Annotated in this window: 49 protein-coding genes, 4 tRNA genes, 1 other RNA gene and 1 pseudogene (1 of these 55 running past the window's edge); 29 read left to right on the top strand and 26 right to left on the bottom strand. The window is 35.6% G+C overall.

Annotated elements, in window-relative coordinates:
- Together accC and accB are read right to left on the bottom strand one after the other, a co-directional pair.
- Positions 1–852: the 5' portion of an acetyl-CoA carboxylase biotin carboxylase subunit gene (gene accC / locus A9G40_RS01710; protein ID WP_065581627.1), read on the bottom strand. The gene continues 495 nt to the left of window position 1, outside the view; only the first 852 of its 1,347 coding nucleotides appear in the window; its start codon is at positions 850–852; its stop codon lies off the left edge, out of view.
- 39 nt (positions 853–891) lie between these two features.
- Complete coding sequence (gene accB / locus A9G40_RS01705) at positions 892–1,347, bottom strand: acetyl-CoA carboxylase biotin carboxyl carrier protein (RefSeq protein WP_065567735.1); 456 nt, start codon at positions 1,345–1,347, stop codon at positions 892–894.
- A 372-nt stretch (positions 1,348–1,719) separates the two neighbouring features.
- On the opposite strand from accB, the gene A9G40_RS01700 reads away from it, so the two are divergent.
- The 6 genes from A9G40_RS01700 to A9G40_RS01675 all read left to right on the top strand — a co-directional run bounded on the left by A9G40_RS01700 (position 1,720) and on the right by A9G40_RS01675 (position 8,015).
- Complete coding sequence (locus A9G40_RS01700; RefSeq protein ID WP_065567736.1) at positions 1,720–2,766, top strand: rod shape-determining protein; 1,047 nt, start codon at positions 1,720–1,722, stop codon at positions 2,764–2,766.
- Between the two features lie 132 nt (positions 2,767–2,898).
- Positions 2,899–3,741, top strand: coding sequence for a rod shape-determining protein MreC (mreC, locus tag A9G40_RS01695; RefSeq protein ID WP_065581626.1), 843 nt, complete (start codon positions 2,899–2,901; stop codon positions 3,739–3,741).
- Entirely contained in the window at positions 3,728–4,213 is a 486-nt protein-coding gene (gene mreD / locus A9G40_RS01690) for a rod shape-determining protein MreD (protein ID WP_065567738.1), read from the top strand. The genes mreC and mreD overlap by 14 nt, the downstream gene beginning before the upstream one ends.
- A gap of 11 nt (positions 4,214–4,224) precedes the next feature.
- The gene (gene rng / locus A9G40_RS01685) at positions 4,225–5,700 is read left to right on the top strand and encodes a ribonuclease G (protein ID WP_065567739.1); all 1,476 of its coding nucleotides are present in this window, start codon (positions 4,225–4,227) and stop codon (positions 5,698–5,700) included.
- 140 nt (positions 5,701–5,840) lie between these two features.
- Positions 5,841–7,298, top strand: coding sequence for a metalloprotease TldD (gene tldD / locus A9G40_RS01680; RefSeq protein WP_065581625.1), 1,458 nt, complete (start codon positions 5,841–5,843; stop codon positions 7,296–7,298).
- Between the two features lie 30 nt (positions 7,299–7,328).
- On the top strand, positions 7,329–8,015 hold the full coding sequence (locus A9G40_RS01675) for a DedA family protein (RefSeq protein ID WP_065581624.1): 687 nt from the start codon (positions 7,329–7,331) through the stop codon (positions 8,013–8,015).
- Between the two features lie 23 nt (positions 8,016–8,038).
- On the opposite strand, the gene rnpB is transcribed toward A9G40_RS01675, so the two are convergent.
- Positions 8,039–8,426: RNase P RNA component class A (gene rnpB, locus A9G40_RS01670), an RNA gene on the bottom strand.
- Between the two features lie 205 nt (positions 8,427–8,631).
- Complete coding sequence (locus tag A9G40_RS01665) at positions 8,632–9,558, bottom strand: TIGR01212 family radical SAM protein (protein ID WP_065581623.1); 927 nt, start codon at positions 9,556–9,558, stop codon at positions 8,632–8,634.
- A 379-nt stretch (positions 9,559–9,937) separates the two neighbouring features.
- On the opposite strand from A9G40_RS01665, the gene A9G40_RS01660 reads away from it, so the two are divergent.
- The 3 genes from A9G40_RS01660 to A9G40_RS01650 are packed head-to-tail and all read left to right on the top strand — an operon-like array spanning position 9,938 to position 13,499.
- Positions 9,938–11,062, top strand: a complete 1,125-nt coding sequence (locus A9G40_RS01660; protein WP_065581622.1) for a glycosyltransferase family 4 protein — start codon at positions 9,938–9,940, stop codon at positions 11,060–11,062.
- Positions 11,055–11,858: a lipopolysaccharide core heptose(I) kinase RfaP gene (gene rfaP / locus A9G40_RS01655; protein WP_176700423.1), complete on the top strand. Its 804-nt coding sequence runs from the start codon at positions 11,055–11,057 to the stop codon at positions 11,856–11,858. The genes A9G40_RS01660 and rfaP overlap by 8 nt, the downstream gene beginning before the upstream one ends.
- A gap of 12 nt (positions 11,859–11,870) precedes the next feature.
- Positions 11,871–13,499, top strand: coding sequence for a DUF2813 domain-containing protein (locus tag A9G40_RS01650; RefSeq protein WP_065581621.1), 1,629 nt, complete (start codon positions 11,871–11,873; stop codon positions 13,497–13,499).
- Positions 13,500–13,575: 76 nt separating this feature from the next.
- On the opposite strand, the gene ettA is transcribed toward A9G40_RS01650, so the two are convergent.
- On the bottom strand, positions 13,576–15,243 hold the full coding sequence (gene ettA / locus A9G40_RS01645) for an energy-dependent translational throttle protein EttA (RefSeq protein ID WP_065581620.1): 1,668 nt from the start codon (positions 15,241–15,243) through the stop codon (positions 13,576–13,578).
- A gap of 543 nt (positions 15,244–15,786) precedes the next feature.
- Positions 15,787–16,818: a hypothetical protein gene (locus A9G40_RS01640; protein WP_065581619.1), complete on the bottom strand. Its 1,032-nt coding sequence runs from the start codon at positions 16,816–16,818 to the stop codon at positions 15,787–15,789.
- 404 nt (positions 16,819–17,222) lie between these two features.
- Here A9G40_RS01640 and A9G40_RS01635 point away from each other — a divergent pair, with 404 nt between their 5' ends.
- Positions 17,223–17,483, top strand: coding sequence for an integrase core domain-containing protein (locus A9G40_RS01635; protein WP_065581618.1), 261 nt, complete (start codon positions 17,223–17,225; stop codon positions 17,481–17,483).
- 291 nt (positions 17,484–17,774) lie between these two features.
- On the opposite strand, the gene A9G40_RS01630 is transcribed toward A9G40_RS01635, so the two are convergent.
- From A9G40_RS01630 to nfsB, 6 genes are all read right to left on the bottom strand, one after another.
- Positions 17,775–19,238 carry a hypothetical protein gene (locus A9G40_RS01630; protein WP_065581617.1) on the bottom strand — a complete coding sequence of 488 codons (1,464 nt, stop codon included), beginning with the start codon at positions 19,236–19,238 and terminating at the stop codon, positions 17,775–17,777.
- Positions 19,239–19,345: 107 nt separating this feature from the next.
- Positions 19,346–19,534 (bottom strand): hypothetical protein, encoded by a 189-nt coding sequence (locus A9G40_RS14860; RefSeq protein ID WP_176700418.1) that lies wholly within the window; start codon positions 19,532–19,534, stop codon positions 19,346–19,348.
- 526 nt (positions 19,535–20,060) lie between these two features.
- Positions 20,061–21,524 carry a hypothetical protein gene (locus A9G40_RS01625; RefSeq protein WP_065581616.1) on the bottom strand — a complete coding sequence of 488 codons (1,464 nt, stop codon included), beginning with the start codon at positions 21,522–21,524 and terminating at the stop codon, positions 20,061–20,063.
- A gap of 1,227 nt (positions 21,525–22,751) precedes the next feature.
- Positions 22,752–23,036, bottom strand: a complete 285-nt coding sequence (locus tag A9G40_RS01615) for a hypothetical protein (protein WP_065581614.1) — start codon at positions 23,034–23,036, stop codon at positions 22,752–22,754.
- A 148-nt stretch (positions 23,037–23,184) separates the two neighbouring features.
- The gene (locus tag A9G40_RS01610; RefSeq protein ID WP_065581613.1) at positions 23,185–23,370 is read right to left on the bottom strand and encodes a hypothetical protein; all 186 of its coding nucleotides are present in this window, start codon (positions 23,368–23,370) and stop codon (positions 23,185–23,187) included.
- Positions 23,371–23,695: 325 nt separating this feature from the next.
- On the bottom strand, positions 23,696–24,340 hold the full coding sequence (gene nfsB, locus A9G40_RS01605) for an oxygen-insensitive NAD(P)H nitroreductase (protein WP_065581612.1): 645 nt from the start codon (positions 24,338–24,340) through the stop codon (positions 23,696–23,698).
- A gap of 412 nt (positions 24,341–24,752) precedes the next feature.
- Here nfsB and leuA point away from each other — a divergent pair, with 412 nt between their 5' ends.
- From leuA to A9G40_RS01580, 5 genes are all read left to right on the top strand, one after another.
- Positions 24,753–26,300 carry a 2-isopropylmalate synthase gene (leuA, locus tag A9G40_RS01600; RefSeq protein ID WP_065581611.1) on the top strand — a complete coding sequence of 516 codons (1,548 nt, stop codon included), beginning with the start codon at positions 24,753–24,755 and terminating at the stop codon, positions 26,298–26,300.
- A 68-nt stretch (positions 26,301–26,368) separates the two neighbouring features.
- A complete protein-coding gene (gene leuB, locus A9G40_RS01595; protein ID WP_065581610.1) occupies positions 26,369–27,448 on the top strand; it encodes a 3-isopropylmalate dehydrogenase in 1,080 nt (359 codons plus the stop codon).
- A gap of 161 nt (positions 27,449–27,609) precedes the next feature.
- Positions 27,610–29,010, top strand: coding sequence for a 3-isopropylmalate dehydratase large subunit (gene leuC / locus A9G40_RS01590; RefSeq protein WP_065581609.1), 1,401 nt, complete (start codon positions 27,610–27,612; stop codon positions 29,008–29,010).
- A gap of 11 nt (positions 29,011–29,021) precedes the next feature.
- On the top strand, positions 29,022–29,624 hold the full coding sequence (gene leuD, locus A9G40_RS01585; RefSeq protein WP_065581608.1) for a 3-isopropylmalate dehydratase small subunit: 603 nt from the start codon (positions 29,022–29,024) through the stop codon (positions 29,622–29,624).
- 46 nt (positions 29,625–29,670) lie between these two features.
- Positions 29,671–30,435: a class I SAM-dependent methyltransferase gene (locus A9G40_RS01580; protein ID WP_065581607.1), complete on the top strand. Its 765-nt coding sequence runs from the start codon at positions 29,671–29,673 to the stop codon at positions 30,433–30,435.
- A 30-nt stretch (positions 30,436–30,465) separates the two neighbouring features.
- Here the strand turns inward: A9G40_RS01580 and A9G40_RS01575 are convergent, their stop codons facing one another.
- From A9G40_RS01575 to yccX, 5 genes are all read right to left on the bottom strand, one after another.
- On the bottom strand, positions 30,466–31,881 hold the full coding sequence (locus A9G40_RS01575; protein ID WP_065581698.1) for an RNA polymerase factor sigma-54: 1,416 nt from the start codon (positions 31,879–31,881) through the stop codon (positions 30,466–30,468).
- Entirely contained in the window at positions 31,881–32,606 is a 726-nt protein-coding gene (lptB, locus tag A9G40_RS01570) for an LPS export ABC transporter ATP-binding protein (RefSeq protein WP_065581606.1), read from the bottom strand. Before lptB ends, A9G40_RS01575 begins: the two co-directional genes overlap by 1 nt.
- Position 32,607: 1 nt before the next feature.
- A complete protein-coding gene (lptA, locus tag A9G40_RS01565; protein WP_065581605.1) occupies positions 32,608–33,150 on the bottom strand; it encodes a lipopolysaccharide transport periplasmic protein LptA in 543 nt (180 codons plus the stop codon).
- 3 nt (positions 33,151–33,153) lie between these two features.
- Complete coding sequence (gene lptC / locus A9G40_RS01560) at positions 33,154–33,717, bottom strand: LPS export ABC transporter periplasmic protein LptC (protein ID WP_065581604.1); 564 nt, start codon at positions 33,715–33,717, stop codon at positions 33,154–33,156.
- An 81-nt stretch (positions 33,718–33,798) separates the two neighbouring features.
- The gene (yccX, locus tag A9G40_RS01555) at positions 33,799–34,077 is read right to left on the bottom strand and encodes an acylphosphatase (RefSeq protein WP_179854672.1); all 279 of its coding nucleotides are present in this window, start codon (positions 34,075–34,077) and stop codon (positions 33,799–33,801) included.
- 258 nt (positions 34,078–34,335) lie between these two features.
- On the opposite strand from yccX, the gene A9G40_RS01550 reads away from it, so the two are divergent.
- Positions 34,336–34,932 carry a CHAP domain-containing protein gene (locus A9G40_RS01550; RefSeq protein WP_065581603.1) on the top strand — a complete coding sequence of 199 codons (597 nt, stop codon included), beginning with the start codon at positions 34,336–34,338 and terminating at the stop codon, positions 34,930–34,932.
- An 81-nt stretch (positions 34,933–35,013) separates the two neighbouring features.
- Here A9G40_RS01550 and A9G40_RS01545 read toward each other — a convergent pair whose 3' ends face one another.
- The 5 genes from A9G40_RS01545 to manD form a co-directional block, all read right to left on the bottom strand.
- Positions 35,014–35,697, bottom strand: coding sequence for a GntR family transcriptional regulator (locus A9G40_RS01545; RefSeq protein ID WP_065581602.1), 684 nt, complete (start codon positions 35,695–35,697; stop codon positions 35,014–35,016).
- A gap of 200 nt (positions 35,698–35,897) precedes the next feature.
- On the bottom strand, positions 35,898–37,379 hold the full coding sequence (locus A9G40_RS01540; protein WP_065581601.1) for a mannitol dehydrogenase family protein: 1,482 nt from the start codon (positions 37,377–37,379) through the stop codon (positions 35,898–35,900).
- Between the two features lie 24 nt (positions 37,380–37,403).
- The gene (locus tag A9G40_RS01535; RefSeq protein WP_081302115.1) at positions 37,404–38,903 is read right to left on the bottom strand and encodes an MFS transporter; all 1,500 of its coding nucleotides are present in this window, start codon (positions 38,901–38,903) and stop codon (positions 37,404–37,406) included.
- A gap of 62 nt (positions 38,904–38,965) precedes the next feature.
- Positions 38,966–40,369: a glucuronate isomerase gene (gene uxaC, locus A9G40_RS01530; protein WP_065581600.1), complete on the bottom strand. Its 1,404-nt coding sequence runs from the start codon at positions 40,367–40,369 to the stop codon at positions 38,966–38,968.
- 83 nt (positions 40,370–40,452) lie between these two features.
- Positions 40,453–41,667, bottom strand: a complete 1,215-nt coding sequence (manD, locus tag A9G40_RS01525; RefSeq protein ID WP_065581599.1) for a D-mannonate dehydratase ManD — start codon at positions 41,665–41,667, stop codon at positions 40,453–40,455.
- A gap of 293 nt (positions 41,668–41,960) precedes the next feature.
- Between manD and A9G40_RS01520 the strand changes: the two genes are divergently transcribed.
- Together A9G40_RS01520 and pabB are read left to right on the top strand one after the other, a co-directional pair.
- Positions 41,961–42,530: an anthranilate synthase component II gene (locus A9G40_RS01520; RefSeq protein WP_065581695.1), complete on the top strand. Its 570-nt coding sequence runs from the start codon at positions 41,961–41,963 to the stop codon at positions 42,528–42,530.
- Positions 42,531–42,538: 8 nt separating this feature from the next.
- Positions 42,539–44,293, top strand: coding sequence for an aminodeoxychorismate synthase component I (gene pabB / locus A9G40_RS01515; RefSeq protein WP_065581598.1), 1,755 nt, complete (start codon positions 42,539–42,541; stop codon positions 44,291–44,293).
- Between the two features lie 45 nt (positions 44,294–44,338).
- Here the strand turns inward: pabB and A9G40_RS01510 are convergent, their stop codons facing one another.
- The 3 genes from A9G40_RS01510 to A9G40_RS01500 are packed head-to-tail and all read right to left on the bottom strand — an operon-like array spanning position 44,339 to position 47,820.
- The gene (locus tag A9G40_RS01510) at positions 44,339–44,923 is read right to left on the bottom strand and encodes a PqiC family protein (RefSeq protein WP_065581597.1); all 585 of its coding nucleotides are present in this window, start codon (positions 44,921–44,923) and stop codon (positions 44,339–44,341) included.
- Entirely contained in the window at positions 44,923–46,560 is a 1,638-nt protein-coding gene (gene pqiB / locus A9G40_RS01505) for an intermembrane transport protein PqiB (RefSeq protein WP_065581596.1), read from the bottom strand. The genes A9G40_RS01510 and pqiB overlap by 1 nt, the downstream gene beginning before the upstream one ends.
- A 15-nt stretch (positions 46,561–46,575) precedes the next feature.
- Positions 46,576–47,820, bottom strand: coding sequence for a PqiA/YebS family transporter subunit (locus A9G40_RS01500; RefSeq protein WP_081302109.1), 1,245 nt, complete (start codon positions 47,818–47,820; stop codon positions 46,576–46,578).
- A 506-nt stretch (positions 47,821–48,326) separates the two neighbouring features.
- Here A9G40_RS01500 and recA point away from each other — a divergent pair.
- From recA to rarD, 10 genes are all read left to right on the top strand, one after another.
- Positions 48,327–49,373 (top strand): recombinase RecA, encoded by a 1,047-nt coding sequence (gene recA, locus A9G40_RS01495; RefSeq protein WP_065581594.1) that lies wholly within the window; start codon positions 48,327–48,329, stop codon positions 49,371–49,373.
- Positions 49,373–49,873: a regulatory protein RecX gene (locus tag A9G40_RS01490; protein WP_065581593.1), complete on the top strand. Its 501-nt coding sequence runs from the start codon at positions 49,373–49,375 to the stop codon at positions 49,871–49,873. Before recA ends, A9G40_RS01490 begins: the two co-directional genes overlap by 1 nt.
- A 203-nt stretch (positions 49,874–50,076) precedes the next feature.
- The gene (alaS, locus tag A9G40_RS01485) at positions 50,077–52,710 is read left to right on the top strand and encodes an alanine--tRNA ligase (RefSeq protein WP_065581592.1); all 2,634 of its coding nucleotides are present in this window, start codon (positions 50,077–50,079) and stop codon (positions 52,708–52,710) included.
- Between the two features lie 135 nt (positions 52,711–52,845).
- A complete protein-coding gene (csrA, locus tag A9G40_RS01480) occupies positions 52,846–53,046 on the top strand; it encodes a carbon storage regulator CsrA (protein ID WP_065567772.1) in 201 nt (66 codons plus the stop codon).
- 124 nt (positions 53,047–53,170) lie between these two features.
- A tRNA-Ser gene (locus A9G40_RS01475) sits at positions 53,171–53,263 on the top strand.
- A 16-nt stretch (positions 53,264–53,279) separates the two neighbouring features.
- Positions 53,280–53,356, top strand: a tRNA-Arg gene (locus tag A9G40_RS01470).
- Between the two features lie 18 nt (positions 53,357–53,374).
- Positions 53,375–53,451: transfer RNA gene (locus A9G40_RS01465), tRNA-Arg, on the top strand.
- Between the two features lie 19 nt (positions 53,452–53,470).
- Positions 53,471–53,547 (top strand) — tRNA-Arg (locus A9G40_RS01460).
- Between the two features lie 152 nt (positions 53,548–53,699).
- Entirely contained in the window at positions 53,700–54,992 is a 1,293-nt protein-coding gene (gene serS / locus A9G40_RS01455) for a serine--tRNA ligase (protein ID WP_065581591.1), read from the top strand.
- 67 nt (positions 54,993–55,059) lie between these two features.
- The gene (rarD, locus tag A9G40_RS01450; protein ID WP_065581590.1) at positions 55,060–55,956 is read left to right on the top strand and encodes an EamA family transporter RarD; all 897 of its coding nucleotides are present in this window, start codon (positions 55,060–55,062) and stop codon (positions 55,954–55,956) included.
- Positions 55,957–56,000: 44 nt separating this feature from the next.
- Here rarD and pflA read toward each other — a convergent pair whose 3' ends face one another.
- Entirely contained in the window at positions 56,001–56,780 is a 780-nt protein-coding gene (pflA, locus tag A9G40_RS01445) for a pyruvate formate lyase 1-activating protein (RefSeq protein ID WP_218057015.1), read from the bottom strand.
- Positions 56,781–57,082: 302 nt separating this feature from the next.
- Here pflA and A9G40_RS01440 point away from each other — a divergent pair.
- A pseudogene (locus A9G40_RS01440) lies at positions 57,083–57,655 on the top strand (IS5 family transposase); the annotation flags it as partial.
- Positions 57,656–57,671: the final 16 nt, after the last annotated feature.

Raw genomic sequence — 57,671 nt, 5'->3', positions numbered from 1 at the left:
AAATTCACCATTCTCAAACAAGAATTCAAATGTGCCAGCACCACGGTAACCGATCTCAATACATGCATTAACGCAACGCTCACCAATAAATTGACGCATTTTAGGGGTAATACCAAGCGCAGGGGCTTCTTCCACAACCTTTTGATGGCGTCTTTGCATTGAGCAATCACGCTCACCTAAATAAACGGCATGACCTTGTCCATCAGAAAGGACTTGGATTTCGATATGGCGTGGATTTTCTAAAAATTTTTCCATGTAAACCATATCATTATTAAACGCTGTTTTGGCTTCTAGCTTGGTCATATTAATTGATTGTTCAAGATCCTTCTCTTCACGAACAATACGCATACCACGACCACCGCCTCCACCAGAGGCTTTAATGATAACAGGATAGCCGATTTGTTTAGCGATTTGTTTATTGGTTTCAATATCACCACCTAACGGACCATCTGAACCAGGAACACAAGGTACACCAGCTTTTTTCATCGCATGAATTGCAGAGACTTTATCCCCCATTAGGCGAATAGTATCAGGTTTTGGACCAATAAAAATAAAGCCTGAACGTTCAACTTGTTCAGCAAAATCTGCATTCTCAGATAAAAAACCATATCCAGGATGGATAGCTGCTGCGCAAGTAACTTCTGCAGCTGAAATTAATGCAGGAACATTAAGATAGCTTTTTACTGAAGCAGCTGAACCAATACAGACTGTTTCATCTGCTAGTAATACATGTTTTAAATCTTTATCTGCCGTCGAATGAACAGCGACAGTTTTAATTCCAAGTTCTTTACATGCTCGTAATATACGTAGAGCTATTTCTCCACGGTTCGCAATAAGAATTTTATCAAGCATATTCAATCTCTTAATCGTATAGTCAATAATAAATTCAGATTATTCAATAATGAATAGTGGCTGATCAAATTCAACTGGTTGACCATTTTCAACCAAGATGGCTTTTATTGTACCAGCTTTTTCTGATTCAATCTGGTTCATCATTTTCATCGCTTCGACGATGCAAAGCACATCGCCAACATTTACTGTTTGACCAACTTCAACAAAAGCTTTTGATTCTGGACTTGGTGTACGATAAAAAGTTCCAACCATAGGGGATTTAATTGTTGTACCATCAGTTGCAACAGCATCTGTTACAACTTCGGCTTGAACTGTTGGAGCCACAACAACAGGAGCTGGTTGAGGAATTTGAATATTTTGTACTGGCGCCGAATAGTTTGTGGTAGGAGCAGAACGACTAATTCGAACCGACTCTTCACCTTCAGAAATTTCAAGTTCAGAAATACCTGACTCTTCAACTAATTCAATTAATTTTTTAATTTTGCGTATATCCATGAATTACACCGTGTTTATTTGATATAAGTAACAATTATTTTTTACTGCATCCTCGCCATTGACAAAAAGAGTCTTTCGCCAATAACAAGGTTGTAACTCAACATTAACGCGGAAGAATACACTGTAAAACAGAATTTGTCATTATATATCTCCTTTACAAACACATGTTATACTATTTTCTAGGTATTATTTTATAATTGCGATACAATAGCCAACGTTAGTTATTATTGGGGTTAGCTGTGGTTTAGAAGAATTAAATGACACTCTATTTAGCTTGGATAAAGCTGAAAATAGATATTGTTTGATCCCATGGTTTGCTTTTAAACACGAAAATATACTTAAACAAGATTCATTCTAGGAAGAGTTTTTATTATGTTCAAAAAAGTTCGCGGCTTGTTTTCAAATGATTTATCCATCGATTTAGGTACAGCAAACACACTTATTTATGTAAAAGGGCAAGGCATTGTATTAAACGAACCTTCAGTGGTAGCGATACGCCAAGATCATCGCACCGGCACACCGAAAAGCGTTGCCGCTGTTGGACAAGCTGCGAAACAGATGTTAGGGCGAACGCCTGGTAATATTGCAGCTATAAGACCAATGAAAGATGGTGTTATTGCCGATTTTTCAGTCACTGAAAAAATGTTGCAGTATTTTATTCGCCAAGTACATAGCCATAGTTTTTTAAGACCAAGCCCACGAGTCCTTGTTTGTGTTCCTGTCGGCGCGACACAAGTTGAGCGCCGTGCAATTCGTGAGTCAGCACTAGGTGCGGGGGCCCGTGAAGTATATTTAATTGAAGAGCCAATGGCTGCGGCTATTGGTGCAGATTTACCAGTCTCAGCACCAACAGGTTCAATGGTCGTTGATATTGGTGGTGGAACTACTGAAGTAGCAGTCATTTCATTAAATGGTGTGGTTTATTCGGCATCGGCACGCATCGGTGGCGACCGATTTGATGAGGCGATTATTAACTATGTTCGCCGTAATTATGGTGCATTAATTGGTGAAGCCACTGCCGAAAAAATCAAACATTTTATAGGTAGTGCCTACCCTGGTGATGAAGTACTTGAAATTGAAGTGCGTGGACGTAACCTTGCTGAAGGTGTACCGCGTAGCTTTACTTTAAACTCTAATGAAATTTTAGAAGCGTTGCAAGAACCACTAAGTGGTATTGTAAGTGCCGTTAAAGTTGCATTAGAACAGTGCCCTCCTGAGCTTGCATCTGACATTTCAGAACATGGTATGGTTTTAACCGGTGGAGGTGCTTTATTGCGTAACATTGATAAATTATTATCAGCAGAAACTGGTATTCATGTTGTTGTAGCAGAAGATCCACTAACATGTGTTGCAAGAGGGGGCGGCAGAGCGCTAGATATGGTAGACATGCATGGTGGAGATCTCTTTAGTGAAGAGTAATTGTTAATTATCATTCATATTAATGAAATAATTAGCCAGTAAACAACTCATATTTTTTACCGCCGACATTGTCGGCGGAACCATATCTTAACATAAGCAGATCTCAAGTATAAAACAGGTAAGTACTGAACAATGAAATTACTTTTTTCTAAACGTTCGCCTCTCAGTGTACAATTATTTACTTCTCTGGCGCTTGCATTGATCCTAATTGTATTAGATATCAATTATCGCCCATTTAAAGAGATTCGCTACTATTTAGATACCATTATTTCGCCCTTATATTATGTTTCAGATGCACCAAAGTCGTCGTTTGATTCGCTTTATGAAATGTCTAAAACGCGAGAAGCCTTAATAGATGAAAATGCAAAATTGCATGAAAACTTATTACAACAAAAGAATGATCTATTATTACTTAACCATTTAAAACATGAAAATGCAAGACTTCGTGAATTGCTAGGCTCTCCTTTAAGGCATGATGAACATAAGATGGCTGCGCAAGTATTACTTACAGATACCAATCCTTATGTTTATCAATTTGTTGTCAATAAAGGCAAACAAGATGGTGTTTATGTTGGGCAGCCTGTTGTAGATGAAAAAGGCATTATTGGACAAATTTATGAAACGGCTCAATCAACCAGCCGTGCAATTTTAGTGTGCGATTATCAACATGCAATACCTGTTCAGGTGCAAAGAAATGATATTGGTATGATCGCTGTGGGTAACGGATGTAATAATGATTTAATATTAGAATTTATGCCTAATAACGTGGACATAAAAGTAGGTGATGTTTTAGTTACTTCTGGGCTTGATGGACGATTCCCTGAAGGTTATCCTGTTGCGATAGTCAGCTCAGTAAAACTAGATCTTACAGATTCAACGCCTATTATTTCAGCAACACCAACAGCTGATTTAAAACGCTTACGTTATTTATTGTTATTAGGGGAAAATCAAGGAGTGAAACATGAGGGAACGTAATCGAATATTGATTATTTGGATAACGTTATTTATTGGCTTATGTTTGCAAATTATACCGTGGTCACCAGAATATAATATATTTAAACCACATTTGCTGCTCCTTATTTTTGCTTATTGGTTAATTGCACTTCCACATCGAGTTGGGATTGGAACCGCTTTTGTATTTGGAGCATTGATAGATCTATGCACAGGCTCGATTTTGGGAAGCCATGCTTTTATTTATTCATGTATTGCTTATTTACTTGTTTTTAAATTCCAATTGATACGCAATTTAGCTTTGTGGCAACAATCGTTTATTATTTTTGGGGTATCAGTATGTTATAATTTACTGGTATTTTTACTCCAAGTCAGTATCTATCATACTATAACGATATCACCATTAATTTTGCTATCAAGTTGTATTGATGGCTTATTATGGATTGTCATCTATCTATTTTTGCGGCTAATAAGACGAAACTTTGCTATCAATTAAAAAGGAATCTTATGTCTGTTGAATTATTAATGAATATAACACCGTCTGAAACTCGCGTCGCTTATATTGAAGATGGCGTACTACAAGAAATTCATGTTGATCGTGAATCTAGACGAGGTATTGTTGGCAACATCTATAAAGGTAAAGTAATCCGTATATTACCTGGAATGCAGGCGGCTTTTGTGGACATTGGGCTTGAAAAAGCGGCTTTTTTACATGCATCAGATATTATGCCTCATACTGAGTGTGTATCTGATACTGAACAAGAACAATTTCAAGTAAAAGATATCTCTGAACTTGTCCGCCAAGGGCAAGATTTAATGGTGCAAGTAGTTAAAGATCCTCTGGGCACTAAAGGCGCTAGGCTGACAACCGATATAACTTTACCATCACGTTATTTAGTATTAATGCCTGGGCCAAATTCTGCGCATGTGGCCACTTCACAACGCATAGAAAGCGAACAAGAGCGCGAAAGGCTAAAAAGTATTGTAGAGCAATATGTAACCAACGAAGGCGGATTTATTGTTAGAACCGCAGCAGAAGGCGCAAATGCATATGAATTAGAGCAAGATGCCAATTTTCTAAAACGACTTTGGGCTAAAATTCAACAGCGGATGGCACGCCCAGTAAGCAAAAATCTAATATATGGTGAATTGGCATTATCACAACGTGTGTTGCGTGATTTTGTTGGCGCGCCAATTGAACGGATTTTGGTGGATTCAAAGTTAACATATGATTTATTAATTGAATTCACACAAGAATTTATGCCCGAAGTGACCAGTAAATTATCGCATTATCGTGGTAATATTCCCATTTTCGATCTTTATGATACCGAAAACGAGATCCAAAGAGCATTAGATCGTAAAGTCAAATTGAAATCTGGCGGGTATTTGATTATTGATCAAACTGAAGCTATGACAACCATTGATATCAATACTGGCGCATTTGTAGGTCATCGAAATTTAGAAGAAACGATTTTTAATACCAATATTGAGGCAACAATTGCGATTGCTCGCCAATTGCGTTTACGTAATTTAGGTGGCATTATTATTATTGATTTTATTGATATGCAAGAAGATCTGCATCGTGAACGGGTGTTACAATCACTCCATGATTCTTTATCTAAAGATCGAGCAAGAACTACCGTTAATTTATTTTCGAGTTTAGGTTTGGTCGAAATGACACGCAAACGAACACGCGAAAGTATCGGGCATATTTTGTGCGAACAGTGCCCTGCTTGCAAAGGACGAGGCATGGTCAAATCAGTAGAAACTATTTGTAACGAAATTTTGCGTGAAATCGTTCGTGTGTATAAAGCGCATCACTCGGAGTATTTTTTAGTTTATGCTTCAGCTGCCGTAGCTAATGCGTTAACTAATGATGAATCACACGCTTTAGCTGAAGTTGAAATCTTTGTGGGTAAACGCGTCGAAGTGAAAGTTGAACCGCTTTATATTCAAGAACAATACGATGTTGTATTAATGTAATCAAAACTATTTTGTAAAAAAGAGTTTCAGAAAACGATACGTTAAGAATAAAAGTGATGAAAGCTAAAAAGCCATTATAATTGGATATCTATAATCAATTATAAACAAGCTCGCATCCACATTTAAAAATTAAGGAATTTATGATACTAAATCAAGTGAGTGAACGATTACTCAATCCAAATAATCTAAACCAACAAGATCTTTTACATCTGCTTGATATGCTTAGCGCAAGGCAAATTGATTTTGGTGATTTGTATTTCTTATCGGGTTACTATGAAAGTTGGTTACTTGAAGATGGTATTATAAAAAATGCCTCATTTCACCGTGATCAAGGAGTTGGCGTTAGGGCTATTATCGGTGAAAAAACGGGGTTTGCATATACAGATCAACTTTCGTTAGCACGTTTAGAACAAAGTGTATTAGCAGCAAATTCAATAACTAAATTACAAACACCTATAGTAGTAACTCCGTTTAAGTCTACGCAAACAGTGCCGATATACCCTTCAATCAACCCAATCAATTCGTTTTCTCAAGAACAGAAAATTGCATTGTTGCAAAAAGTTGACAAATTGGCACGCTCAATTGACCCAAGAGTTATCGAAGTATCATGCAGTTTAACAGGGAGCTACGAAGATATTTTAATCGCAACGACTGATGGTACATTACGTGCTGACATTCGGCCTTTGGCTCGATTATCTGTTTCTGTGCTAGTTGAACAATCAGGTAAACGCGAACGAGGAAGTAGCGGTGGTGGTGGGCGATTTGGTTATGAATATTTTTTAACCATTAACCCTAAAACGACAGAAAGCTATGTTGATAGCTACACTCAAGAAGCGGTACGCCTAGCACTTGTTGCTCTTTCAGCTAAAGCAGCGCCAGCAGGAACAATGCCCGTTGTTTTAGGTGCTGGTTGGCCTGGTGTATTGTTACATGAGGCGGTAGGGCATGGCTTGGAAGGTGACTTTAACCGCAAAAACACCTCGGTTTTTTCAGGAAAAATAGGTGAACAAGTTACCTCAGAATTGTGTACTATTGTTGATGATGGCACTATCGAAAATCGACGCGGGTCACTCTCTATTGATGATGAAGGAACGCCTAGCCAAAAAACAGTGCTTATTGAAAATGGCATTTTAAAGGGCTATATGTTCGATAAACTCAACGCAAAATTGATGAATACATACTCAACTGGTAATGGACGTCGTGAAGGGTATGCGTGTTTACCGATGCCAAGAATGACAAATACCTATATGTTAACTGGCAATTCTTCTTTTGACGATATTATTAGCAGTGTTGATTATGGACTATATGCCCCTAATTTTGCGGGAGGGCAGGTAGATATTACCTCTGGTAAGTTTGTCTTTTCAACCTCAGAAGCCTATTTGATTGAAAAAGGCAAAATAACAACACCAGTAAAAGGCGCAACACTAATTGGTTCAGGTATTGAAACGATGCAACAGGTGGCAATGGTTGGTAATGACCTTGAATTAGATTCTGGTGTTGGCGTTTGTGGTAAAGCAGGACAGAGCATTCCTGTTGGGGTCGGACAACCTACATTAAAAGTGAATAATTTAACCGTTGGTGGTACCATTAGCCAATAAAAACAATATGAGGATGGGATATTAAAATAAATGGAAACAATAATTACACTTTACCAAGCATTTGTTAACATGGATATAGCAACACTTTCAAATCCTAATGTGCTATGGACATTATATGGTATGTTATTTGTTATTATTCTTTTAGAAAATGGCGTATTACCCGCAGCTTTTTTACCTGGTGATAGTTTATTATTTCTAACTGGTGTGTTAATTAGTCAAAATGTATTCCATTTTGGTTTAATCAACCTTATTTTAATTTCTGGCGCAGCATTTGGAACGTGGTTAGGTTATGCACAAGGTTTGTGGCTTGGTAATACTAAGCTTGTACAAGGTTGGATGGCACATATTCCTGAAAAATACCATCATAAATCTGAAGTATTATTCCATAAGTACGGATTACAAGCTCTATTTATTGGACGGTTTATTGCTTTCGTACGTACATTGTTACCGATGATGGCAGGATTGTCAGGGCTACATAGTCGAAAATTCCATATTTATAATTGGATTAGTGCAACATTATGGATTACCTTAATTGTGACATTGGGATATCTATTTGGGTTATCACCTATTTTCAAAACTTATGAAAAACAAATTATGTCGCTATTAATGCTGATCCCAGTGTTTTTATTAGTAATCGGCTTGCTTTTTTCGATCTGGCTAGTATTAAAACGTTGGTTAGCCCAGAAAAATAAATTAAAAAATTCGACCAAAAAATAGTATTAATGAGCAAAGTTAAGAAATATTGAAATTAACCGATAAGCCGGGTTCTGTCGTGGACAATCATTCCTCTAGGCTAATACTCACGTATTAGCTCAAGCAGTCTACCCGGATTCAACGCGGGCCGCGCCAAAGAATCCCTATTTGACCTTGCTCCGAGTGGAGTTTACCATGCCACAACTGTTACCAATTGTGCGGTGTGCTCTTACCACACCCTTTCACCCTTACCTGATCTTATCAATAAGCCATCGGCGGTTTGCTCTCTGTTGCACTTGTCGTAAACTTTTGCTCTCGCAAAAGCCCCCCAGGCGTTACCTGGCACTCTGCCCTATGGAGCCCGGACTTTCCTCCCCTTTGTTTGTCTCCTTTAATAAAGGACTACAACAAAGCAGCGATTGTCTGGTTAATTTCGTTAACCAGTATAACGTAATGTAAAGTTTTGTCCAGTATTGCATGTTTTATAAGTTATTTATCAAGGTAAACATGGCCAATATTTTGGCAAGGATCAAGGGATATCGTCAATAATATTTCCATATGCATTAAATCCATTTCTATTTTAACTAGCCGTTATTAATGATGTTAATGTTATTATAGTTGTTAGTCGCTTCTAGAACGACTAGAACTTAAAGTAGTAGCAATCCCCAATGGCGCTACCTTGAGCACCAAACTGGCGTAAATTCTGATCGACAGCGTTCATCGATTGCCAATGATTTTCACACCAATCTGGCGCAAGCAGGGTTGGTTTTCTAGCATTAGCCGAAATGCGGTGATATAAAATATTGGAGGGTGTTTGCCTAATGATATCGCCAGCAATATCGACATATTGATCTAATGATAAAACGTCAAGACGCCCAGCTCGCCATGCTTTTGCCATAATGCTACCATCCACAATATGCAAAGGGTGTAACTTTAAACCGTCAACACCACTATTTAACACTTGATCTAGAGTTATTAAGTTATCTTGTTTGGTTTCTTTAGGTAACCCAATAATTAAGTGAGTGCACACTTTAATACCAAGTTTACGCGCTTTTTGTACGGTTTGATGATAATCGTTAAAAGTATGCCCACGATTTATATCGTGTAAGGTTTTATCGTGAGCAGTTTGTAAGCCCAACTCTAACCAAACTTCAAAACCTTGTGCTTGATAACTGGCAAGCAAATCAAGCGCTTCACTGGGTACACAATCTGGGCGAGTACCAACACAAAGCCCAACAATATCAGTACTATTTAGCGCTTGCTCGTACATATTTTTTAGTATGGCAACTTCAGCATAAGTGCTAGTATAAGCTTGAAAATAAGCAAGATAGCGCTTGGATTTTTTCATTTGATGAGCTTGTGAAACCAATTGATCAGCAATTGATTTCACTTGAATAGATTCATCAATAATTGAAGCCACATTACAAAAAGTGCATCCGCCCATGCCAATAGTGCCATCACGATTTGGACAGCTAAATCCCCCATGCAAGGTTAGCTTATAGATTTTTTCCCCATATCGGCGCTGAAGATCGGAACCAAAGGTATTAACGACTAGATGAAGTTGCATGATAGACCAGAAATAAAATTTTGTTTATTTTACGAAGTTAGTTGCTTTACTTCAAGCAACGTTATGTTTGAGGATGATAGTTTTAAAATAAAAAATCAAATACTTTAATAACGTAATGATATTAACTAAATAGTTCGACAATTAAAATACTTTTTTAATTTAGATTAAGGCGTAACTTGAATTTTATTAATAGGGTTTGTGGAGAATTTTTTGTTGGTTAAACCAAAGGAAGTTATTGATTTTATTAAAAATAAAAAAATTCAATAAAATCAATGACTTTTCTGACCGATTTTTGCTCTTCTTTTATTAAAATCAGCTATTTTTGCACCTTGCTTATCAACAAGTATATAATACCCCTTTCAAACTTGAGGCAACCTGCATGCAACTAGCATTTTGTATCTATAAATATTTTCCTTTTGGTGGCTTGCAACGTGATTTTTTACAAATAGCTAGGGCTTGTCAAGCTCGTGGCCACCACGTTCGGATCTATGTAATGGCATGGCAAGGTGATAAGCCTGCTGGATTTGATATTATCTTGGTTCCGAAAAAAGGCTTATCTAACCATAATCGTAATCAATCTTATTACCATTGGGTAAAAGCCCATTTGCAAGCGAACCCCGTCGATTGTGTAGTTGGGTTTAATAAAATGCCTGACTTAGATGTCTATTTTGCGGGCGATACCTGTTATGCAGATAAAGTGGCCCATAAAGGCTTTTTATATAAGTTATCAAAACGCTGTAAACACTATTTAGCCTTTGAAGATGCGGTGTTTAATCAACATAGCCAAACTAAAGTGATGCTTTTAACTAAGCAGCAAATCGCTGACTTTGTTAAATATTATCATACTGATCTATCAAGGTTTTATCTGTTACCGCCTGGCATTGCTCAAGATCGCCAATATAATGCTGAGTCGATCGCTAAAGGCAAGCAATTTAGACAAACCAATCAAATTGATGAACACAGTTTTGTGATTGTGCAAATTGGCTCGGATTTTAAACGCAAAGGCGTTGATCGTTCACTAACCGCCATTGCGACTTTACCCTATGAATTAAAGCAAAAAGTCACTTTTTTAGTGGTAGGGCAAGACAAACCAGAAGCCTATCAAAAACAAGCAAAACAACTGGGGATTGATCAGCAAGTCCGTTTTTTAGCGGGCCGTGATGACATTGCCGATATTTTATTTTCAGCTAATTTACTATTGCATCCAGCAAGGCAAGAAGCTGCTGGTATGGTTTTAGTCGAAGGATTAGCTGCTGGTGTCCCCGTTATTGTATCGGGTGTTTCGGGATATGCTTATCACATACACGATGCCAAGGCTGGTGTGGTTCTTGCTGAGCCTTTTGTACAATCGGATCTCAATCAGGCCGTTAAAAATGCTATCACTAATCACGATCAATTATTAACATGGCATCATAATGCGATTAACTACGGGAAAACGGCTGATCTATACGATTTAGCCACTCGCGCCACCGATATTATTTTAGGTTGTAACGATGATGAATGAAATAAAACTCAAATCGCCTTTTCAGCAATTATGGACAGGTAAAGATCCCTTTGCAGAAATCGAGTTAATCTCGGGTAAAGTATATCGTGCTGTTAAGCAACGTAAAACGCTAAATTTTGAGCTTGAGGGTGAATCTTATTTTATTAAAATTCATCGGGGTACAACGATTAAAGAGATTATTAAAAACCTCATATCGTTACGTCTACCCGTGTTAGATGCCAAGCAAGAATGGGATGCCATTCATCGTTTAGCGCAAGCTGGCGTTAATACTATGGATGGGCGAGCATTTGGCCGTAAAGGTTTAAATCCACTAACACGCCATTCGTTTATTATTACCAAAGATCTTAATCCAACAATTAGTTTAGAAGATTTTACCAAGCCATGGCTCACTCAGCCACCTAGCTATCATTTAAAGCGTTCTTTAATTATTTATTTAGCGAAAATGGTGGCAAAAATGCACGCTGCGGGGGTTAATCATCGTGATTGTTATTTGTGTCATTTTTTGTTGGATTTACCCTTATTTGAAAATAAACAACAAATTAAATTATCGGTTATTGATTTGCACCGAGCACAAACTCGCAATAAAGTACCAACCCGTTGGCGAGATAAAGATCTTATTGGGCTGTATTTTTCGTCGACTAAAATTGGCTTGACTAACCGCGATATTCTTTTATTTTTAAAAGTTTATTTTGATAAATCGTTAAAAACCATTTTGCAAGAACAACAACCACTAATTAACAGTGCACACAAAAAATCGGAGCGAATTCGTAAGCGAACCGAAAAATACCATCTTTAAATAAGGATTGCTATGTTTATTGAACAAATTGATATTTGTGGGTTTAAAGGTATCAGCCAGCTATCGTTAAAATTCAATGCAAGTTCTAGCGTACTAATAGGCGAAAACCGTTGGGGGCGATCAAGTTTAATTAGCGCTTTACAACTGTTATCACTCAATAATAAGTTTTATCAATTTGTTGATTCTGATTTTTATCATGACCAACACGACGGTAATGTCGATAATATCACCATTACCGTCACTTATTGCCAATCGCATTTAAATGAGTTAAACCATAAAGATTATCAGCCATTACGCGCTGTTGCCTATCTATCAACACAAGATAACCTGCATCGCATTACTTATCAAATTTCGGCTAATAAACAAAACAATCAAATTATCACACAACATAAATTGCTCAATTTACAAGGCAAACCATGTAATATTGAAAATGAAAGATCGTTAATTGCACTTTTAATCAGCCTAAATCCAGTTATGGCGCTTAAAAATGCTATGGATAAAGCCCAATTACCTATTACTAATCAGCCACAATCTGAAAAAAACATTGAGCAACTTTCCTGCCAATTAAAAGCACATTGCGCCAAATTAACGCAAGATGAATTAGCTCGGGGTCTGCAAGCTGCACGCTCATTATTAGAATATTACTTTGCCGATCAAACACACCGCTATCATTATAAGCAATCCCCACTAAAAAGCTCGCCAAGCGCAGAGGATTGGAACGTTTTAGAACAAATTAATGATATATTAGACAGTTTTGATAATGATTATTTACGGACGGTATTTTTAGGCATTTTTGGATCGATTATTGATGCTAAAGGCGATTATTCACTTTTACAAAGTTCAATGCCGATTTTAATTTTACAAGAGCCTGAAAGTTCGCTACACCCCATCATTTTATCTGTCGCATTTCGGTTACTAAAAAACTTCCCTACACAAAAAATTATTACCTCAAACTCAAGTGATTTAGTCTCATTATTTCCATTAGAAAGTCTTTACCGATTAATTCGCTTGCCTGATAAAATTGTCGCAAAACATATTACTGCTACATCATTAAGTATGAGTGATAGTCGCCGTATTGTGTTTCATATTCTTTATCGACGCTCTAGTGCATTATTTGCTCGTTGTTGGCTATTAGTTGAAGGTGAAACCGAAGTTTGGTTATTACGTGAATTAGCAAAGCAAAGTGGTTATCATTTGAGCTCTGAAGGCGTTCAGCTAATTGAGTTTGCACAATGTGGGTTAAAACCACTGATAAAATATGCCAATAAAATGGGAATTCATTGGTATGTTATTACTGATGGCGATATGGCGGGTAAAAAATATGAAGATACCGTCAAATCACTGGGCGGTGAAGATAAAGATCCTAATGACTACTTAACCGTTTTACCCGCTCGTGATATTGAAAATTTTTTATTTAAACATGGATTTAGTCATGTTTATAAACTTGCTGCTTACAACACAACACAGCATATCGATCTACCTGTACATCAAATTATTCAAAAAGCCATCCATAAAAGCTCAAAGCCAGATCTCGCTATTGCTATTTGTGATGATGCAAAAGCACGGGGAATAACTGCCATCCCACGCTTGCTCACTGACACCTTTGCCAAAATCATTAAAGCATCTAAAAATAGGCTTTAAACTATCTGAAAAACGATATCAGGAAAGTAACGCTATTCCGCCAACAGACATTGGCGGAATGAAATGAAAATTAAACCTATTTAGTGATTCGCTTATATTTAGCACGTTTAGGCTCTAATGCCTCAGCGCCGAGTGTACGTTTTTTCCATTCTTCGTATTCAGTAAAGTTACCTTCAAAGAATTCAACATGTCCTTCGTCCTGATAATCCAAAATGTGAGTCGCAATGCGATCAAGGAACCAGCGATCATGTGAAATAACTAATGCACACCCCGGAAATTCTAACAGAGCATTTTCAAGTGCACGCAATGTTTCAACATCTAAATCATTGGTCGGCTCATCAAGCAGCAAAACATTGCCACCCACTTGCAATAATTTGGCTAAATGTACGCGCCCTCTTTCACCACCTGAAAGTTCACCAACACGTTTTTGCTGATCAACCCCCTTAAAGTTAAAACGACCAACATAAGCCCGACTAGGAATTTCAAAATTGCCGATACGCATAATATCTTGACCGTTTGAGATTTCATCCCAAACCGTTTTTTTATCATCCATATTATCGCGGAACTGATCAACCGAAGCTAACTGCACGGTTTCACCTAAAGTAATGGTTCCTGAATCGGGTTGTTCTTTACCTGATAGCATTCTAAATAGCGTAGATTTACCTGCTCCATTTGGCCCGATAATACCAACTATCGCACCTTTTGGAATGCTAAATGAGAGGTTATCAATAAGCACGCGATCACCATATGATTTGGTTAAGTTATTGACTTCAATTACTTTGTCACCTAAACGTTGTCCAGGTGGAATAAAGAGTTCGTTTGTTTCGTTACGTTTTTGGTAATCGTTGCTGTTTAGTTCTTCAAAACGAGCTAAACGTGCTTTACTTTTTGCTTGACGCCCTTTTGGATTTTGCCGTACCCACTCAAGCTCTTTTTCAATCGATTTTCGGCGAGCCGATTCGGTTGAGGCTTCTTGTGCTAAACGCTGATCTTTCTGTTCAAGCCAAGATGAGTAGTTACCTTCCCATGGAATACCCTCACCACGGTCAAGTTCTAAAATCCAACCTGCCACATTATCTAAAAAGTAACGGTCATGAGTAACGGCCACAACAGTACCTTCGTAATCATGTAAAAATCGCTCTAGCCATGCAACCGATTCAGCATCTAAATGGTTGGTTGGTTCGTCAATTAATAACATATCAGGTCTTTCAAGTAACAACTGACAAATTGCCACTCGACGGCGTTCACCACCAGATAATGTTTCAATTTTGGCATCCCAAGCAGGTAAGCGTAATGCATCGGCTGCCCGCTCTAATTGATTATCAAGGTTATGGGCATCTTGCGCTTGGATAATTGCCTCAAGCTCCGCTTGCTCTTTGGCTAATTTATCAAAATCGGCATCAGGATCAGCATAAGCGGCGTATACCTCATCTAGTCGAGCAAGTGCTTTTTTAGCATCACCAACGGCTTGCTCAACCGCTTCGCGCACGGTTTGCTTAGGATCAAGCTTAGGCTCTTGCGGTAAATAGCCAATCCTAATATCAGATTGTGGTCGTGCTTCGCCTTCAATTTCGGTATCAACACCCGCCATAATGCGTAATAATGTTGATTTACCTGCCCCATTTAAACCCAGCACCCCAATTTTAGCTCCTGGGAAAAAACTTAAAGAAATATCTTTTAAAATATAGCGTTTAGGGGGAACAATCTTCCCTACTCGATTCATGGTATAAACATATTGCGCCATAAAACATCATCCGTTTAATTGATTAAAAATAGCAAAAAGTATTTGCTATATGACTAATGGCGTATATTGTAGCGATTCTTAGGATTGGGTCTAGGGTTATTTACAAGAATGCTCTAATTGCTTATACAATAATGTATCTTAAATACTGATAGAATTAAAAAATGGGAGATTATATTTGTTTAAGCCTAGTAAAAACATTTTATTTTTAAATATATTATCAATAAATTGTTAATTAAGAATATATACTAGAAATAGTTTTATATCACATCTCAAAAAGCCGCAATATGTAATAATGTTAATAACACATTGCGTGTTATTTTAATATAGTAAAACATCGAGTTGTTTACACTTCATCATTAAAACAATCCGCTAAAAACTCATAAGGCGTTAATTTTGCCTTTTTATATCTACTCATTACAGTATTTTCACAAATTACTGTAAACAGTGCGAATAAGTTCTATAATTAACTTACTCGTAATCACCTCTGTAACTTCAAAAAGTTACAGAGTCAAACTATTATCTGAACAGATAAAACAAATTTAACTACGGCTTAACACAAGCAGCTCTGTATAGCCCATAAGTTGGTTCATTATAATATAAATCTCCATCCCCTAAATCGACCCGAATTGGGTTTCCTTTATATGTATCAATTGTCCAATACCAATCTTGAGGATGCTCAGTTTCCCAGTCGTCAAGACCTAAATAGTGATCAGAGTGATTAAACAAAGTTCCCCATTCATTAAATAGCCCGCCAATCCACTTACCATTACCGTCGCGATAGCTTAATTGTCGGCGATAACCATTGATATTTCTTCCGGGAATACCTCCAGTCCAAATATCATTATTATTTGCATTAGTATAATCAGTAACACTCGGCATTCGGTATCCAATTTGGTTACAGTAATTTTTTGTATCTTGCACAGATGCATTAATATGAGCACCTTTGGCTATATACCATCTTTCAATTTTAAAGCTATACAAAACTTTACTTTTGGCTATATCTGAATAAAGCTTAAATGTAGAGGGGCTAAAATTTTTATTAGCACTACTGTTTACTGGCCCTTTTAGTACTATCTTTAAAGCTACATCTCGTGAGCCTTTTCCCCAACCTGGTGTTCGTGCAGATGATAAAGCTAAACTAACTCCACTCCCTGATTCAGGGAATACCCTAGCGCCATTAGCTGAGATAATATCTTCGGGCGTTACGTTTGCTAATAATAAATAAAAATAAACATTATTTGTTCCTGTCGATGGGAAATTACGTTGTGGATTGTTTATATCTTGTGGAACAAACCCTTTTCCTTTTGCCCAATCCGGACCATCTAAATCTTTATATTCAGTGTTATTACTGGAATCGTTTGATAAATTAGGTTGAGCATAACAAACCAATGGCGCGCTTGATTCAAAATAATAATCAGGATTCCATATCCATATGTCAGCTGAACTTGCATCCCCGCCTGTATAATATTTTAGACACGGGTTTTCGGACGGCGGTAACATTATGGCATCGCTACGATGATTATTCGCTCGACCATGTTTACTGATTAATGCCTCTAAACTCCATGAATATGGCAATAATAACAGTCCCAATAACAACAAGATTTTTCGGGACAATTTCGATAATAATTTAAGCGATAACTTCGAGGATATAAAAGAGGAAAGTGTGAAAAATCGCCTAAGGGCGTTATTTGATAAATTTAAGACGCAGGTTTGCTGGTGTCTGGTGTCTGGTGTCTGGTGTCTGGTGTCTGGTGTCTGGTGTCTGGTGTCTAAAATGATAATGCATTACGTCCCACCTGTCAAGTAATATTTTGTTTTATTTAGATTTTTATAACTGTTCGCTTATTTAATAAGCTTAACTCCCTAAAGCGATCAAATTATAACCGCTGAAAAAATAGTTGGCTAGTTTTTGTCGAATTTTTTTGTAAAGAAATGTGAAGATGGAAACGATTCAACTTTAAGGCGTTGGCAATTTTCTAATGAAAATATGGTGTTATATTTCGAACGTTTTAACTTTTGTAGAATTAATTAATATTAGTAATAACATTCAATTTAGGGATTTTGAACGATTTAACCGGATTTATCGAACAAAAGTGCTAGATTTGTCTCTTTTTAACAACCTTGAGCAAGCAAGGAGAATGATCGAACAATGGCTCACCATTTATAATACTCAAAAACCGCACAAGACATTAAATAATATGGCGCCCATTAAATATAAAACACAAAAACAAGTAACATGATTTTCTACGTCTGTTTTGTACTAACTATGGGGGTATTTATAATACAAAACTCATTATAATGCGACGTTAAAGTAAAAAATAGCTTTTATGTTAAGTTTTGTAAAACACAACCAGATTTATTAACAAAAATGATTATCTCTTATTTTCGATAAATCTACATCTGCTAATTGTACATAAAAAGCGTTGTGTTTTAATTGTTAAGATTGCTAGAAAGTACACAATTTTAATAACCTCTGTAACTTCAAAAGTTACAGAGTCAAACTATTATCTGAACAGATAAAACAAATTTAACTACGGCTTAACACAAGCAGCTCTGTATAGCCCATAAGTTAGTTCATTATAATATAAATCTCCATCCCCTAAATCGACCCGAATTGGGTTTCCTTTATATGTATCAATTGCCCAATACCAATCTTGGGGATGATCAGTTTCCCAGTCATCAAGACCTAAATAGTGATTAGGATTGTTAAATAAGGTTCCCCATTCATTAAATAGCCCGCCAATCCACTTACCATTACCGTCGCGATAGCTTAATTGTCGGCGATAACCATTGATATTTCTTCCGGGAATACCTCCAGTCCAAATATCATCATTATTTGCATTAGTATAATCTGCAACACTTGGCATTCGGTATCCAATTTGGTTACAGTAATTTTTTGCGTCTTGCGCGGATGCATTAATATTAACGCCTTGGGCTATATACCATCTTTCAATTTTAAAGCTATACAAGACTTTACTTTTGGCTCTATCTGAATAAAGCTTAAATGTAGAAGGGCTAAAATTTTTATTAGCACTACTATTTACTGGCCCTTTTAGTACTATCTTTAAAGCTACATCTCGTGAGCCTTTTCCCCAACCTGGTGTTCGTGCAGATGATAAAACTAAACTAACTCCACTCCCTGATTCCGGGAATACGCTAGCGCCATTAACTGAGATAATCTCTTCGGGCGTTACGTTTGCTAACAATAAATAAAAATAAACATTATTTGTTCCTGTCGACGGGAAATTACGTTGTGGATTGTTTATATCTTGTGGAACAAACCCTTTTCCTTTTACCCAATCCGGACCATCTAAATCTTTGTATTCAGTATTATTACTGGAATCGTTTGATAAATTAGGTTGAGCATAACAAACCGATGGTGCGCTTGGTTTAAAATAATATGAATGGGAACTCTGTTTATAAGCAGTTTTATTCGGAATACCATAACGTGTCGACAACGTTAAAGATTCTCCTGTAGTAATAAATAATCGATATGGCGCTTTACAAGCATCCAACTTGTACGATGGATTTTTCTTTACTGCTGCTGTTATATTTTGGTTTGCATCGTACCATTCTAGAGATAACTTTCCACTTGCCAAAATATCGCCATCACCATCATCATCTCCCCAATAATGATATGGGGCATCTACCAATTTTTGAATATCTATTTGTGGGTAAGTATTATTTCCATCTATTGGTATAAAAGTTTGAATATCACGAATAGATCCTAAATTTCCCGATAGTATGATGGGTTTTTGATTACTTGATGTATCTTCTTGAGAGGTAATCAATCGACCATCAGATAATTTTATACCGAGTAAAGGTTCGGATGAATTTATACGGGTTCTACCGCCATCAAGAGTTATATAAGGACGGCTTCCATGGATCACATTTGATGTAATCGCAGATAATGCAATAGCTTGAAAGGGCACTATCAAATTTAATAATGTCAATATAATTCCAAACAAACAATGTCTGACAGTCAAGATAGGCATTACTAATGCCTTTTGGATATGCATCTTTGCCATTTTTATTAAAGAAATCGTTTTTGACCATAACGACAAACATGAAGAATTAATTGTAAGATGGGGATAACTAAAATTTAGAGATAAACGTTCAAAATGTGACTGCTGTGCTGCTGTGCTGCTGTGCTGCTGTGCTGCTGTGCTGCTGTGCTGCTGTGCTGCTGTGCTGCTGTGCTGCTGTGCTGCTGTGCTGCTGTGCTGCTGTGCTGCTGTGCTGCTGTGCTGCTGTGCTGATTCATTATATCAATACCTTTTCCATATTTCAAGTTTTACTGCACCTTTTTATAATAAAATTAATATGTTATTAATTTTTACAATAACCAAATTAATTACTTTTATTTTAAATATTTTCGATGCTCATGCAAAAAGTGCTCGTAGTATCACAAAATATTTTGTCGATTATAAACAAATTTAATACCACTTTAAAGTAAACATGTGGGTATTTTTGTTAAGATTTGTAAAGTTATCCCTCATTCATTTCATTATGAAAAATAAAAGAATAGATTCAATATCTATGTGAAAAGACCTTTATGAAAAGAGTTATCATTTTTACATAACTATAATGAACAACACTATTAAGAAAACCTCGAAGGAATTACACTTCATAGCTAAAAAAAACCTTACAAACTCATTAGGGGTTAATTTTGCTTTTTTATGTCTATTTATTACAGTTTTTTCGCAAATTACTGTAAACAATGCGAGTAAGTTCTATAATTAACTTACTCGTAATCACCTCTGTAACTTTAAAAGTTACAGAGTCAAACTATTTGCTGAACAGATAAAACAATTTAACTACGGCTTAACACAAGCCGCTCTGAGATTACCATTGGTTGATTTAGAATCATAGAAATCTCCATCCCCCAGATCGACCCGAATTGGTTCTCCCTTGTATGTATCAATTACCCAATACCAATCTTGAGGATGGCTAGTTTCCCAACCATCAATTCCAAGATAGTGGTTAGGATTATTAAATAAGGTTCCCCATTCATTCAACAATCCACCTATCCACTTACCATTACCGCCGCGATAGCTTAATTGTCGACGATAACCATTGATATTTCTTCCGGGAATACCTCCAGTCCATATATCATTATTATTTGCATTAGTATAATCAGCAACACTCGGCACTCGGTATCCAATTCGGTTACAGTAATCTTTTGTGTCTTGCACAGATGCATTAATATGAGCACCTTGGGCTATATACCATCTTTCAATTTTAAAGCTATACAAAACTTTACTTTTGGCTCTATCTGAATAAAGCTTAAATGTAGAGGGGCTAAAATTTTTATTAGCACTACTGTTTACTGGCCCTTTTAGTACTATCTTTAAAGCTACATCTCGTGAGCCTTTTCCCCAACCTGGTGTTCGTGCAGATGATAAAGCTAAACTAACTCCACTCCCTGATTCAGGGAATACCCTAGCGCCATTAGCTGAGATAATATCTTCGGGCGTTACGTTTGCTAATAATAAATAAAAATAAACATTATTTGTTCCTGTCGATGGGAAATTACGTTGTGGATTGTTTATATCTTGTGGAACAAATCCTTTTCCTTTTACCCAATCCGGACCATCTAAATCTTTATATTCAGTGTTATTACTGGAGTCGTTTGATAAATTAGGTTGAGCATAACAAACCGATGGTGCACTTGGTTTAAAATAATATGAATGAGAACTCTGTTTATAAATAGTTTTATTCGGAATACCATAACGTGTCGACAACGTTAAAGATTCTCCTGTAGTAATAAATAATCGATATGGTGCTTTACAAGCATCCAACTTGTACGATGGATTTTTTTTTACTTCTGCTGTTATATTTTGGTTTGCATCGTACCATTCTAGAGATAACTTTCCATTTGCCAAAATATCGCCATCACCATCGTCATCTCCCCAATAATGATATGGGGCACCCATCAATTTTTGAATATCTATTTGTGGGTAAGTATTATTTCCATCTATTGGTACAAAAGTTTGAATATCACGAATAGATTCTAAATTTCCCGATAGTATGATTGGTTTTTGGCTACTTGATGTATCTTCTTGAGAGGTAATCAATCGACCACCAGATAATTTTATGCTGAGTAAAGGTTCGGATGAATTTATATGGGTTCTACCACCATCAAGGGTTATATAAGGGCGACTTCCATGGATCACATTTGATGTAATCGCAGATAATGCAATAGCTTGAAAGGGCACTATCAAATTTAATAATGTCAATATAATTCCAAACAAACAATGTCTGACAGTCAAGATAGGCATTACTAATGCCTTTTGGATATGCATCTTTACCATTTTTATTAAAGAAATCGTTTTTGACCATAACGACAAACATGAAGAATTAATTGTAAGATGGGGATAACTAAAATTTAGAGATAAACGTTCAAAATGGGGCTGTTGGGCTGTTGGGCTGTTGGGCTGTTGGGCTGTTGGGCTGTTGGGCTGTTGGGCTGTTGGGCTGTTGGGCTGTTGTTTTCATTATATCATTACCTTTCCAAAATTTCAAGTTTCTACAGCATAATTTTAATTTTTTTATAATAAAATTAAATGGTTATTCAATTTAACACTAATCAAATTGATCGCTTTTGGTGGATACTTTAATTTAAAGTATTGTCGATTTCAAAATTCGAAATAATTACGTTATCACAATATAATCAAGTTGATTATAAACGAACATTAAATCACTTTAAAGTAAATGAATAGACTTTTCTGTTAAAATTTGTAAACATCACCCTCCATTCACTTGTTATATCAAAATCAGTTGCAAATCCGCAGACAAGGAAAGATCACTTTTATACAGCCGTAATCAATACCAATATTAATTATCTATTACGGCTTTTTGAAATTATTTTATAAGGCAATTGTGTACCAATTAACAATATATGGCTTTTAAGTTATTACATAGTCTCCCTATAAGTTATAATTGATAAATATATTTTAGACACCAATACACCATGAGTATTCTCAAACTAGAGGTAATGCTCACCATCAGCAGAAAAGCTATCAAATAATAGGGTTATAAAATAAATAACCCAATAATATAACCTAAACAAATAACTATTCTAGTATTAATTTTCTAGGGGATATTCTCGCCTCGACAGAATGTTTGAGAGGGCTGAGCAGAACCGAGGTCATACTCATCACCATAAATCTGACCTCTTAGAGCCCATCCATTAATAGAAAAAGGCTTATCGGCTCGGTACATTTCAGATGTCCATATAAAATCTCCGCCGCCTTGACTATATATCGAGGCGGCTCCCCATTCTCCTAGAAATGTACCTAAATCACGGGAAGGTCTATATGTCCCTTGTGTAGGAAGTGTAACAGTACCTTCTGGTAAATCAGCATCAAGTAAATTAATTCATTCCTTCTATACAGATATTTTTGCCGCCAAGATTTTCCTGCGTCAGAAAAATCATTAACTTGTTCTCGTGTTGTTGCTGATGTTTCATGACCATCAATAACTTTACGGCATTCATCAAACGCCACTTACCTACCACTAAAGTCAACAGAACCCATACTTTTATAATCAATTTTATGATCAATAAGAATTGCCCATTTTTTAGGTATCGGAAGAGCCACTTTACCAATATTTTTCCAACTGTTACCGTTATCTTCTGTGTATTCCATATTAATGGTTAATGGGGTCTTCGGTTTAAGACGACTATCATAAAGAACTTTACAACCTTTCCCCAATGCATTATTTCCGTTTCCTGATAAAGTTACCCAATTATTGATATTGCTAGTGTCTACAACGGTATTTTGGCTGTTCATTTCCTGAACCTATTAAGTCAAACTTAACCCCCTTTAAAACCAGTAATAGGTCGAAATGACTCGGCTATAAATCCTACACGAAATCGATTAACCTCCTTATAACCATCACCACTCCATATTGCTGAGTTATAGCCTTTAGGATATTTAGTTACAATTTCACCCCCTGAATAAACATCAATACGATATGGTCGAACGCTGTTAGTGCAATGACATTATCTGATATCGTTATCCCTAACAATAAAGTAGCAATTGCTTGTAATGCATAACGCTTTTTTTGCTGTTGTGGTAGTGTTGTTTGTGAGGCTAGGTGAGCAATTCCATTATTTTTCTTCACTGATTAAATCATTTGATTTTGTTTGATTCTTTAAACGTAGTAGCTTAACTAAATTCAATAGCAGATTTAAAAAAACGTTTAAAAAAATCAAACTAATCTATAACTATTTATATGATATAGGAGATTAAGCATAATCAAAATATAGTGATAATTTAAAGCAAAAAATAGTTTTTTTAAGATTTATAAAGAAGCTAAAAATAATAACAATTTTTATATCACAGGTATATTAATTCTATTTAAGTAGAATAAAAACAAAGAAATCGCAAAAGAACCTCCACCCTCATTACAGCTTTAAGCGGAGGGTACAACTTGTTATTTTATTATCTTACAAAAAAGTAAAAAGTTGCTCTTTGGGTAGGCGTGATTTTGGCCGGTGAGCATTTCCGTCATTTTCGGCTCGATAACCTAATGTTGCTACCACGACACTTTTAAGCCCTTTACTTTTAAGCTCTAAAATTTCATCCATTTTAGTAGCATCATACCCTTCAATAGCTGTTGTATCCACACCAATTGCCGCAGCGGCAAAAAGTAATTGCCCTAAGGCAAGATAGACTTGTTTACTTTCCCAACATTGTTGTGATTCAATGGTCGCGCTATTGAGTGTTACAAAGTGCCGACGACCTTGATCTTGTGCTTGTTTAAGATCCGCCGATGGATATCGACCATCTTTATCTTCTTGATTCAACAAATTGACCAAATGGGGTTCATCTAATGGCGTTTTAATACAAAAAACAATAGTATGGGAGGCGCCTGTTATTCTTGGCTTATTAAATTCAGCAATAGCAGGTAAGATTTTGTTCTTGGCTGCATCGTTATCAATAACATAAAAATGCCATGGCTGTGAATTAACCGATGATGGGCTGTTTCTTAAAACGGTTAATAATTGGTCAAATTGTTCAATTGGAATTTTTTTAGTTTGATCATAGTGTTTGGTAGTGTAACGTTTTTGAGAAATATCAACTATATTCATAATATTCATCCTCAATAAAAGAAAGATAACATTATTATAAGCTTAGCCATAAATTGCTCAACTTATTTATGCAATAAATAAATTGATTGTAGTTGTTAAGCCTTTTTCTATTCCGTTTGATAACACGCCTTATTTTAAATAATCATTGACACAACTTATATCATTTGGTAAAAATATAATCAATTCACTTTTTAAGTAGTTAAATTTAGGAATACATGTGTTGATTAAATTATACCCTCTCCTCCTAAGCCTTCTTCTCGCATCATTTTGCGCGGATGGCTTGTGTGTGGAGTAAAAAAGATAGTTTATTAAACAACTCGACAGATTAACAAGAACCCGCGCTAAAGTGCGGGTTTTTTGTTTTTTAACTTGAAATACCGAGATAGCGCTAAAATATATAAAAGGAAAAACAATGAGCGATCATGTCATTATTTTTGATACCACACTACGTGATGGTGAACAAGCATTACAAGCAAGTTTGAGTGTTAAAGAAAAACTACAAATTGCGCTAGCGTTAGAAAGAATGCGAGTTGATGTAATGGAAGTTGGTTTTCCCATTTCATCACCAGGTGATTTTGAATCAGTACAGACGATTGCTAAAACAATAAAAGATAGCCGAGTTTGTGCTTTATCTCGATGTGTCGATAAAGATATTGATGTTGCAGCAGAAGCATTAAAGGATGCTGATGAGTTTCGTATTCATACCTTTATGGCAACATCAACTTTACACGTCAAAGATAAATTAAAAATGACATTTGATGATGTCATTGAACGAGCAGTGCACTGTATTAAGCGTGCACGTAATTATACTAATGATGTGGAGTTTTCTTGTGAAGATGCAGGCCGTACCCCAATTGATAACTTATGTAGGATCGTTGAAGCAGCAATTAAAGCGGGGGCAAAAACGATCAATATTCCAGACACTGTCGGTTATACTGTCCCTTATCAATTTGGTGGCATTATTCATACCTTATTTGAACGTGTCCCAAACATTGATCAGGCGATTATCTCTGTTCATTGCCATGATGACTTGGGCATGTCGGTGGCTAACTCGATTAGCGCGATTCAAGAAGGTGCTAGGCAGATTGAAGGGGCGATGAATGGTTTAGGCGAACGTGCGGGTAACACCGCACTTGAAGAAGTCATCATGGCCATTAAAATCCGTCAAAATATATTAAATGTTCATACCAATATTAATCATCAAGAGATTTATCGTACCAGCCAAATAGTGAGCCAAATAACCAATACACCAATCCCAGCTAACAAAGCTGTTATTGGTAGTAATGCTTTTGCCCACTCCTCAGGGATCCACCAAGATGGTGTGCTAAAAAATCGAGAAACATACGAAATTATGACACCTGAATCAATCGGGTTAAATCAAATTCAATTAAATTTAACATCTCGATCAGGGCGGGCAGCGGTTAAACATCGCCTTGAAGAATTAGGTTATCACGATAAAGATTATAATTTAGATCAACTCTATGAAGCATTTTTAGAACTTGCTGATAAAAAAGGTCAAGTTTTTGATTATGATCTAGAAGCATTAATATTTATCAATCAACTAAAAGATGAAAAAGAACATTATGTTTTGGATTACTTCAATGTTCAATCTGGATCAACTGTTGTATCTACAGCATCGGTTAGTTTGATCATTGGAGATAACAAATTTTCCGATGCAGCAACGGGTAATGGGCCTGTTGATGCTGTTTACCAAGCCATAAATCGCATTACTGGTGAACCTATTTCAATAGTCAAATATCAATTAGCGTCTAAAGGACAAGGCGAAAATGCCTTAGGACAAGTGGATATTGTTGCTGATTATAAAGGGCGTAAATTCCATGGTGTTGGGCTTGCAACCGATATTGTTCACTCATCAGCGCTCGCATTAATTAATGTATTAAATAATGTGTATAGAGCAAATCAAGTTGCCCAAGAAAAACAAAAATTACACCAAGATTAAAAAATAATTTATTTTGCGCGTTTAATAGCAAAATAAGAAAATTAAATGAGATTATAAAGGAATAAAATATGTCACAAAACTACCATATTGCAGTGCTTCCTGGTGATGGTATTGGTCCAGAAGTAATGAAACAAGCTTATAAAGTGCTTGAAGTTATCCGCAAAAAATATCAACTTTCCATTACGACCAGTGAATATGATGTTGGTGGTGCAGCAATTGATATTCATGGCTGTCCATTACCGAAAGAAACACTAGAAGGATGCGAAAAAGCTGATGCGATTTTATTTGGATCTGTTGGCGGGCCTAAATGGACTAACTTACCACCAGACCAACAACCTGAACGCGGTGCGTTATTACCACTACGCAAACATTTCAAATTATTTGCTAATATGCGCCCTGCTCGTCTATATCAAGGTTTAGAAGATCTTTGCCCATTACGGGCTGATATTGCCCAGCGTGGTTTTGATATTTTATGCATGCGCGAATTAACTGGTGGTATCTATTTTGGTTTGCCAAAAGGTCGCGAAGGTAGCGGTGCTCAAGAAAAGGCTTTTGATACTGAAGTGTATCACCGATTTGAAATTGAACGAATCTCTAAAATGGGTTTTGAAGCCGCACGTTTACGCCGAAAAAAAGTGACGTCAATTGATAAAGCCAATGTACTACAAACCTCAATTTTATGGCGTGAAGTGGTTAGCGAAGTCGCTAAAAACTACCCCGATGTTACACTTGAGCATATGTATATCGATAATGCTACGATGCAATTAGTTAAAGATCCTTCACAATTTGACGTAATTTTATGTTCAAATTTATTTGGTGATATCTTGTCTGATGAATGCGCTATGATAACTGGCTCAATGGGTATGTTACCGTCGGCTAGTTTGAACGAGCAAGGTTTTGGACTATATGAGCCAGCAGGTGGTAGTGCGCCAGATATTGCGGGTAAAAACATAGCCAATCCAGCTGCACAAATCTTGTCATTGGCTTTATTAGTTCGTTACAGTTTCAAACGTGATGATATTGCATCAGCTATCGAAACCGCAGTAAATAAAGCACTAGAGCAAGGCTACCGTACTATTGATTTAGCCCAAAAAGAACAACCGATTTCAACTGACGAAATGGGAGACATAATTTGTAAGCTCATTTAATCAGATTGATGTTATTTATTGTATCACTTAGGGATAAGCCAAGTAGGCAGAATAAACAACTACTTGTATCCCTCTTAAATGCGACTAATTAAGCTTAGTATTCATAAAATTATGTCTAAAACCCAACGCAGTTAAGTTGTAAAAATAATAAGGAATATGCAATGTCAAAAACACTGTATCAAAAATTATATGATGCACACGTCGTTTATGAAGCACCAAACGAAACACCCATATTATATATTGATCGTCATTTAGTTCATGAAGTCACCTCTCCACAAGCCTTTGATGGTTTGCGTGCCATGAATCGTAAAGTTCGTCAGCCTCATAAAACTTTTGCGACGATGGATCATAATACTTCAACCAAAAGTAATGATTTAAATGCTTGTAGCGAAATGGCGCGCATTCAATTAACTGAACTGGCAAAAAACGCCAAAGAGTTTGGTGTTTCGTTATATGATTTACAAAGCCCATTACGTGGTATTGTCCATGTAGTTGGACCAGAACAAGGAATGACATTACCGGGTATGACAATCGTTTGTGGCGATTCACATACCGCAACCCATGGTGCCTTTGGTGCATTAGCTTTTGGCATTGGTACTTCCGAAGTTGAACATGTGTTAGCCACTCAAACCTTAAAACAAGGCAGAGCTAAAACCATGAAAATCGAAGTCAAAGGTCAAGTTGCTGACGGAATCACCGCCAAAGATATTATCTTAGCGATTATTGGCAAAACCACTAGCGCTGGTGGTACAGGGCATGTGGTTGAATTTTGTGGAGATGCGATTAAAGCATTATCAATGGAAGGTCGCATGACATTATGCAATATGGCAATCGAAATGGGTGCTAAAGCTGGCATAATTGCACCAGATGAAGTCACGTTTGAGTACTTAAAAGATCGTCAATTTTCACCAAAAGGTGAAGACTTCGACAAAGCGGTTGCTTATTGGAAAACACTAAAAACCGACGAAGGTGCACATTTTGATACCGTTGTGACGTTAGAAGGCAAAGATATCGCACCACAAGTCACTTGGGGAACTAACCCAGGTCAAGTAACTTCAATTGATGCAACAGTACCGAACCCTGATCATTTTGCTGATCCTATTGAAAAACATTCTGCCGAGCGTGCATTAGCTTATATGGGATTAACCGCTGGCACCAAAATGACAGATATTAAAATCAATAAAGTGTTTATTGGTTCTTGTACAAACTCACGTATAGAAGATTTACGAGCTGCTGCGCAAATTGCCACAGGCCGTAAAGTTGCTGAAGGTGTACAAGCATTAGTTGTACCTGGTTCAGGACCAGTGAAAGAACAAGCTGAAGCCGAAGGGTTAGATAAGATTTTTATTGATGCAGGATTTGAATGGCGCTTACCAGGTTGCTCTATGTGTCTTGCAATGAATGACGATAAATTAGCACCAGGGGATCGCTGCGCATCAACTAGTAATCGTAATTTTGAAGGGCGCCAAGGGCGGGATGCCAGAACACATTTAGTTAGTCCTGCTATGGCAGCTGCCGCGGCTATTACTGGTCATTTTACTGATATTCGCAAACCGTTTTAAGGAGGCTTGTCATGGCTAAATTTACAAAACATACCGGATTAGTTGTTCCTTTGGACGCAGCTAATGTTGATACAGATGCAATCATTCCAAAGCAGTTTTTACAAAAAGTAACACGTACTGGATTTGGTAAACATGCCTTTCATGAATGGCGCTTTTTAGATGACGCTGGCGAGCAGCCTAACCCTGAATTTGTCTTGAATAAACCCCGCTATAAAGGCGCCAGCATTTTATTGGCGCGAGAAAATTTCGGTTGTGGTTCTTCTCGTGAACATGCGCCATGGGCGCTTGCCGATTATGGATTTAAAGCCATTATAGGCTCAAGCTTTGCCGATATCTTTTATAATAACTCATTTAACAATCAGTTATTATTGGTTAATTTATCTGAAGCCGATGTCGATGAACTATTTAAAATTGTTGAAGCCAATGAAGGTATTGAATTTACCATTGATTTAGTCAATGAGATCGTCACTGCTGGAAACAAGCAATATCCATTTAAAATCGATGCCTTTAAACGTCACTGTTTACTAAATGGGTTAGATAATATTGGTTTAACCTTGCAACATGAAGATGCGATTAGCGACTTTGAACAGAAAATCCCTTCATTTTTAGCTTAACTTTAACTTTTGGGCGCTTATTTGCGCCCAATAATGAGAATCGACAATGGCAACACATCATGACAATGTAAAACAGCAGTTTGGCGAACAAGCTAATGCCTATTTAACCAGTAAAGTACATGCTCAAGGAGCTGATCTTGAATATTTATCTAACCTACTTATATCGCATCCCGAGGCAAACCTACTTGATATTGGATGTGGCGCAGGTCATGTCAGTTTTATTGCGGCAAAATATGTTAAACATGTTACAGCCTATGATCTTTCAAATGAAATGTTATCGGTTGTAGCGCAAACAGCAAAAAAGCGCAGTTTACAAAATATAACCGTTAAGCAAGGTTATGCTGAATATCCACCTTTTGCTGATAATCAATTTGATATTGTTGTCAGCCGTTATTCAGCTCATCATTGGCATGATGTTGGTAAAAGTATTCGAGAAATATATCGCATAACTAAATCAGGCGGTAAATTAATTATTATGGATGTTGTTTCACCTGGTCACCCTGTATTAGATATTTGGCTACAAACTGTTGAATCCCTGCGTGACACATCACACGTTCGTGATTATACACCTGGCGAATGGTCAACTTTTTTGACTGAAGCTGGTTTTGTCATTAATAAGATTGTCCGTCATCGTTTAACACTCTCTTTTGATACATGGGTTAAACGAATGCGTACTCCTGAACAGTTAATTGAGGCAATACGAATTTACCAAGAAACGGCAGCCGACGATACAAAAAATTATTTTGAACTTCAAATAGATGGTTCTTTTACTACGGATATGATGATTATTGAAACTGAAAAAGTCATTTAAAAAGATTCGTTGTCATAAACAGTTTTAAATTTAAAGCTGTTTACGTTGGCTTGATGGTGGAATTGATAAAGCTTCACGGTATTTTGCTACGGTTCGACGGGCAATTATAATACCTTGTTCTTCAAGTAACGAAACTAATTTGCTATCACTCAGTGGCTTTTTACTATCTTCTGCTGATATATATTTTTTAATTAAAGCACGAATAGCCGTCGACGAGGCTTCACCGCCTGACTGTGTGTTTACATGGCTAGAAAAAAAGAATTTTAATTCAAATATGCCCGTCGGGCATTGTAAATATTTTTGAGTTGTCACTCGAGAAACCGTTGACTCATGCATTTCAATTGCAGTTGCAACATCAGATAAAATCATTGGCCTCATATATTCTGTGCCAAGTTCGAAAAACTCCCGCTGATGTTCTACAATAAATTGACTTACTTTAAGTAAAGTTTCATTGCGATTTTCAATACTTTTAATAAACCAATTCGCATTTTGCAAATGTGATCGGATATATTGGCTATCGCTTTCGCTTACTGTCTTTTCCATCGCCGCATATTGCTGATTTATGCGTAGGATCGGCATTATGTCATTATTCAAATCAACAACCCAGCTTCCATTTACTTTTTTTACTAAAACATCAGGTATCACATAATCTGGCGCAGACATATTAATAAAATCACCGGGATAGGGCTGTAAGTGTTGTATAAAATCGACGGCCTCTTTTAACTGCTCATCGTTAGCATTTAATACTTTTTTTAATGTTCTATAATCACGATTTGCTAATAAATCTAAATAATTATCAATAATTAATTTAACAAGTGGTGGCGACACTAAATGTTGAGTTTGAATAAACAAACACTCCTGCAATGTTCTTGCACCAACACCAATGGGATCAAAATTCCATATTCGTTTCAATACTGCTTCAACTTCGGCAATTTCAATTTCATCATTACCTTGCTCTTCAAGTATTTCTTCTGTTGAAACTGTTAAATAGCCTCTCTCATCTATAGCTTCAATAATAGATACCGCTATCGCCCTATCAGTATCGCTAAAGGGTGTTAGTTCAAGTTGCCATTCTAGATAATCATGTAATGTTTCGTGAGTTTCACCTTGATAGATAGGCAATTCATCATTACGATAATCTGAGTTAGTTCCAGATGGAGTTCCTGCACTATAAATATCATCTAAAGATGCATCCAGTGGAATATCATCGGGAATCTCTTTGCTATCTAAAGCCTCACGCGTATCAATATTTTCTGTTTCATCGTTTTGTTTAACGTTCACTTCGTCATATTGATCATCAACTTCAAGCAATGGATTGTTTTCAAGCGCAGTTTGTATTTCTTGTTGGAGTTCTAAAGTTGACAACTGTAGTAATTTAATCGCCAATTGTAATTGTGGCGTCATGGATAATTGTTGAGAGACTTTCAGTTGTAAACTGGTTTTCATCATAATCTGAACTCATTTCCTAAGTAAACGCGTTTTACATATTCGTTACTTAAGATGTCATTTGGTGAACCTTCAGCAATTAAATGTCCTTTATTAACAATGTAAGCACGTTCGCAAACATCTAACGTTTCACGGACATTATGATCGGTTATTAATACACCCAACCCTCGATCACGTAGATGCTTAATAATATTTTTGATATCTATCACCGAAATTGGATCAACACCAGCAAAAGGTTCATCAAGTAAGATAAATTTAGGATTAGCTGCTAACGCCCTTGCTATTTCCACTCGACGTCTTTCTCCACCAGAGAGAGATTGTCCTATGCTGTCACGAATATGCGTAATATGGAACTCTTCGAGTAATTCTTCGGCACGACCGATTTTTTCATTTTTATCAATATCTGTGCGCGTTTCTAAAATTGCCATAATGTTATCAATAACAGACAATTTTCTAAAAATAGAAGCTTCTTGTGGTAAATAACCAATGCCTTTTTGTGCACGCTCGTGTAAAGGTAAAATGCTGATATCATGCTCATCAAGATAAATTTTACCCGCATTTAAGGTCACAATACCAACCACCATGTAAAAAGTGGTGGTTTTACCTGCGCCATTTGGTCCTAATAACCCGACGATTTCACCAGAATTAACGGTTAAACTCACATCTTCAACTACACGGCGTTTTTTGTATACTTTAGCTAGATTTTCCGCTTTTAACATTGACATTTTATTTGCTCATCTCTTTAACTTGGTTTGGGATGATAGTGCTCTTGACTCGCCTATTCTTACCTGGCTGCGCAAATATTTGCTGTTTTTTGACATCATAAATAATCATTTCACTCACAATATGATTGTCTTGTTGAAATAACTCAGCATTACCTTGTAACACAATATTATTTTGTTTTACATTATAAATTACTTGCGCTGACTGCCCTGTTACGATCTTATTTTTTTTCGGTAAAATTTGCTTATAACTTACAGGATTACCATAAGCCGTGATTTTTTGTTTTTCTACGTTTTGCATATCAGTGATTACAACTTTATCAGCTTTTATCGTTAACCCATCTTGAACAATAACAACGTTACCAATAAATGTAATCGTATTATTTTCAATGTCAATCTGCTGATTATCAGCATCAATCGCAACAGGTTTGTTATCGGCAAAAATTTTTGGATTTTCTGATTGCGTAACGGATTCATTTGCAAAACTACTTAAAGAGATAGGTAGCAATAAAATTAATGAAAAAACAACTTGTTTTAGCGAACTCATATTTTATTTTGCCTCAGTATTATAATATGTTTTTACATTTTCAAGTATATTAGCTGTTTTTGCATGTAAATCCCCAGCTAATCCAACGCCTGTTGAATAAAATCCCACCCCATTAATAATGACAGGATCTTTTGATGTCACTAACTGTGAAGTTAAATCAACGACTGCATTATCTGTTTTTACCTGTTTTAATTGGGCTTCTTGTGTCAAATTATCTAACTGCACATCATTATAAAGGTAAAGAAGTTTATTATTAGTCAGCTCTGCTTTCTTCGCTTTTATATGCCATGTAGCGACATGATTTTGATCATAAAGAGTCAAATTAGGCAAATCAAATGCTGTTTTACCGGCATCATCAAAATATCTAACATTACTTGATTCGATTTTATATACAAGTTCGCCAGATAAGTCGTAAATATCTGTTAACATGTCATCACTTTGATAAATCGGCTTATCTGATGTATTTTTAGCTGATTGGCTTATTGCCTCATCTCCTTTTTGATAATTGTAATAAACACCAATAACAATAACGAGAAGTAAAAAACAGATCAGATTTTTTTTATTCATAACATATGTTAATCACATTAATAAGAAATTATTATTTCAAATGCCCACAATTTTATTTATTTTACTTTATTTTTTATTAAATTAATATCGGACATTGAAAGAAGTTAAATCGTTTTGTGGCTTTAATTCAACTATATTGACAAGTGAAATACTTGCTGATGCAGGGCCGCCACTTTCAATCCATTGTATTAATTCTGCTATTTGTAAGTTATCACCTTGAGCAATAATCTTAACATCACCGTTATCTAAATTTTGAACATAGCCAACTAAACCTTGTTTTGTGGCTTGTTGATAAGTAAAAAAACGAAAACCTACTCCTTGCACGCGACCACTGACATTTATTTGAACTTTTTTAATCATCATGCCCTCCTTTCTTTTATTATTAAGTCAAATCTATTTATTTTTATCATGAAACGCTAATTTAGATTATCATTGCGAGATATCATCACCTATCCCGATCAACTAACTTATCAAAAAATAAACACCATTCAACAACAAATACTATACTTTTAAGCTTAATTTTAGTTAAATTCTTCATATAAAAATAAATTTTATAATCTATTTTTATAAAATGAGTAACGATATTTAATAATAAAAAATTAACATAATGGAAATAAAATGCTATTGAAATATAAAAAGAGCATGTGCTTACTTTGGCTATTATCTGTATTAAGCTACTATACACTTTGTGCCTGTGTTTTTGCTAATATTGAAATTAACCAACAAAAAATAGGCAACGTTATTGATGAATTTAATGGCGTAAATGTCTACTATAATAGCAGTATCAATAATGTAAGTGGAAGAAATATTGCTAAAGATGGTTATAATTTAGGTTTAAAATATCAATGCGTTGAATTTATCAAACGCTATTATTATCAACGCTTCAATCACAAAATGCCAAACAGCTATGGACATGCAAAGGATTTTTTTGATCCAAAAATTGCCGATGGCAAGATTAATCGCCAACGCAATTTATTACAATTTCATAACGGTTCGCCCACAAAACCACAAGTTGACGATATTATTGTTCTTAATTGGACTAGCTATGGGCATGTTGCCATTATAAGTAAAGTAACGGGCAACGAAATTGAAATTGTTCAGCAAAATGCTGGGCCTACAGCAAGCAGTCGAGCAACTTTTCCCTTAATTTTTAAAGATGGGATATGGACAATAGAAGCTGTTGGCGTTTTAGGTTATTTGCGTAAAATTAAATAAACATAAAAAATATTTCTAAAAACGCTAGCTTAGCGTTATACAATTTATACATAAGTAATATTAGGTATTGTTGATAAAAGGTTAGTCAATAAACCATTCTGTTTTTTGTTGAGAAATAATTTTGATAGTATGTAAAATTGCCGATAAATGTTCATGCTGAGCAATTGCGGCAAGTTCTGGATCATGCTTTTTCAAAGCCATCAGAATTTTTTCATGTTGTTTAACAAGATCATCGGGTGGCGAAATTTCTTCCAACGAAAGAAATCTAACTCTATCCATCATTGCCTTAATATTTTCAACACTTTCCCATGCTAACTGGCAATCTATCACATTCATTAGAATTTGATGAAATTCATCGTCTTTTTCAAGAAAATAATGAATGTTTTTTTGTTTATTAGCCTCTTTTTGCTCCTCAAGATTTTTTTGCAACAATAAAATATGCAAGTCATTAATTTCTATTGCCGCTCGCCTAATAATTGCACACTCAACCGAATCTCGAATAAATTGTCCATCAATGACTTTCTTAATGGAGATTTTAGTTACAAAAGTTCCTCGCTGAGGTAAAATTTGAACCAATCCTGCTTCTGCTAGCTTAATAAATGCTTCTCGAACTGGCTGTCTAGAAACATTAAACTGGCTAGAAATTTCTTTTTCTGAGAGTAAAACACCAGGTAATATCTGACAGGTAATAATAGCTTTTCTTAATTTGCGGTAGATTTGCTGATTAACGGGTTCAGAAGTATTTAAGTCGATAGGTGTAAACATATACCATTCTTATGTTAAGAAAAATAAAAACAAGAATAGTAGGTGATTTTTAAATAGAAGAAAAGCTTTTTTGATAGACAATTACCAATAATCACCAATAAAAAGTTATCTGGGCTAAACGAAAAATGAAAAGTGTAATTGCTCTTACGAGCAATTACACTTTTTTTCTTATTAATTATGTTAGTTGTGTTAGTAATGATTTAGTAAATTCTTTCTAATTGTTTAACCGACTGTTTAGCGCCAATATCCCGTAAAGACAAATAAGCTTTAATGACCTTTTCAACAAAACATGGATTGTTAGGTAAATCATCACCAAATACTTGTGATAATGACAATAATGATTTTACTCGCTCTTGATTATCATTGCTATTTGCCACTAATTCTTTTAACTTATTAGCCATTGGATCACTTACCTCAATTGCCTTACCTGCATCGTCTACGCCACTGACATATCGTATCCAAGCAGCTACACCTAATGCTAAACAGTCAAACTGTGTACCATTTTTTAAATGAAAACGAATAGAATCAAGCATCCGTTGTGGTAATTTTAATGTGCCATCCATAGCGATTTGCCAAGTCCGATGTTTTAATCCCGTGTTACGATAACGATCAAGTAAACAATCAGCATAAGCTTGTAAATCCACACCTTTGACACGTAGCGTTGTTGCTTGTTCATTTATCATCAAATGCCTTGCAGCTTTAACATAATTAGGATCTTGCATACATTCATCAATATGTAAATAACCCGCTAAATATCCTAAATAAGCAAGAAACGAGTGGCTACCATTTAACATTCTTAATTTCATTTCTTCATAAGGTAATACATCAGTTACTAGTTCAGCGCCAGCTTTTTGCCAATCAGGACGACCTGCAACAAAATTATCTTCAATAACCCATTGCTTAAAAGGCTCGCCAGCCACACCAGCTGGATCTTCGATACCTCCCAGTTGTTTTTTTATTTTTTCCATGGTTTCTGGCGTCACTGCTGGCACAATGCGATCAACCATAGTTGATGGAAAGGTAACATGATCATCGATCCAGCTAGCTAAATTTGGATCACGCTGTTTAGCCAGCGCTAAAACAACGTTTCGTGTCACATGGCCGTTTTCTGGCATATTATCACAAGACATAACAGTAAACGGTTTTAGACCTTTTTCTTTACGCATTCGCAATGCTTCAACAATCACTCCTGGTAGTGTTTTTGGGTTAGTCGGATTTTCAATATCGTGCTTAATAAGAGGGTTATTTAGATCAATTGATGCCGTTGAAGGTAAATAACAATAACCCTTTTCCGTGACTGTTATTGAAACAATTGCTATTTCTGGTCGTGTCATTACTTCTAATACCTTGGCAATGCCATCTATATCTGCGTGCAATGCTTCTTTAGCAACGCCAACAACACGAGTAGACCAATTGTCATATGACATTTCACAAACACTAAATAGATAATCTTGTTCTTTTAAATCGGCTATTTGTTTTTCACCACCAATTAAATTAACTTCACAATATCCCCAATTACAACCATGTTTAGTTGCTACAATATCGGTAAACACAGCTTGGTGAGCACGGTGAAAAGCGCCAAATCCAAGATGAACCATTTTGGTTTTAAGATTGTTTCTATCATAACTTGGTATAACTACCTTTTCAGGTAGTTGTAATAAAGTTTGGGTTGATAATCTCATTATTATACCTTTCATATTTATATATTAGCTGTTATTCCATACATCTGCATATTTGTGTCCAGTTAGATTTTCAACAACTTTCCGTGTTTCCTCGGTTACATTATTTTTAGAGCCATTGTTTTTTAAGCGATCAATTTCATTCACTAATATAGCGTGTGTCTGTTTATTTAATTTAAAAGTTAATGCAAAAATAAGAGCAATAATTAATAAGCCGATAGTTCCACCAACAAATAATATGGAAATAGTATGAATAGCTTGCGCACTTTGTTCTGTAGTACCTTGTTCAAAACCACCTTTTTGCAAAATGATTCCTACACAAAATGTTGCAATGGCAACCGTTGTTTTGCGCCCAAACGTCATAACCGCAGCATATAATCCTTCTCGGCGTTGCTTAGTTAAAATTTCATCAACATCGGGAATGAATGGAAAAACATTCCATGGAGTAAATTCTAAAACACACCTACCAGCTTGATAGCATATAGCAAAAATATAAAGCCACCATGTTTTTTCAGTAGGATTCAATAGATACAAAATAAAGAAACCTAAAATACAAATAATCATTGTTGAATAGGAAAAGAGGTATAATTTACTTGGTCCATATTTAACCATTGCGACACCAGCTAACAAAGTAATTGGCAAGCCTATAATACTTAACGATAACAAGCCTGAAGCAAATGATGAAGATACAGATAAACAATAGACGCAAAAGAAAACAAATACAGTATTAAATATATCTTTAGCCGTAAATGAAAATAAATATATAGCAAGGTGTCGGCGAAATGCTTTGATATTAAAAGTAGATAAATATTCCTTAAATAATTTTTTTAGCATTATCATTTTTTCAGAAAATGTTTTCTGGTCAATTTTTTCTTTTTGATAGTTTAGCATTTCTGGGGTCAATTCACGTTCCCAAGTGGCTTTATAAGAAATAAAAACACATACAGCAAAAATAATTGCAAAAAAGAGACCATTGATAAAATAAGCATAAGCATTATGTTCACCAAAATATTTGATTAAAATACCGGGTACTAGCGTTGCTAAAAAAGTACCACTTGCAGATAAAAACATTCTACCTGTGGATAATTTTGTTCTATCATTGTAATCTTTGGTCATTTCTGATGGTAGCGTTTCCCAAGGAATTAGTACCACAGCGGCAACAATTTCAAAAGCTAGATAAACGGTAAGGTAAAACCAATAATTCATACCAGTAATCCATAATAAGATATAAAGTAACATTAATGGTGAACCAATTAACAAAAAGAATCTCCGACGACCAAATTGTTGACCTAACTTATATTTATAAAAATGATCAGTAAAACTGCCCATAAATAAGCTTACAATTGCATCAACAATTCTTGCAATAGCAACAATCGAGGCTGCTTCAATTGGTGTTAACCCAACAAATGTTGTATAAAAGAAGAGCAAATATGCACCTATTATAGTAAATGCTCCACCACCCATGATATCAATTAATCCATAACCAATTGCTACAGGAATTGTTACCTTCCGTTTTTTTTGCGCCACAATATTCATCTTAAAATTCCTTACGTTTAAATCTGTTTCACGATAATTTTTTATATAGCAACTTAAAATTGAAAATAATTTTTCGCATTTTGATAACATATTCCTGTTATTAATTTTTCTAGCAATTTATTATCGTGAGGGATTTCACCATCAGTTACCCATTGACCAATTAAGTTACATAGGATTCGGCGAAAATATTCGTGTCGTGTATATGAAATAAAACTACGGGAATCAGTTAACATACCGACAAAGTTCATAAGCAAACCTTGATCGGCTAAAGTAGTTAATTGTCGTAACATGCCTCTTTTAGTATCATTAAACCACCAACCAGAGCCAAATTGCATATTTGATTTAACACTACCTGCTTTCTGGAAATTAGCTATTGTTGTTGCTACTACATCATTTAGACTTGCATCTAAATTGTAGATAATAATTTTAGGTAAAGCGTCTTGTTGATTTAATGAATTTAAAAATGCATTAAGGTGGATAGCTAAATCCGTTTGATCACAAATTGAATCAAAACCAGTATTAATACCAGTTTTACTTAACATAATAGAGTTATTATTACGAATTACCCCAAAATGTATTTGCATTGCCCAATTTCTAGTTGCGTAAAATTTAGCTAAAGCTGTAAGCACAGCACTACAATAAACAATTTTTTCATTCGCTGTTAAAACTAGTCCTTGTAATTTTTTTGCGAATAAATCTTCTTGTTGTTGAGTATCACTGGCAAGAAATTCTATTTTCATTAGTCCATGATCTGATAAACGACATCCATTCTCGTGGAAAAAGTCGATTCGATTTTCAATGGCTAACAAGAAATCAGCAAAATTAGTAATATTTTTATTTGTAAGTTCAGATAATTTTTTTATAAAGATTTTAAAGGCTTCGCCTTCCGAGTCTAAAGCCTCATCTGGACGGAATGTCGGTAATACTTTGGTTTTAAAATTTGATTGTGCTTTAATTTTACGGTGATATTCCAAATTATCCAAAGGAGAATCAGTAGTACAAACTACTTCCACATTTGAACGACCAATTAAACCTTGAGCACTATATTCTGGCTTTTTAAGTAAACTATTACATTTATCCCATACATCCTTATAATTGTGGATACCTAATGTATCTGTAATTCCAAAATAGTTTCTTAATTCTAAATGTGTCCAGTGATATAAAGGATTACCTATACATGATTCAACAGTTTCACACCATGCTTTAAATTTTTCAATCGGTGCTGCATCACCTGTTATATATTTTTCTTCTACTCCATTAGCACGCATTTGTCGCCATTTATAATGATCACCTGCTAGCCACAAATCATATATTGTTTCGAATCTTTTATTTTCAGCAATATCCTTTGGCTCTAAATGGCAATGATAGTCAATTATTGGCATTTTAGAAGCGTAATTATGATAAAGATCTTGTGCTACCTTATTGTTTAAAATGAAATTTTCATGAATAAAACACATATCATCCCTCCAATCGTTAAACATATAATTTTTATATGTTTAACGTAAATTTAAACTATAGTTTTGCTGAATAAGCTCATTAGTTACCAATTCCACAAAGTACCATCTTCTAAGCGTGCAATTGGTAAATAAGCTGGGTTGTAAGGGTATTTTTCGGCAAGCTTTTCATCAAAATCAATGCCCAATCCTGGTTTGTCACTTGGGTGCATATAGCCATCATTAAAGGTCCAATTTGGCGAAAATACCTCTAACATTTGCTCTGAATAGCCCATAAATTCTTGTACTCCAAAGTTAGGTACCCACAGATCAAAATGTAGTGCTGCCGCATGACAAATTGGTGATAAATCAGACGGTCCGTGAGATCCTGTTCTTACTTGATAAAGCGCGGCAAAATCAGCAATACGGCGCATATGAGTAATACCGCCAGCATGAGTAATTGTGGTTCGAATGTAATCAATTAATTGTTCTTGTATAAGTTGCTTACAATCCCATATGCTGTTAAATACTTCACCGACCGCAATGGGTGTGACAGTATGTTGACGAATTAAACGGAAGCATTCTTGGTTTTCGGCAGGGGTTGGATCTTCCATCCAAAATAGGCGGTAATCTTCGATACTTTTTCCAAAACGAGCTGCTTCAATAGGAGTTAGGCGATGATGCATGTCATGTAGTAAATGCTCATTAAAACCAAATTTACTCCGTACGGCTTCAAATAGTTTAGGCATAAAATCAAGATATTTTTCTGTTGCCCAGCACTGTTCTTCTGGGTAGTTTCCACGTGTTGCGGGTTCGTAAGCTAGGTTTTTTCCTTTACTTTGGCCATAAGTCGTTTTCATACCCGGTATACCACATTGAACACGAATCGCTTTGAAACCCATTTCTTGATGTTTAGCATAATCATCTAATGCTTCATCAATACTTGTGCCTGTAGTATGGCAATAAACCATTACACCAGTACGAGATGCGCCACCTAATAATTGGTAAAGTGGCATATTTGCCAATTTACCTTTAATATCCCAAAGCGCCATATCTATTGCCGAAATAGCGGACATCGTTACTGGCCCACGGCGCCAATAAGCGCCTTTATAAAAATATTGAAAGATATCTTCGATTTGATGTGGATCTCGCCCAATAAGTTGTGGGCAAAGGTGATCTTTAAGATAAGATGCTACGGCTAATTCACGTCCATTAAGTGTGGCATCACCAACACCATAAACGCCTTCATCGGTTGTTATTTTTAATGTAACAAAATTTCTTCCTGGGCTGCATACAAAAACTTCTGCTTTAACAATTTTCATTTAAGACCTCGTTTATAATTCTATGACATAAAAATATCACCACAAATACTACCATACAAGTAGATTTGTATATTTTTTGTGAAATTTATCACAAAAAAAATGGCTTTTTGTTAAAACATTTCAGGAAATATTATGTTTATGTATAAAACACCGAAAGATAAAGGTGGTAAAATTAGTAATCGTCTCTTCTTTTAAGCACGTTAGCGATATAATAGGATCTTTTATGACTGAATTTTAACGGCTACCCGTTCCAGTTTTTAAACCAATATGCTTTATAATTAGTGGGTTATATTTTGATATTATTAATAGATAATTATGATTCTTTTACATTTAATATTCACAATTATCTGTGCCAAGTTGGCGCAAAAGTTAAAGTCATTAAAAATGATGAAATGACAATTGAACAAGTAAAAGCGCTTACCATTTCTAAAATTATTATTTCCCCGGGTCCTGGCGCACCAATTAATGCAGGAATATCACTTGCAGTTATTGCTGAGTTTTCTCATATTTGCCCGATACTGGGAATTTGTTTAGGACATCAAGCGATAGCTCAATATTATGGTCACCGCATTATTAAAGCGCCAATACCTATGCATGGTAAAATTGATGAAATAACTCATGATGGCCTAGGGATATTCAAAGGAATTCAATCCCCGCTTTCGGTTGTTCGCTATCATTCATTGATTGTTTGTGATAGTTTTTTACCAGAAGATCCGCAGTTAGTTGTAACGGCGAGAAATCATGATGGGTTGATTATGGGATTGCGCCACAAAACATTACCCATTGAATCCGTCCAATTTCATCCTGAAGCCATTAAAACCGAATCCGGTTTACAAATGATTAATAATTTTGCCCATAAGTAATATTTAAAATGAAAATTTATATCGATTTTGAAGGTGAGCGTAAATATTTTTGTAATCCTATCAAAGTGTTAGTGTCACATGATTGTTCTTCAATTAAGCAACAACTTGATGAGGTTGAAAAGTTTACTCAACAAGGTTATTTTGCTGTTGGTTACCTTGCCTATGAAAGTGCAATGGGATTAAATAGTGCAAACCAAACCAAAAATAGTCATGATTTTAATCAAGATTTACCCCTTCTTTTATTTGGTATTTTTGATGATGTTACTGTCCTTAAGCAACCAGAAATCAGTGATTATACACCCCCAAATTTTGATTTAATCAGTGGCACCGCATTTGATGAATATCAGCAAAAAATAGCTTATATTAAATCACAAATTGAATTAGGCAATACTTACCAGACTAATTACACTATTCAATTTACTGCACCCTTTAATGAAAGCGCTATTGATTATTACCACTTTCTACAAAAAAATAATCAGGCAGATTATTGTGCTTATCTTGAGTTTGACGATTATTATATTTTATCAATTTCGCCAGAATTATTTTTCAAGTTAGACAATAATATTATTACCACAAAGCCAATGAAAGGAACAACAGGGCGTGGCTTAAATAACCAGCAAGATAAACAGCAATTAGATTTATTATTTTCAGAAAAAAATCAAGCCGAAAATATGATGATTGTTGATTTATTGCGTAATGATCTAAGTAGAATTGCAAAGCCTGGCTCTGTCACAGTGCCTCAATTGTTTGAGGCTGAAAAATATCCCACTGTTTGGCAGTTGACGTCAACGATTCAAGGTGAATTGAAAGACGATGCCAATTTATATCAAATTTTTCAGGCGCTATTCCCTTGTGGTTCAATTACTGGCGCACCAAAAACCAGTACTATGCAAATTATTGCAGACAGTGAAAATACACCTCGTGGCATTTACTGCGGAACAATTGGTTATATTGAGCCGTATATGAATAAAGCCATATTTAATATTCCAATTCGTACCCTAACTGTGCATAATCAACAGATGTACTATGGCGTTGGTGGGGGTATCACGTGGGATTCAACATCACAAGACGAGTATAACGAGATCTTAGCGAAAACAGCCATTTTGCATCGTACTACTTCTACTCCAAAATATATCATTGAATCGTTATTGCTAGATAAAGGGCAATTCTTTTTATTGAATGAACACTTAAGCAGGCTTGCCCAATCAGCTGATTATTTTGATTTTAACTGTGACATTCACGTAATTAAGTTACAACTTATTAAGTTAGCAAATTCAATGCCTAACAATCTTTATAAAGTGAGAATTTTACAGCAAAAAGATGGGTATTGCACGATTAGTAAAGATATCATTAATACGCCGATGAGCATTAATGAAATCCGATTAGCACCACAGTGTGTTCATACTCAAAATGTGTATTTGTATCATAAGACATCAAATCGTGAGCACTTTCCAGATTTAGCGGTTGGGAAAGAGTATATTAATTTTAATCAACACAATGAAGTAACTGAATTTGTCAATGGAAATCTTGCATTGCGATTTAATGGTCAATGGTTTACGCCTAAAAAAGAATCGGGATTACTTGCTGGTACCATGCGGCAATTTTATTTGGATCACAATCAGTTGTTAGAAAAAACAATTGTAAAAGATGATCTTTTAAATGCTGATAAAATTGCTTTTATCAATAGTGTTCGCAAATGGGTGGAAATTGATGATAAGGTTTTTAGCCAGTTCAAACTGTCACTAAGATCTATTGCCATTTAAGTTTAGACATTCCGTCAGCACGCTAACGGAATGTCAGTGTAAACACTAATGCTTTATTGAGTTTGCAAAGTCTAACTCCTCATCATGCCATCCTTTTGATAGCGCTTTAACTAAAGCATCATAGCCATTGGTTGCTAAAGGAACATGGCGCTCAAATGGTTTGGTTTCAATATTATTTTTACGGTCAGTAACAACCCATCGGCCTTTAATTATCGCATCCCCCGTATAACTGCCATGAAAGCTATCTATAAATAATTTTACCGTTAGTATTGGTGTTGTAATTGATCGGCTAGATACAACATAATTAGGCAACAAAGCGGTTAAATCTTGCGTTAATCGCTCTTCAAGTTGTTGAGATAAAGTTGATGCCCATAGATGATTCGCTGCCGTTTCATATTTGATATCGTCTGTTTGCAATACAATACCTGGGTTATTTAAAAAGCTTGCCACATCAACCGATTCAATCCAAATAAAATGATTAGTGATTTTCATATTTTTTGACACTGGGCTGAGTGGATTACTTGTTAGCTGAAAATAACTTTTACTTGGGCTGCCAGCCGAGCAACCCACTAATATAGCAAACAATGGCATAAATATGACTATAAGTAACTTTTTATCTATTTTGTTCATTATTTTTTACCTTTTGCTTTAGGCTCTTGATCCTTTTTCGTCGGAGCAGAAAAAATCAGTGCGTTACTTTTATTATTGAGCGTATTAAGTAACGGGGTAAGTTCATCCATCATTTGTTGAACTTTTTGTAAGCTTTCTTTCATTTGATTATTCAGTTCAGATCCTGGTTGTAGTCCTTTCATTGTTTCATTTAATGAACGTAATGTTTTTTGCAGATCTTTTGGCATATTCTGCATTTCTTTACTCGCCATAATTCGATTTAATGAATTCATTAGTTTTTCACTGGTAGCCAATGATTTATTAAACTGAGATACGGTGTTATTCAGTGGTAAGTTATTAAAATTATCTAATAGCTGAATAATTTTTGCTTGAATTTGTGCAATTCCTGTCGACGTTGTTTCAATGGTATCGTAACCAAACTGTTGCGCTAATTTTGGATCATATTTATTTTTTAAGTCAGGGTAAAAATCAAGATCTATATATAATGCGCCTGTGAACATGTTGGAAGTTTTTAATGAAGCTCTTAAGCCATTTTGTTGTTCTCTGATGATCAATGCCGCAATGTCAATTTTTTCATCAACAAGTTCTGATAAACGATCGGGTTCAATTCTAATTAATATCGGAACTCTTTTATTTAAAATCGATGATTGTTTTAACATTTCAGCGGTATAAAATGGCACTTTCGAAACTGTTCCTAACCTAATTCCGTGATATTCAACAGGTACCCCTTCTGATAAGCCAGAAATAGAATCAGAAAGCATAATAAGAAATTCTTTGTATTCAGTATATTGTGAGTCTTGGATAGATTTTTTGTCTTCGTATAATGTATAAACTGAATTTTGTTCAGCTGGCGCACCTAATTTTGAACCTTCAGGCAAATCAAAACTGATTCCACCAGACATTAAGACATCTAAAGAAGGGACATCTAAGCTAGCGCCTCGAGATGAGAGGGTTAAGTTAATTCCGCCTTCTTTCCAGAATCGGACATTTTGTGTTACTAGTACATCGTAAGGTTTGGTAATAAAAATTTGGTACTTCATTTTACGTGATTCAACATCAAATTCTGACGTTTCAACATTACCTACACGATAACCATGAAACATGACAGACGCGCCTCTAGGAATTACCCCATTTTGATCGCTTTCTAAACTTAGACGAATTCCTTTAATGCTTGGATCGGACAACGGAGGCGCATCAGACAGGACAAAAGGTTTATGTTGAAAACTGTGGGTATCATTTCCAGCAACGAGTTCTATATAAACACCCGATAAAATCGTGCCAAGTCCAGTTATGCCATCTCGACCAATTTCTGGCTTCACAACCCAAAAAATAGAGTCATTTTTTAGTAGCGGATCCATATCATTATAAATACGCCCTTTTATTACTACTTGCGTGTAGTCGTCAGATAGAGTTACTTCATCGACGATACCGACATCAACGCTACGGTTTTTAATAACCGTTTTCCCAGCAACAATACCATTGGCATCTTTTGCAAGCAATGTAAACGATGTTCCTCTATCAGCCAAATGCGCATAGATTATCCAAAGACCAACAATTGCAGTAACAATGGGGATGATCCATATTGCTGAAATAGCTCTAATTTTAATTATTTTTGCTAATTTACTTGATGTTGTCATATTGTTCCTATTAATCTATTTTTTATTTTGCGGTAGATCCCAAATTAAACGAGGATCAAATTTTTGTGATGCAATCATTGTAATAATCACAACAGTTGCAAAAAATGTAACGCCAATATCAGGATAAACGCCCATCATTTGCTGATTTCTAACTAAAGAACAAATAACAGAAACCACAAATATATCTATCATTGACCATTTACCAATAAATTCAACTGCTGTATATAATTTTTTCATTTTCAAGCAATTATGATTATTTTTTCGTTTTACAGCTAGTGCAAAATAACAAAGCCAACTTAGCGAAATAATTTTTAAGATGGGAATAGCGACACTGGCAATAAAAATAACAAGTGCAACAGGCACATCACCTGCTTGCCACATATAAATGACACCATCCATAATTGTTGAACTTGATGGCGAACCAAATACAACAGTTATCATAATGCCAAATAAATTAGCAGGAATGTAAAGAATCAATGAAGTAACCAATAAAGCAATAGTCCATTGTATCTTATCACGTTCTCTGATTTTGCTTTTTTGTTTGCATCGAGGACATTTTATATAATGCTCAGGTAATATCGCCTCACAGCAACTGCATAATTTCAAATTTTGACAAATTCCCGTTTCACCAGCTTGTAATATACCTTGAACAAAATTATTACGATGAATTTCATTCCAAATGGTTTCCGGAGAAAAAATCACTAAAGACTTTATATAAAAAAAGACAAACAGGCAAAATGCCCAAAATGTACTCGTAACGCCAATACTGCCATAACTCATGAGTTTAACAAAACTCACTAAAATTCCAGTAAGAAATATTTCAGGCATACACCAGTGTTGAAACTTTTCATGAACAATAAGTAGATCGCGTTTACGATATTTTGTTAATGTTAATTTTGAACAAAGCAAAATAATAATTGATAAATTTAATATAGGAAAGAGTAAAACAAATAAGATAAAAAGTGCTGAAATATAATGATATTTATCAAAAAAAAGGGTTTTAGGAATATCTAATAAGCTAATACCAATAAAATTACCCACAATACGAATATCAATAAAAAGAAAGCCACATCCTACAATAATCATAATTAATGAACAGGCTGCATACATAGTTGCATTAAATTTCATGTTGCTATTATTTTTAGCCAACGTGGTATTACAACGAGGGCAAACAGCTTTATGCCCTACCTCAATATTAGATAATTCTATGACCAAATCACAGTGTGAGCATAAAACATAATGTTGTTTATCAATGGTCATTATTTTCCTTTATTCGATATTTATTTTTAACCTGTAAAATATTTTAAATCGATATAACGTTTAAGTATAAAAGCTAGTGAATTATTTTAAATTATTGGCTGTGGAATAATTACTTTCGTAAATAAAGTGGATTAAACCCTCTGCACCGCTAATGATATCAAATGGTATTTTGTTATGAAAGCATTAGCAAATTAAATTAATTAAATTGGATGATGAAATAATTTACGCCTTTTATGTGCATTTAAGCAACCACTATGCGTTTAAAATTGTTCAAATAGTATATATCGTAAAATTAACCGCCTAATTCAATAAATTTAATCTTGAATCTCAATATTTCATCACCATTTGTTAGTTTCAATTATGACATCAAATGAATTATTTATAAAAAAATTGTGAAGAAGTTCTCATGATTAACTAAATAATTTCTATATATAAAAAAAACTTGATACTGTATAACAATACAGTATAATATATAGCCATATCCTAACTCATTGGAATTTTATAATATGAACGAAAACAAACAACGCGCACTTTCAGCAGCATTAAGTCAAATCGAAAAACAATTTGGTAAAGGTTCAATTATGCGTTTAGGCGATACCCAAACGTTGGATGTGGATGCGGTATCTACTGGTTCTTTAGGGCTCGATATTGCATTAGGTATCGGTGGCCTACCAATGGGTAGAATTGTTGAAATTTTTGGCCCTGAATCATCTGGTAAAACAACGCTAACTTTATCTGTGATAGCTCAAGCACAAAAAGAGGGTAAAACCTGTGCATTTATTGATGCTGAACATGCGCTGGATCCTATTTATGCTGCAAAATTAGGGGTACAAGTCGATGATTTACTCGTTTCTCAACCCGATACAGGAGAGCAAGCACTCGAAATTTGTGATGCTTTAGTTCGTTCTGGTGCTGTTGATGTTATTATTGTTGACTCAGTAGCTGCATTAACACCAAAAGCAGAAATTGAAGGTGAAATGGGCGATTCTCATATGGGATTACAAGCTCGTTTAATGTCACAAGCATTGCGAAAACTAACTGCGAATATTAAAAATGCCAATTGTTTAGTTGTCTTTATTAACCAGATCCGTATGAAAATTGGTGTTATGTTTGGTAGTCCAGAAACGACAACTGGAGGTAATGCACTGAAATTCTATGCATCAGTACGTTTAGATATCCGCCGTACTGGTTCTGTAAAAGAAGGTGAAGATGTTATTGGTAGTGATACTCGAGTAAAAGTGGTTAAAAACAAAGTGGCAGCCCCTTTTAGACAAGCTGAATTCCAAATTCTTTATGGTTGTGGTATTTCGAAAGAAGGCGAGTTAATTGATTTAGGCGTTAAGCATAAGTTAGTCGATAAAGCAGGAGCGTGGTATAGCTACAATGGCGAGAAAGTGGGTCAAGGTAAAGCTAATTCAATTAAGTTTTTACAAGAACACCCTGAGATCGCTTCAGAACTTGAAACTAAAATACGCGAATTATTATTAAATAGCCCTGCTGTTTTTACATCTGATGACCAAGCTATATCATCAGAAAGCGAAAGCGTTGAATAATGGAAACAAAACTGAACAAATCAATGCTCAATAAAGCTGTGCAATTACTTGCACAGCGCAACCATTCTTCTTATGAGCTAAGCCAAAAAATAGCCTCTTTTTTCATAAAAAAACTGCAATACACCGATGAAGAATACCATGACCAGTTAACCAAACTAAAAATTGAAATTCAATATATTATTGAATATTGTATAAAACAAAATTGGATTAATGACGAACAATATATTGAAAATTATATTGTTATGCGAGCCCAAAAAGGTTATGGAAAATATAAAATAGCCATGGAACTTAAACAACGAGGTTTACCTGTTGATTTGAGCCGGCAACTTTTGCAAATTGCCGATATCAATTGGGGAAATATGGCATACGAGCAATTACTAAAAAAGCTAAAACAAATTGATTGTAAAAATAATAATAATAAACAAAAAGGTATGCAATTTTTAATGACGAGAGGTTATACACAAGATGATATTAAAACTGCTTACGATTTATTGACTTAAATAATTATAATATCTACAATACTAGGTATATAGCTTAACAAAAGCAATTATAAATAAAGCTCGCAAATTCTTTTTTAGTTTTCCCTTATTTACTTGTAATATTAGTTAGATCCGTTTCGATATAAGAATATTTACTTTTCAACTTTAGTTGTAGCGGGTATATTACTATGTTTAAAAATCTATCGTTTTATATGGAAGCATAAATGAAAAGCACTGCAGAAATTCGTCAAAATTTTCTTGACTTTTTCCGTGGCAAAGGACATGAAGTTGTCACAAGTAGTTCCCTTGTCCCGCATAATGATCCAACACTATTATTTACTAATGCTGGAATGAATCAATTTAAAGATGTCTTTCTTGGTATTGATAAACGCTCTTATTCTAGAGCAACAACATCACAACGTTGTGTCCGCGCTGGCGGTAAACATAATGATTTAGACAATGTTGGTTATACTGCTCGCCATCATACTTTTTTTGAAATGCTAGGAAACTTTAGTTTTGGCGATTATTTTAAGCATGATGCAATACATTTTGCTTGGGAGCTATTAACCAGTGAAGAATGGTTTAACCTACCAAAAGATAGGTTAACTGTTACTGTCTATGAAACAGATGATGAAGCATATGCTATTTGGGAGAAAGAAATCGGTATCCCTAAAGAACGAATAATTCGTATTGGCGATAATAAAGGCGCGCCATATGCTTCGGATAACTTCTGGCAAATGGGCGATACAGGTCCTTGTGGTCCTTGTACTGAAATTTTCTATGATCATGGCGATCATCTTTGGGGTGGCCCTCCTGGAAGCGCTGAAGAAGATGGTGACCGATATATAGAAATTTGGAATATTGTCTTTATGCAATTTAACCGATGCCCTGACGGTACAATGGAACTATTGCCTAAGCCATCAGTTGATACAGGTATGGGGCTTGAGCGTATTGCAGCGGTGCTTCAGCATGTTAATTCTAATTATGAAATTGATTTATTTAAAAAATTAATTCACGATGTAGCTAAAATTATTCAAACTAAAGATTTGGAAAGTAAATCTTTACGAGTCATTGCCGATCATATTCGATCTTGCGCATTTTTAATTTCTGATGGTGTACTTCCATCTAATGAAGGTCGTGGTTATGTATTACGCCGTATTATTCGACGTGCGGTACGCCATGGACATATGTTAGGCGCCAAAGATATTTTCTTCTATAAACTTGTTAAACCATTAATTGAAGTAATGGGAAGTGCTGCAATTGAATTAGGACAAAACCAGAAGTTGGTCGAAGACGCACTCAAAATTGAGGAAGAGCAATTTTTAAAGACACTAGAACGAGGGTTGTTTTTACTTGATCAAGAATTAACTAAAATAACGGGAAACATTTTACCTGGAGATATTGCATTTAAACTTTACGATACTTACGGTTTTCCTTTAGATTTAACTGCTGATGTATGTCGTGAAAAAAATATTACTGTTGATGAAATTGGCTTTAATTTATGCATGGAAGAGCAACGTAAGCGAGCCCGTGAATCAAGCTCTTTTAATGTTGATTATAGTAATGTTATCAAACTTGATGATAAAACAGAATTTTTAGGCTACCAAGAAACAGAATCATCAGGAAAAGTTATCGCTATATTTAAAGATGGTCAAAAAGTTGAAAGTGTTAATTCTGGCGATGATGCTATTGTCATTTTAGATAAGACACCATTTTATGGCGAGTCTGGTGGTCAAATTGGCGATAAAGGATTATTAACAGCAGCAAATGTTGAATTTACTGTTTTAGATAGTCAAAAATACGGCAAAAGTATTGGTCATATAGGTAAAATAATTAAAGGTTCTTTAAAAGTTGGCGATAATGTTACTGCTGCAATTGATGTGGAGTTACGTGAGCGTATTCGTCGTAATCATTCAGCTACACATTTGTTACAAGCTGCGTTGCAACGTGTTTTAGGTAATCATGTTCATCAAAAAGGGTCTTTAGTTAATGATAGTTATCTGCGTTTTGACTTTTCGCATAATCAAGCTATTACGCCAGAACAAATTATTGAGATAGAGAATTTGGTTAATCAACAGATTCGCCACAATTTACCTGTAGAGATTGAACTAATGCCAATTGATAAAGCCAAAGATAAAGGCGCTATGGCTTTATTTGGTGAAAAATATGAAGATATTGTTAGAGTTCTTACAATGGGTGATTTTTCAATTGAGCTTTGTGGTGGTACTCATGTAGATAGAACGGGTGATATTGGTTTATTTAAAATAATATCCGAATCAAGTATCGCATCTGGCGTGCGCCGTATTGAGGCAACCTCAGGACAAAATGCAATGGATCTGATCCATCATGAGTCTAATTTATTAACTCAGATTGGACAAGTAGTTAAAAGCGATAAGTCTGCTGTTTTAAACCGTATTGAGCAACTGTTTGAACAAACTAAACAGCTTGAAAAAATAATTGAGCAATTAAAAGCACAAAAAGCAAGCCAAGATAGTGCGCAATTGCTTAATCAATGCGAAAAAATCAATAGTACAAATTTACTAATTGCTAAACTTGATAATGTCGAAGCAAAATTATTGCGCACTATGATTGACGGTCTAAAAAATCAATTGAAAACAGGCGTAATTGTTTTAGCGGCCGTTAATGATGGCAAAATCAATTTAGCTGCTGGAGTCACCAATGATTTAATCAGAGTAGTTAAAGCTGGTGAATTAGTTTCTCAATTAGCGTTAAAGGTAGGTGGTAAAGGTGGTGGGCGACCTGATTTTGCTCAAGCAGGTGGAATGGATCTTTCAGCGTTACCAGAAGCATTATCTTCTGTAAAAAAGGAAATCAGTAATAAATTACAGGCAAGTTAGTCCAGATATGCTCGATTATTTATTAGTTAAATATTAGAGTTTTTTCTGCAAAATTTTATCTTACTGATAGAAGGCTAGCGAAGCTATATCTTAAAAATTGTTTAGATATATACTTAACTGATATTAGGAGATCGAATGTTAATTTTAACTAGGAGAGTAGGTGAAACACTAATTATTGGTGATGATGTAGTCATTACTATTTTAGGTGTTAAAGGTAATCAAGTCAGAATTGGTATCAATGCCCCTAAAGAAGTTTCAATTCATAGGGAAGAGATATATAACAAGATTCATCAGTCAAAAGAGACAAATGATGAATTATCCAAGCCAATGGGGTGATATTGGGTAGGAAATAAACAATTAAGCGCACATAAACAAAAAAATGTTTGACTTATTTTTTGTAAACCGTAATATGTGCGCCACACATTATGATTTTGTTGCTAAAGCGAAATCATAATGTTTCGGTGAGATGGCCGAGAGGCTGAAGGCGCTCCCCTGCTAAGGGAGTATGCGGTCAAAAGCTGCATCGAGGGTTCGAATCCCTCTCTCACCGCCATTTAAAATTAAAATATGCATCCGTAGCTCAGCTGGATAGAGTACCCGGCTACGAACCGGGCGGTCAGGGGTTCGAATCCCTTCGGATGCACCATTTTAATAAATTCAAAATGCATCCGTAGCTCAGCTGGATAGAGTACCCGGCTACGAACCGGGCGGTCAGGGGTTCGAATCCCTTCGGATGCACCACTTTTTCATGAGTTTACATGCATCCGTAGCTCAGCTGGATAGAGCACTCGGCTTCGAACCGAGCGGTCAGGGGTTCGAATCCCTTCGGGTGCGCCATTTTGGTTGAATACCAATATAATTCTAGTATACTAAGTTCACAAATTTTAATATATGTAATTACCCACTTTTTGATTTATATGTTCTGTTATCTATATTAGAATAATAATGAAGTGAAAATATTACTTAATTAATAATAATGGACATTATTTATGTTGGATCCGAATTTACTCCGAAATGAACTTGATCTTGTTGCTAATAAACTAGCACGCCGTGGATTTAAATTAGATGTTGATACTATCCGTCAACTAGAAGAAAAACGCAAAGTATTACAAGTTGAAACCGAGAATTTGCAAGCTGAGCGTAATGCTCGCTCAAAGGCAATTGGTGAAGCTAAAGCACGAGGCGAGGATATCTCAGCTGTACGTGAAGAAGTGAATAAGCTTGGTGAAAAACTTAATAGCGCTAAAGCTGAGCTTGATATCTTACTTAACCAAATTAAAGATATAGCTTCTACTATTCCTAATATTCCTGATGACTCCGTTCCTGATGGCAAAGATGAAAATGACAATATAGAAATTTCTCGCTTTGGAACCCCACGAACGTTTGATTTCCCGATTCAAGATCATGTTGCATTGGGCGAGCGCTTTGGTGGGCTAGATTTCGCAGCAGGAGTAAAGCTAACCGGTGCACGTTTTGTCGTGATGAAATCACAAATAGCACGCTTACATCGAGCTATAACTCAATTTATGTTAGATTTGCACACTGAACAACATGGTTATGCCGAGATTTATGTGCCGTATTTGGTAAATCAGACAACGCTTTTTGGCACAGGACAATTGCCGAAGTTTGCGGGTGATTTATTTCATACTAAACCGCTAGATGAAGAAACAGAAAACAGCAATTATGCATTAATTCCAACTGCTGAAGTGCCTGTAACCAATCTCGTGCGTGATGAAATTCTTGATGAAAGCGTATTACCATTAAAAATGACAGCACATACGCCGTGCTTCCGCTCTGAAGCAGGATCTTATGGTAAAGATACTCGCGGATTAATTCGTATGCATCAATTTGATAAAGTCGAATTGGTTCAAATTGTTAAGCCTGAAGAATCTATGCAAGCATTAGAAGAACTTACTGCCCATGCGGAAAAAGTTCTACAATTACTTGAATTACCATATCGAAAAATTGTGTTATGCACTGGCGATATGGGCTTTGGTTCATGTAAAACTTACGATCTTGAAGTCTGGGTTCCAGCGCAAAATACTTATCGTGAGATCTCTTCTTGCTCTAATATGTGGGATTTCCAAGCACGTCGCATGCGAGCTCGTTACCGTAATAAGGCCGATAATAAAACTTATTTAGTTCATACTTTAAATGGTTCAGGATTAGCGGTTGGTCGCACACTGGTTGCCATTATGGAAAACTACCAACAGGCAGATGGAACAATTAAAATCCCATCCGTCTTAATTCCTTATATGAATGGCGTTGAGTTTATCGGATAAAACTGGACATTACACATACAATAGCGCTAATAATTAGCGCTATTTTTTTATTAATTAAGGTGGAAAAATGATAAAAGGCATTACACTTTCGATACTGGCGTCATGCCTTTTTGGTTTACTTTATTACTATCCTGTTTTATTACAACCGTTATCCGTTATTGATATTTTCTGTTGGCGATTATTAACTTCTTTTCCTGCTATTATTGTTCTTATTTCTATAGAAAAACAGTGGCCTGAAATTGCAATGCTACTAGCACGAATTAAGCAGCAACCATCGTTGCTTATTGGGCTATTATTCTCTTCATTACTGCTAACAATACAAATGTTGATTTTTATTTGGGCTCCCCTTAATGGGCACGGATTATCGGCATCACTAGGGTATTTTTTATTACCATTAACCATGGTAATTATTGGGCAGCTCGTCTACCAAGAAAAGTTAAGTTTTTTACAAAAAATATCAGTTGGACTGGCGGTATTAGGCGTTATTATTGAAATCTATATGACCCAAGCATTTTCATGGGAAACTGCCGTTATTGCATTAGGTTACCCTATTTACTTCATGGTTCGGCGTAAGTTAAAAATAGAAGGTATTGCAGGTACATTTTCTGACTTCTTTTTTATTTTCTTAGGTTGCTTAGGCTACTTTTTAATAAGTCATCGTGTTAACAAGATACTTGATGATCTTATCCATTTCCATCTATATATTCCAATGTTGGGCATAATAACCGCACTAGCATTTGCGATGTATTTTATGGCAAGACGACTATTACCAATGGGTTTGTTTGGTTTACTTGGCTATGTAGAGCCAGTATTACTTACTATTGTCTCTGCCTTATTTTTACATGAATCAATTTCGCCTGAACACATTGTCTCATATGGGCTTATTTGGTCGTCAGTTTGTGTTCTTGCTTTAGAAGGTTGCCTTTTTGTTTTACGAGCAATAAAGCGAAAAATAATATGGTGAAAACCGAAGATGGAAGGCATATGATCATTCATATGCCTTTTATTTTATTTACTGAAGGTGACATAATGGCCATAAGATTCTAAAATGCCTTGGATCCTGTCCATGGTTTCTCTTGGCGGTGCCTCAACGCCAGCCAATTTATATTCGTCACCAAGCGTGTCCCATTTATAAGCCCCTAATTTGTGATAAGCTAATAATTCTACGCGCTCAATATTATCCATTCCTTGAATGAATTTACCGAGTAAATGAGCGGAATCATCATCATCAGTCCATCCCGGTACAACCACATAACGTATCCAAGTTCTTTTGTTAATTTTTTGTAGATGTTTAGCAAATTCTAGAACACGTTTATTAGGCACACCAACTAGTTTTTGATGAATTTCATCATTGACCTGTTTTAAATCGAGCATCACTAAATCAGTGACTTCTAAAAGTTCATCCATTATATGATCGAGTTGTCTAGCATACCCATTAGTATCTAAGCAGGTACTAATACCCTCTTGATGGCAAGCTCTAAACCATTGAGTAACAAATTCAGCTTGTAAAGTTGCTTCACCACCAGAGGCCGTTACACCGCCACCATTTGGCATAATGAAGCTTTTGTAAGAAACAATCTCTTTCATCAACTCATCAACGGTAACTTCTCGACCTGCTTTTAAATCCCACGTATCGCGATTATGGCAATACAAGCAGCGCATTAAGCACCCCTGAAAAAAAACAATAAAACGAATCCCAGGACCATCGACAGTACCGAAAGATTCGAAAGAGTGAATACGACCTATAATAGGCGACTTTGTTGTCATAATTATGTTTTGTTGTTCCATAGATAATCTCTAATCATTGCTCATATTGCTTTTTTAATCATTTTAACCCTGATAATGACTAAATTACACCAATTGTATTAATCAATACGAATTATATTTCCGTTTAATTATATCGAATAATGACCCATAATATTTAATTATTATCATCGTATTCATATTTAATTACAGTGGCACAAATAGTATTTTAGCGTTGATAAAAAAATAGCGCCTTAAGGGCGCTATCAGATTGATGACAAAGAACTCGCTTTTTGGCGAGTTCTTTGATCTAATAGAGAGGAGTCCACTATAAGAGAAGTTCTTCTATGCTAAAAAAACCAACTCCAGCGACACCAGAAAAAATAGAGCAAATCTCACTAGATGCGCTTGTCCCCCAAAATCATCTTGTTCGTAAAATAGCTAAAGTCATTGATTTTGAATTTATTCGAGAAGCGGTAGCACCACTTTATTGCCCGAATAACGGTCGTCCGGCAGAAGATCCGGTCAGACTGTTTAAAATCATGCTATTGGGGTATCTTTTCGGTATCCCCAGTGAACGTCGTCTGGTTCAGGAAATTCAGGTCAATTTAGCTTACCGCTGGTTTCTGGGAATGGGATTAACCGAAAAAGTGATTGACGCCTCAACACTTAGTCAAAATCGTCGCCGTCGGTTTAATGACAGTGAAATCTATCAACAGATTTTTGATAATATTGTTGAGCAGGCCATTGCCAAAGGGTTGATAAGTGGTCGGGTATTATATACGGACAGTACTCACCTAAAAGCAAATGCCAATAAAGGCAAAGCACGTAATGAGCAGCGTATTGTTGAGCCCAGTCAATATATTGATGCGCTTAATCAAGCCATCAACGCAGAAAGAGAATTAAACGGAAAAAAGCCTTAAAGCCATCGACGGT

It is taken from the genome of Gilliamella sp. Nev3-1 (assembly GCF_001690435.1).
Lineage (GTDB): Bacteria > Pseudomonadota > Gammaproteobacteria > Enterobacterales > Orbaceae > Gilliamella > Gilliamella apicola_C.
This window is presented reverse-complemented; position numbering and strand designations above follow the sequence as displayed.

Excerpts from the sequence above, each read along its gene's own strand:
- accB (WP_065567735.1), bottom strand. The coding sequence starts at position 1,347 with ATGGATATACGCAAAATTAAAAAATTAATTGAATTAGTTGAAGAGTCA.
- A9G40_RS01700 (WP_065567736.1), top strand. The coding sequence starts at position 1,720 with ATGTTCAAAAAAGTTCGCGGCTTGTTTTCAAATGATTTATCCATCGAT.
- mreC (WP_065581626.1), top strand. The coding sequence starts at position 2,899 with ATGAAATTACTTTTTTCTAAACGTTCGCCTCTCAGTGTACAATTATTT.
- mreD (WP_065567738.1), top strand. The coding sequence starts at position 3,728 with ATGAGGGAACGTAATCGAATATTGATTATTTGGATAACGTTATTTATT.
- rng (WP_065567739.1), top strand. The coding sequence starts at position 4,225 with ATGTCTGTTGAATTATTAATGAATATAACACCGTCTGAAACTCGCGTC.
- tldD (WP_065581625.1), top strand. The coding sequence starts at position 5,841 with ATGATACTAAATCAAGTGAGTGAACGATTACTCAATCCAAATAATCTA.
- A9G40_RS01675 (WP_065581624.1), top strand. The coding sequence starts at position 7,329 with ATGGAAACAATAATTACACTTTACCAAGCATTTGTTAACATGGATATA.
- A9G40_RS01665 (WP_065581623.1), bottom strand. The coding sequence starts at position 9,558 with ATGCAACTTCATCTAGTCGTTAATACCTTTGGTTCCGATCTTCAGCGC.
- A9G40_RS01660 (WP_065581622.1), top strand. The coding sequence starts at position 9,938 with ATGCAACTAGCATTTTGTATCTATAAATATTTTCCTTTTGGTGGCTTG.
- rfaP (WP_176700423.1), top strand. The coding sequence starts at position 11,055 with ATGAATGAAATAAAACTCAAATCGCCTTTTCAGCAATTATGGACAGGT.
- A9G40_RS01650 (WP_065581621.1), top strand. The coding sequence starts at position 11,871 with ATGTTTATTGAACAAATTGATATTTGTGGGTTTAAAGGTATCAGCCAG.
- ettA (WP_065581620.1), bottom strand. The coding sequence starts at position 15,243 with ATGGCGCAATATGTTTATACCATGAATCGAGTAGGGAAGATTGTTCCC.
- A9G40_RS01635 (WP_065581618.1), top strand. The coding sequence starts at position 17,223 with ATGAAAATATGGTGTTATATTTCGAACGTTTTAACTTTTGTAGAATTA.
- A9G40_RS01630 (WP_065581617.1), bottom strand. The coding sequence starts at position 19,238 with ATGCCTATCTTGACTGTCAGACATTGTTTGTTTGGAATTATATTGACA.
- A9G40_RS01625 (WP_065581616.1), bottom strand. The coding sequence starts at position 21,524 with ATGCCTATCTTGACTGTCAGACATTGTTTGTTTGGAATTATATTGACA.
- A9G40_RS01615 (WP_065581614.1), bottom strand. The coding sequence starts at position 23,036 with ATGAACAGCCAAAATACCGTTGTAGACACTAGCAATATCAATAATTGG.
- nfsB (WP_065581612.1), bottom strand. The coding sequence starts at position 24,340 with ATGAATATAGTTGATATTTCTCAAAAACGTTACACTACCAAACACTAT.
- leuA (WP_065581611.1), top strand. The coding sequence starts at position 24,753 with ATGAGCGATCATGTCATTATTTTTGATACCACACTACGTGATGGTGAA.
- leuB (WP_065581610.1), top strand. The coding sequence starts at position 26,369 with ATGTCACAAAACTACCATATTGCAGTGCTTCCTGGTGATGGTATTGGT.
- leuC (WP_065581609.1), top strand. The coding sequence starts at position 27,610 with ATGTCAAAAACACTGTATCAAAAATTATATGATGCACACGTCGTTTAT.
- leuD (WP_065581608.1), top strand. The coding sequence starts at position 29,022 with ATGGCTAAATTTACAAAACATACCGGATTAGTTGTTCCTTTGGACGCA.
- A9G40_RS01580 (WP_065581607.1), top strand. The coding sequence starts at position 29,671 with ATGGCAACACATCATGACAATGTAAAACAGCAGTTTGGCGAACAAGCT.
- A9G40_RS01575 (WP_065581698.1), bottom strand. The coding sequence starts at position 31,881 with ATGAAAACCAGTTTACAACTGAAAGTCTCTCAACAATTATCCATGACG.
- lptB (WP_065581606.1), bottom strand. The coding sequence starts at position 32,606 with ATGTCAATGTTAAAAGCGGAAAATCTAGCTAAAGTATACAAAAAACGC.
- lptA (WP_065581605.1), bottom strand. The coding sequence starts at position 33,150 with ATGAGTTCGCTAAAACAAGTTGTTTTTTCATTAATTTTATTGCTACCT.
- lptC (WP_065581604.1), bottom strand. The coding sequence starts at position 33,717 with ATGAATAAAAAAAATCTGATCTGTTTTTTACTTCTCGTTATTGTTATT.
- yccX (WP_179854672.1), bottom strand. The coding sequence starts at position 34,077 with ATGATTAAAAAAGTTCAAATAAATGTCAGTGGTCGCGTGCAAGGAGTA.
- A9G40_RS01550 (WP_065581603.1), top strand. The coding sequence starts at position 34,336 with ATGCTATTGAAATATAAAAAGAGCATGTGCTTACTTTGGCTATTATCT.
- A9G40_RS01545 (WP_065581602.1), bottom strand. The coding sequence starts at position 35,697 with ATGTTTACACCTATCGACTTAAATACTTCTGAACCCGTTAATCAGCAA.
- A9G40_RS01540 (WP_065581601.1), bottom strand. The coding sequence starts at position 37,379 with ATGAGATTATCAACCCAAACTTTATTACAACTACCTGAAAAGGTAGTT.
- uxaC (WP_065581600.1), bottom strand. The coding sequence starts at position 40,369 with ATGTGTTTTATTCATGAAAATTTCATTTTAAACAATAAGGTAGCACAA.
- manD (WP_065581599.1), bottom strand. The coding sequence starts at position 41,667 with ATGAAAATTGTTAAAGCAGAAGTTTTTGTATGCAGCCCAGGAAGAAAT.
- pabB (WP_065581598.1), top strand. The coding sequence starts at position 42,539 with ATGAAAATTTATATCGATTTTGAAGGTGAGCGTAAATATTTTTGTAAT.
- A9G40_RS01510 (WP_065581597.1), bottom strand. The coding sequence starts at position 44,923 with ATGAACAAAATAGATAAAAAGTTACTTATAGTCATATTTATGCCATTG.
- pqiB (WP_065581596.1), bottom strand. The coding sequence starts at position 46,560 with ATGACAACATCAAGTAAATTAGCAAAAATAATTAAAATTAGAGCTATT.
- A9G40_RS01500 (WP_081302109.1), bottom strand. The coding sequence starts at position 47,820 with ATGACCATTGATAAACAACATTATGTTTTATGCTCACACTGTGATTTG.
- recA (WP_065581594.1), top strand. The coding sequence starts at position 48,327 with ATGAACGAAAACAAACAACGCGCACTTTCAGCAGCATTAAGTCAAATC.
- A9G40_RS01490 (WP_065581593.1), top strand. The coding sequence starts at position 49,373 with ATGGAAACAAAACTGAACAAATCAATGCTCAATAAAGCTGTGCAATTA.
- alaS (WP_065581592.1), top strand. The coding sequence starts at position 50,077 with ATGAAAAGCACTGCAGAAATTCGTCAAAATTTTCTTGACTTTTTCCGT.
- csrA (WP_065567772.1), top strand. The coding sequence starts at position 52,846 with ATGTTAATTTTAACTAGGAGAGTAGGTGAAACACTAATTATTGGTGAT.
- serS (WP_065581591.1), top strand. The coding sequence starts at position 53,700 with ATGTTGGATCCGAATTTACTCCGAAATGAACTTGATCTTGTTGCTAAT.
- rarD (WP_065581590.1), top strand. The coding sequence starts at position 55,060 with ATGATAAAAGGCATTACACTTTCGATACTGGCGTCATGCCTTTTTGGT.
- pflA (WP_218057015.1), bottom strand. The coding sequence starts at position 56,780 with ATGGAACAACAAAACATAATTATGACAACAAAGTCGCCTATTATAGGT.